The organism is Rhizobium lusitanum (assembly GCF_014189535.1).
Taxonomy (GTDB): domain Bacteria; phylum Pseudomonadota; class Alphaproteobacteria; order Rhizobiales; family Rhizobiaceae; genus Rhizobium; species Rhizobium lusitanum_C.
Genome location: NZ_CP050304.1, coordinates 282,998 through 332,028 on the forward strand (window position 1 = coordinate 282,998; position 49,031 = coordinate 332,028).

43 protein-coding genes and 13 pseudogenes (1 of these 56 cut by a window edge) are annotated in these 49,031 nt (G+C 57.7%); 22 read left to right on the top strand and 34 right to left on the bottom strand.

The genetic code is table 11. The features are described 5' to 3' along the window. Nucleotides 1–70 carry the 3' end of a DUF1344 domain-containing protein gene (locus HB780_RS01440; RefSeq protein ID WP_183686053.1) on the top strand. 188 nt of this gene lie to the left of the window's left edge, so 70 of the gene's 258 nt are visible here — the last part of the coding sequence; its start codon lies off the left edge, out of view; the stop codon is at nt 68–70. A gap of 239 nt (nt 71–309) precedes the next feature. After that, nucleotides 310–1,347 (top strand): response regulator, encoded by a 1,038-nt coding sequence (locus HB780_RS33295; RefSeq protein WP_183686055.1) that lies wholly within the window; start codon nt 310–312, stop codon nt 1,345–1,347. A gap of 541 nt (nt 1,348–1,888) precedes the next feature. Here HB780_RS33295 and HB780_RS01450 read toward each other — a convergent pair. Together HB780_RS01450 and HB780_RS32760 are read right to left on the bottom strand one after the other, a co-directional pair. Beyond that, the gene (locus tag HB780_RS01450) at nt 1,889–2,965 is read right to left on the bottom strand and encodes a nucleotidyltransferase family protein (RefSeq protein ID WP_183686433.1); all 1,077 of its coding nucleotides are present in this window, start codon (nt 2,963–2,965) and stop codon (nt 1,889–1,891) included. A gap of 587 nt (nt 2,966–3,552) precedes the next feature. After that, nucleotides 3,553–3,771 (bottom strand): annotated as a pseudogene (locus HB780_RS32760) (alpha/beta fold hydrolase); the annotation flags it as partial. Between the two features lie 392 nt (nt 3,772–4,163). Here HB780_RS32760 and HB780_RS01455 point away from each other — a divergent pair. The 3 genes from HB780_RS01455 to HB780_RS01465 all read left to right on the top strand — a co-directional run bounded on the left by HB780_RS01455 (nt 4,164) and on the right by HB780_RS01465 (nt 6,229). After that, on the top strand, nt 4,164–4,385 hold the full coding sequence (locus HB780_RS01455) for a hypothetical protein (RefSeq protein WP_183686057.1): 222 nt from the start codon (nt 4,164–4,166) through the stop codon (nt 4,383–4,385). 433 nt (nt 4,386–4,818) lie between these two features. Next, nucleotides 4,819–5,871 carry an HWE histidine kinase domain-containing protein gene (locus HB780_RS01460; RefSeq protein ID WP_183686059.1) on the top strand — a complete coding sequence of 351 codons (1,053 nt, stop codon included), beginning with the start codon at nt 4,819–4,821 and terminating at the stop codon, nt 5,869–5,871. Further along, nucleotides 5,864–6,229, top strand: a complete 366-nt coding sequence (locus tag HB780_RS01465) for a response regulator (protein WP_183686061.1) — start codon at nt 5,864–5,866, stop codon at nt 6,227–6,229. Before HB780_RS01460 ends, HB780_RS01465 begins: the two co-directional genes overlap by 8 nt. A gap of 43 nt (nt 6,230–6,272) precedes the next feature. On the opposite strand, the gene HB780_RS01470 is transcribed toward HB780_RS01465, so the two are convergent. Next, complete coding sequence (locus HB780_RS01470) at nt 6,273–6,500, bottom strand: hypothetical protein (RefSeq protein WP_183686063.1); 228 nt, start codon at nt 6,498–6,500, stop codon at nt 6,273–6,275. A gap of 161 nt (nt 6,501–6,661) precedes the next feature. Between HB780_RS01470 and HB780_RS01475 the strand changes: the two are divergent. Then, nucleotides 6,662–6,928, top strand: a pseudogene (locus tag HB780_RS01475) (TniB family NTP-binding protein); the annotation flags it as partial. Between the two features lies 1 nt (nt 6,929). Continuing rightward, nucleotides 6,930–7,133 (top strand): annotated as a pseudogene (locus tag HB780_RS32765) (TniQ family protein); the annotation flags it as partial. 980 nt (nt 7,134–8,113) lie between these two features. On the opposite strand, the gene HB780_RS01485 reads toward HB780_RS32765, so the two are convergent. The 6 genes from HB780_RS01485 to HB780_RS01510 form a co-directional block, all read right to left on the bottom strand. Then, on the bottom strand, nt 8,114–8,395 hold the full coding sequence (locus tag HB780_RS01485) for a hypothetical protein (RefSeq protein ID WP_435693848.1): 282 nt from the start codon (nt 8,393–8,395) through the stop codon (nt 8,114–8,116). A 127-nt stretch (nt 8,396–8,522) separates the two neighbouring features. After that, a complete protein-coding gene (locus HB780_RS01490) occupies nt 8,523–8,783 on the bottom strand; it encodes a type II toxin-antitoxin system prevent-host-death family antitoxin (RefSeq protein WP_245513147.1) in 261 nt (86 codons plus the stop codon). A 573-nt stretch (nt 8,784–9,356) separates the two neighbouring features. After that, nucleotides 9,357–9,980: a LysE family translocator gene (locus tag HB780_RS01495; RefSeq protein ID WP_183686067.1), complete on the bottom strand. Its 624-nt coding sequence runs from the start codon at nt 9,978–9,980 to the stop codon at nt 9,357–9,359. A 622-nt stretch (nt 9,981–10,602) separates the two neighbouring features. Beyond that, a complete protein-coding gene (locus HB780_RS01500; protein WP_183686069.1) occupies nt 10,603–11,337 on the bottom strand; it encodes a hypothetical protein in 735 nt (244 codons plus the stop codon). 187 nt (nt 11,338–11,524) lie between these two features. Continuing rightward, on the bottom strand, nt 11,525–12,694 hold the full coding sequence (locus HB780_RS01505; protein WP_183686071.1) for a helix-turn-helix transcriptional regulator: 1,170 nt from the start codon (nt 12,692–12,694) through the stop codon (nt 11,525–11,527). 940 nt (nt 12,695–13,634) lie between these two features. Beyond that, the gene (locus tag HB780_RS01510) at nt 13,635–14,252 is read right to left on the bottom strand and encodes a CGNR zinc finger domain-containing protein (protein ID WP_183686073.1); all 618 of its coding nucleotides are present in this window, start codon (nt 14,250–14,252) and stop codon (nt 13,635–13,637) included. 90 nt (nt 14,253–14,342) lie between these two features. On the opposite strand from HB780_RS01510, the gene HB780_RS01515 reads away from it, so the two are divergent. Beyond that, nucleotides 14,343–15,287, top strand: a complete 945-nt coding sequence (locus HB780_RS01515) for a DMT family transporter (RefSeq protein ID WP_183686075.1) — start codon at nt 14,343–14,345, stop codon at nt 15,285–15,287. A gap of 538 nt (nt 15,288–15,825) precedes the next feature. On the opposite strand, the gene HB780_RS01520 is transcribed toward HB780_RS01515, so the two are convergent. The 3 genes and pseudogenes from HB780_RS01520 to HB780_RS01530 form a co-directional block, all read right to left on the bottom strand. Beyond that, a complete protein-coding gene (locus tag HB780_RS01520; RefSeq protein ID WP_164049362.1) occupies nt 15,826–15,972 on the bottom strand; it encodes a DUF1127 domain-containing protein in 147 nt (48 codons plus the stop codon). 170 nt (nt 15,973–16,142) lie between these two features. Continuing rightward, a pseudogene (locus HB780_RS01525) lies at nt 16,143–17,123 on the bottom strand (3'-5' exonuclease). 470 nt (nt 17,124–17,593) lie between these two features. Beyond that, a complete protein-coding gene (locus tag HB780_RS01530) occupies nt 17,594–18,277 on the bottom strand; it encodes a GntR family transcriptional regulator (RefSeq protein WP_183686077.1) in 684 nt (227 codons plus the stop codon). A gap of 448 nt (nt 18,278–18,725) precedes the next feature. Here HB780_RS01530 and HB780_RS01535 point away from each other — a divergent pair, with 448 nt between their 5' ends. The 7 genes and pseudogenes from HB780_RS01535 (at nt 18,726) to HB780_RS01560 (ending at nt 26,219) form a co-directional block, all read left to right on the top strand. Next, nucleotides 18,726–19,943 (top strand): NRAMP family divalent metal transporter, encoded by a 1,218-nt coding sequence (locus HB780_RS01535; RefSeq protein ID WP_183686435.1) that lies wholly within the window; start codon nt 18,726–18,728, stop codon nt 19,941–19,943. Between the two features lie 11 nt (nt 19,944–19,954). Continuing rightward, nucleotides 19,955–20,719: a LamB/YcsF family protein gene (locus HB780_RS01540; RefSeq protein WP_183686079.1), complete on the top strand. Its 765-nt coding sequence runs from the start codon at nt 19,955–19,957 to the stop codon at nt 20,717–20,719. Between the two features lie 24 nt (nt 20,720–20,743). Beyond that, nucleotides 20,744–21,550 carry a putative hydro-lyase gene (locus HB780_RS01545; protein WP_183686081.1) on the top strand — a complete coding sequence of 269 codons (807 nt, stop codon included), beginning with the start codon at nt 20,744–20,746 and terminating at the stop codon, nt 21,548–21,550. 7 nt (nt 21,551–21,557) lie between these two features. Then, entirely contained in the window at nt 21,558–22,160 is a 603-nt protein-coding gene (locus HB780_RS33440) for a 5-oxoprolinase subunit B family protein (protein ID WP_435693845.1), read from the top strand. After that, on the top strand, nt 22,075–23,193 hold the full coding sequence (locus tag HB780_RS01550; protein ID WP_435693847.1) for a 5-oxoprolinase subunit C family protein: 1,119 nt from the start codon (nt 22,075–22,077) through the stop codon (nt 23,191–23,193). The genes HB780_RS33440 and HB780_RS01550 overlap by 86 nt, the downstream gene beginning before the upstream one ends. Nucleotides 23,194–23,203: 10 nt before the next feature. Continuing rightward, nucleotides 23,204–24,940, top strand: a complete 1,737-nt coding sequence (locus HB780_RS01555) for an acetyl/propionyl/methylcrotonyl-CoA carboxylase subunit alpha (protein ID WP_183686082.1) — start codon at nt 23,204–23,206, stop codon at nt 24,938–24,940. A 153-nt stretch (nt 24,941–25,093) separates the two neighbouring features. Continuing rightward, a pseudogene (locus HB780_RS01560) lies at nt 25,094–26,219 on the top strand (IS3 family transposase). Here the strand turns inward: HB780_RS01560 and HB780_RS01565 are convergent. From HB780_RS01565 to HB780_RS01575, 3 genes are all read right to left on the bottom strand, one after another. Then, nucleotides 26,185–26,553, bottom strand: coding sequence for a hypothetical protein (locus HB780_RS01565; RefSeq protein ID WP_183686083.1), 369 nt, complete (start codon nt 26,551–26,553; stop codon nt 26,185–26,187). The pseudogene HB780_RS01560 and the gene HB780_RS01565 sit on opposite strands and share 35 nt — an antisense overlap. A 171-nt stretch (nt 26,554–26,724) precedes the next feature. Further along, entirely contained in the window at nt 26,725–27,942 is a 1,218-nt protein-coding gene (locus tag HB780_RS01570; protein ID WP_183686084.1) for an MFS transporter, read from the bottom strand. Between the two features lie 467 nt (nt 27,943–28,409). After that, nucleotides 28,410–28,640, bottom strand: a complete 231-nt coding sequence (locus HB780_RS01575; RefSeq protein WP_183686085.1) for a hypothetical protein — start codon at nt 28,638–28,640, stop codon at nt 28,410–28,412. A 137-nt stretch (nt 28,641–28,777) separates the two neighbouring features. Between HB780_RS01575 and HB780_RS01580 the strand changes: the two are divergent. Continuing rightward, nucleotides 28,778–28,984, top strand: a pseudogene (locus HB780_RS01580) (phage integrase N-terminal SAM-like domain-containing protein); the annotation flags it as partial. 112 nt (nt 28,985–29,096) lie between these two features. Here the strand turns inward: HB780_RS01580 and HB780_RS01585 are convergent. From HB780_RS01585 to HB780_RS01600, 5 genes are all read right to left on the bottom strand, one after another. After that, entirely contained in the window at nt 29,097–29,543 is a 447-nt protein-coding gene (locus HB780_RS01585; protein WP_183686087.1) for a group II truncated hemoglobin, read from the bottom strand. Between the two features lie 321 nt (nt 29,544–29,864). Continuing rightward, nucleotides 29,865–30,074 (bottom strand): hypothetical protein, encoded by a 210-nt coding sequence (locus HB780_RS01590; protein WP_183686088.1) that lies wholly within the window; start codon nt 30,072–30,074, stop codon nt 29,865–29,867. A 31-nt stretch (nt 30,075–30,105) separates the two neighbouring features. Further along, complete coding sequence (locus tag HB780_RS32775; RefSeq protein WP_286202817.1) at nt 30,106–30,237, bottom strand: hypothetical protein; 132 nt, start codon at nt 30,235–30,237, stop codon at nt 30,106–30,108. Nucleotides 30,238–30,276: 39 nt separating this feature from the next. Further along, nucleotides 30,277–30,999 (bottom strand): SDR family oxidoreductase, encoded by a 723-nt coding sequence (locus HB780_RS01595; RefSeq protein WP_353622939.1) that lies wholly within the window; start codon nt 30,997–30,999, stop codon nt 30,277–30,279. Between the two features lie 133 nt (nt 31,000–31,132). Next, a complete protein-coding gene (locus HB780_RS01600; protein ID WP_183686090.1) occupies nt 31,133–31,711 on the bottom strand; it encodes a TetR/AcrR family transcriptional regulator in 579 nt (192 codons plus the stop codon). A gap of 978 nt (nt 31,712–32,689) precedes the next feature. On the opposite strand from HB780_RS01600, the pseudogene HB780_RS01605 reads away from it, so the two are divergent. After that, a pseudogene (locus HB780_RS01605) lies at nt 32,690–33,178 on the top strand (ABC transporter permease); the annotation flags it as partial. A 37-nt stretch (nt 33,179–33,215) separates the two neighbouring features. Here HB780_RS01605 and HB780_RS01610 read toward each other — a convergent pair. Continuing rightward, nucleotides 33,216–33,788, bottom strand: coding sequence for a TetR/AcrR family transcriptional regulator (locus HB780_RS01610; RefSeq protein WP_183686094.1), 573 nt, complete (start codon nt 33,786–33,788; stop codon nt 33,216–33,218). A gap of 191 nt (nt 33,789–33,979) precedes the next feature. Between HB780_RS01610 and HB780_RS01615 the strand changes: the two genes are divergently transcribed. Beyond that, nucleotides 33,980–34,378 (top strand): RidA family protein, encoded by a 399-nt coding sequence (locus HB780_RS01615; RefSeq protein WP_183686096.1) that lies wholly within the window; start codon nt 33,980–33,982, stop codon nt 34,376–34,378. 25 nt (nt 34,379–34,403) lie between these two features. Here HB780_RS01615 and HB780_RS01620 read toward each other — a convergent pair. Next, nucleotides 34,404–34,538 (bottom strand): annotated as a pseudogene (locus tag HB780_RS01620) (transposase); the annotation flags it as partial. On the opposite strand from HB780_RS01620, the pseudogene HB780_RS33445 reads away from it, so the two are divergent. After that, nucleotides 34,526–35,094 (top strand): annotated as a pseudogene (locus HB780_RS33445) (IS66 family transposase); the annotation flags it as partial. The pseudogenes HB780_RS01620 and HB780_RS33445 overlap by 13 nt on opposite strands. A 280-nt stretch (nt 35,095–35,374) precedes the next feature. Here the strand turns inward: HB780_RS33445 and HB780_RS01630 are convergent. Next, nucleotides 35,375–36,121: an AraC family transcriptional regulator gene (locus HB780_RS01630; protein ID WP_286202819.1), complete on the bottom strand. Its 747-nt coding sequence runs from the start codon at nt 36,119–36,121 to the stop codon at nt 35,375–35,377. 108 nt (nt 36,122–36,229) lie between these two features. Between HB780_RS01630 and HB780_RS01635 the strand changes: the two genes are divergently transcribed. Beyond that, nucleotides 36,230–36,820: an NADPH-dependent F420 reductase gene (locus tag HB780_RS01635; RefSeq protein ID WP_183686100.1), complete on the top strand. Its 591-nt coding sequence runs from the start codon at nt 36,230–36,232 to the stop codon at nt 36,818–36,820. 44 nt (nt 36,821–36,864) lie between these two features. Here the strand turns inward: HB780_RS01635 and HB780_RS32790 are convergent. The 7 genes and pseudogenes from HB780_RS32790 to HB780_RS01665 all read right to left on the bottom strand — a co-directional run. After that, nucleotides 36,865–37,132: pseudogene (locus tag HB780_RS32790) on the bottom strand (hypothetical protein); the annotation flags it as partial. Nucleotides 37,133–37,187: 55 nt separating this feature from the next. Beyond that, nucleotides 37,188–38,180 (bottom strand): annotated as a pseudogene (locus HB780_RS01640) (IS5 family transposase). 81 nt (nt 38,181–38,261) lie between these two features. Then, on the bottom strand, nt 38,262–39,494 hold the full coding sequence (locus HB780_RS01645) for a multidrug effflux MFS transporter (protein ID WP_183686102.1): 1,233 nt from the start codon (nt 39,492–39,494) through the stop codon (nt 38,262–38,264). 50 nt (nt 39,495–39,544) lie between these two features. Then, complete coding sequence (locus tag HB780_RS01650) at nt 39,545–40,306, bottom strand: glucose 1-dehydrogenase (protein ID WP_183686104.1); 762 nt, start codon at nt 40,304–40,306, stop codon at nt 39,545–39,547. A gap of 54 nt (nt 40,307–40,360) precedes the next feature. Beyond that, complete coding sequence (locus HB780_RS01655; RefSeq protein WP_183686106.1) at nt 40,361–41,434, bottom strand: PQQ-dependent sugar dehydrogenase; 1,074 nt, start codon at nt 41,432–41,434, stop codon at nt 40,361–40,363. A gap of 27 nt (nt 41,435–41,461) precedes the next feature. Then, entirely contained in the window at nt 41,462–41,926 is a 465-nt protein-coding gene (locus HB780_RS01660; RefSeq protein ID WP_183686108.1) for a (R)-mandelonitrile lyase, read from the bottom strand. 157 nt (nt 41,927–42,083) lie between these two features. Next, nucleotides 42,084–42,479 carry a (R)-mandelonitrile lyase gene (locus HB780_RS01665; protein ID WP_183686110.1) on the bottom strand — a complete coding sequence of 132 codons (396 nt, stop codon included), beginning with the start codon at nt 42,477–42,479 and terminating at the stop codon, nt 42,084–42,086. Between the two features lie 164 nt (nt 42,480–42,643). On the opposite strand from HB780_RS01665, the gene HB780_RS01670 reads away from it, so the two are divergent. Next, nucleotides 42,644–43,537, top strand: a complete 894-nt coding sequence (locus HB780_RS01670; RefSeq protein WP_183686112.1) for a LysR family transcriptional regulator — start codon at nt 42,644–42,646, stop codon at nt 43,535–43,537. Between the two features lie 71 nt (nt 43,538–43,608). Here the strand turns inward: HB780_RS01670 and HB780_RS01675 are convergent. The 4 genes and pseudogenes from HB780_RS01675 to HB780_RS01690 all read right to left on the bottom strand — a co-directional run. Beyond that, nucleotides 43,609–43,994: pseudogene (locus HB780_RS01675) on the bottom strand (carboxymuconolactone decarboxylase family protein); the annotation flags it as partial. Nucleotides 43,995–44,524: 530 nt separating this feature from the next. Beyond that, on the bottom strand, nt 44,525–45,370 hold the full coding sequence (locus tag HB780_RS01680) for a class I SAM-dependent methyltransferase (RefSeq protein WP_183686114.1): 846 nt from the start codon (nt 45,368–45,370) through the stop codon (nt 44,525–44,527). Nucleotides 45,371–45,583: 213 nt separating this feature from the next. After that, entirely contained in the window at nt 45,584–46,267 is a 684-nt protein-coding gene (locus HB780_RS01685) for a winged helix-turn-helix transcriptional regulator (protein WP_183686116.1), read from the bottom strand. Between the two features lie 142 nt (nt 46,268–46,409). Beyond that, nucleotides 46,410–46,562: pseudogene (locus HB780_RS01690) on the bottom strand (nickel-binding protein); the annotation flags it as partial. A 303-nt stretch (nt 46,563–46,865) separates the two neighbouring features. Between HB780_RS01690 and HB780_RS01695 the strand changes: the two are divergent. Beyond that, a complete protein-coding gene (locus HB780_RS01695) occupies nt 46,866–49,031 on the top strand; it encodes a LamG-like jellyroll fold domain-containing protein (RefSeq protein WP_286202820.1) in 2,166 nt (721 codons plus the stop codon).

Below are 49,031 nucleotides of genomic sequence, written 5' to 3' on the forward strand. Positions count from 1 at the left end.
GGTCAAGGTCCACTACTTCACCTCGAAAACCGGCAGAGCGACGGTATCAAGCATCCATACCCAGATGTAGGACAGCCTACCTTGATCAGCATGGTCTCTTGAGCCGCAATAAGCTGAGGGGGCTTTGCTGATCCCGGATGATCGCTGCTGTCTTGATGCCCGGCATCCTTCGTGAACCCTGCCCCCAGTTGCGCGCGCCACAAAGATAAGCCTTTAGTTACTTTAGTATAATATAATTCAACATATAATTCAGGTGCATGTCAGCAAAGAACGACATGGATCACGCAGGTCTGCGAGCTGGGGATAGACGTGCGAATACTATTAGTCGAGGATGATGCGATCTTGGGGAATGCCTTGCGCGATCATGTCGCCGCCCAAGGCTGGGACATCGACTGGGTGGGCGATATCCAGGCGGCAACGCGTACGATGGATACGACCTCCTATTCCTTGATCCTTCTCGACCCTGGCTTGCCTGACGGATGCGGGCTGGAACTGCTGGAGCGTTTACGGACACGTTCAAGCGCGACATCCGCGATCATTATCTCAGCCGGCAATCACGTCGCCGATAGACAGAAGAGCCGCCAACTCGGCGCGGCCGACTATCTGGTTAAGCCGTTTGGCCTTGGCGAACTGACCGCCCGTATCAGGACCGTCCTCAGCATCGACTGTCCGCCATCTGCAGCGATCGCTCCTGCGGTCGGCACTGCTCTCTGTCCAACGGAAGATCCCGTTGTCACGCCGACGGCGAAGGCGAACACAAGATGGCATTGGCTGCGATCACGCAAAGCGAGACTAGGCGGCCTGCTGACCGCAATGCTGGCCGCACCGGCCGTGGCATTCGGCATCTATCTCGCGGTGCTGCATTGGGATGGCAATTTTCATGCCGTCATCCCAGGTGAACTCTATCGCTCCGCTCAACTTTCGCCGACGCAGATCGAGACTTACGTGCGCGAGAACGGCATTCGCTCGATCGTCAATCTGCGTGGCGAGAACGTCAAACATGATTGGTACAATCAGGAGGTCAAAACGGCGCAGCGCCTGGGGGTCGAACATATCGACTTCAAAATGTCAGCGCGGAAAATCATGACGCCCGACAGGGCCGATCAGCTGGTCGATATCCTGCGCGCGGCCCCGAAGCCCATCCTCATCCACTGTCAGGCAGGCGCGGACAGAACCGGTCTTGTCGCCGTTATATACAGCCAGAAAATTGCCGGCATGGATGCAAAGGCGGCCGCACAGCAGCTTTCCATCGCGTATGGCCATCTCGGCATCCCCTATCTGTCGAAAACATATGCGATGGACGAAAGCCTGCAGAATTTGCAGAAGCATTTCAGCCAATATGATTGAAACATTGGTGGCTGTCTCGGCGGCGATGATCGAACGCGACAACCGACCGCGCCTACGATATGCTTCCCCTGATCACCTTGGGCTTTATCTCGCCGCTCCCGAAAGCCTCTAGATGAGTTGTTCAATGCCTTAATTCTCTGTTCTGGCTGCATTGGGTGCAGAACGGACAGGGTTATTCTTCGATGCTTTTTCACACCTCCAAGCACAAAAGCTCGGCTTGATCGTCCTTACCGCGAATGTGAGCGATTTTGACTACTTGCTGCAATTGATGTCTGGTTCTAGGGTTTTGCCCTATCGGGTATCGAGGGCGATCAACCTGTCGTAGTCGGCAACTATAGCACTTATGATTTCCATAACGAATCCAATGCAATCGCGTGGTGCGAGGCGTTTTTTAAAAATCCGCTCGCCGTCCGATCCTCGGAGTGATCGAAGGCGGGAGATCGGCCGAGCAGCCGAGGACGTCGAAGTTCGGCTAAATCGGCGGCATGATTGAAAGTGATTGGCGGCGTTACCGATCATCGGCGGCCTCCCGATCGATCGGCTATGAGGTTACCCGCTTGCCAAGTTCATCTATCGATACGCCTATGGCGGCCGCCAGTGCCTTCTTCCCATTGTCGGGCATTATCGCCAGCCCGGAAATGATCGACTCCTGCCAAGACTTCCCTCGCTCCCATGCTTCACCGTAGGCATCGGCAATGATATCGCTCTGTCGCGTCTCCAACAGGGCTTCGAAGAGCAATGAAGCCTGCAGGAGGTCCTTATCCCGCTTTGCCCTCCCGAGCGCGTCTGTGAGTCGCCTAGAGGCCACGATAACCTTGTGGACGGCATACCTCTCGGGAGCCGGGACGAGGACATTCACGCCTTCCCGGTGCAGCAGGACGGTCCTCACAGGCTCGTAGATCAGGTAGTCCAGGAATCGCAGGTTTTCCGCCGACGCGCCGCCGAGGGCGGGCATGGGCGACGGCTTCCTTGTATGTTCATCCGATCCCCGGTTACCCGTCAGGAATTCCACACGGTAGCCCTTGCTGTTCACGAAGGCGACGACCTTTGCCTTGTCGACCTGGTGCGGAACCGCACGGAATGTTTTGTCGATGGATTGCAGGATATCCAGAACAGGCGGCAGGCTATCCCCGACCTCCGAGCTGATCGCGAAGTCTTGCGCAAAATCCGCATCCCCGGTTTGCATCGCTGTCGATGGCAGCCGAACGCCGAGCAGGCCCCCGTAGCAGCCGAAAGCCACCGAGCCGATCAGGACTGCCCGCAGACGGAAGAGACCCGCATTCGCAAGAGCTTTCGTGATGTCGCCAGCAAAGGCATCCGGCCCATCCAGCCCTCCGCGCTTGAGCGTTCCAACCATGCGCCTACGCTCGCGGAGATCGTCTTTGATCTCCTTGTGGGCGTTCACCCGCGCCGTGATCTCCGCGTCGCTGTGAGGTCCCACATAGCGCCGCTTGTCGCCCTCGGGAGTAGGGAGGTCGAAATACCAGTAGTCCTTGCTCTTGACCGGAACCGTGACGAAACGGCCCTCAAGGGGGAAGTCGGAGACAAACTGTCCGTCGAACGAACGCTGCGCCAGCTCCGCGAACATCGTGCGGTATGTGATATCGATCTGTCTCATGCCTTGCTCTTCCTTCGCGGGTGCCACGGCCTCTTTCTTGGCCTTCAGCCCGGCCATTGCCTTCTCGAATCTCGCCCGCCGTTCCCCGAGGAAATCCTTCATACTAATTGCGGGCATCCATCGGTTATAATGTTCTGGAAAAAACATTATAACCGATGGATGCCCCTAGTCAATGAATCACTAGTTATAACATTGTTGATGAAACATTATAACGCCACGGAGAACCTCTACTGTCGCATGGAAGCGTGTTCACCGTTTGTCATTCATGATTTTCGTTTGCCCTATGTATTTTTAGGCAAGACCAGACGGGTTGAGCATGAGCGCCTCGATAGGATTCGAACTTCGGGCTCCGTCATTCCACCGAACCAACGAGCTTCCGACGAACGCCGCAAGTGGTGCTCTTGAGCAGATATGAACTCGCGATGTTCGTTGGGGGCGCGATATGACGGATTGGGAATCGGAGCTTTTGGCATTTTTGCTTTTGAGATTGCGGGCGTGTCAAGCCGACGTGAAAGAGATGATGAACATGGCGGTTTTTCGGTTCTCCCGCCATGGCCAACGAAACGGCGGACGAGCACCCCACCTATCCGATGGCCACTGCTTTGCGGGGGCTGAAACGAACGACCGAAACCTCGTAAATCCGGACATACGACCGCGAGAAACGGAACCAGCAGATCTGCGACTTGCCCCACGTCTATGAGTGCGGGGATGACCATGCAGCAGAAGAATTGGCGGGCCGGCCTCCTAGGCACCCGAAGCTCTCCTGGCCCAACGTCGATCATTTCTAATTGGAAGCCGCTGAACATGCGTCCTCCTCGGTCTCCGGTGCGAATATGGACCAGAAGTATTTCATACTATTTCTGCTACTGGAACCTTTGCCACAGCGAAGAGTTTTCCGATATGGAGGAAAATTCTATGGCCAACAATTTGAATAAACCAAATCTAGATCTCAGAACTACGCCATATGTACGCCGCTCTTCTTGGCCGTCGTCGATCGCTATATTAGCGGTTGTTGCCGTCGCCGCGCTGGCATGGAACTTTTGGCCGTACGCAAACTCACCTTACACGAGCCCGAAAGAGTCTAGAATTCCGGCTGCCCAGCAGACCACGACACAGCCACCGGCAACGACAACGCCGTCCGCAATGGCGCCTGCTCAGCAGTAGAGAAGGCCCGTCAGCGATAGAGGAGGATGAACCCATGGCAAAGCATAACGAACCGCCGGCCTTGAGCGCAACGGATGCGAAGCAAGCCGACACACGCGATACCGGCGCCTATGGGCGCGGCACAAAGGCCGGCAAAGAGAAGAACCCGGCAGATGGCAACCCCTATCCCGAAGGCAGCGGCGCCGCAAAGTCGTTTGAGCACGGACAGCTAGACGCCCAAAAGGTCAGAAGCAGCGACAAGCCGCCGGGACGATAGGCGGCGGCGAACCGACTCAAGTTTCGAACATCGAAATCTTCGGGTTCCTCTGGCTTGATCCCATGTTGGAGGACGTGATGGCGTGATCGGCTGATCCATTCGACAGCATATCAACAGATCATGCTGTCGAATGGAACCAAACCCGTCGCTGGCAGTTGAGTCAAGTTGGAGCGCACTATGAACAACGCACCGTGCTTGTAAGCGCGATGGAGGTGATCAGTTGCTCCCAGGAGACGCAAATGGATACCACCACGCTTCTCATCATCGTTGTTGTAGTTCTACTGATCGGCGGCGGCGGCTGGTTCGGCCGGGGGCGCTGGTACTAGTGATGACCTTGCGACGCGGATAAATGTTCGCTGGTGGCAGAGCTTCACACAGTATACAATAAAATTGTCTGGCTGCGGCCCGCCAAACGACGGGACAGGGTCAGCAGATGACAGACATAATCGCCAAATCTGATAGTCAGAAAACCGCCGAAGCTGAGGTCGACAGCTTTCGGATGGACTTGGGTCCTTTTGTCGTCGCCGCTGAAACCACCCGAATGGCGATGGTTTTTACGGACGCGAAAGAAGCCGACAATCCAATCATTTTTGTCAACGACGCCTTTCTCGATTTGACCGGCTACGCTCGGGAAGAGGTGCTCGGACAGAGCTTCAACTTTCTAATGGCGCGCGGCACCGATCCAGATTCACTGGCGCGCATTGAAGCAGCATTTGCAGGCACCGTCGGCGGTTCGGAAATTTCCTATCGCCGTAAGAATGGCAGCCTGTTCTGGTCGGCAGTCCTTATCAGCCCGGTTCGAAACGAAAGCGGCGGTGTCGTGCAGCATTTCGCCTCCTTTGTCGATCTCACCGATCATAAGCGAGAGCAAGCCCAATCCCGCATGCTGATCGACGAATTGAACCATCGCGTCAAAAATACGCTTGCGACTGTACAGTCGATTGTCTGGCAAGCCCTGCGAAATGCGTCTGACATCGAGGTGATCCGGGAAGCCATCGAATCACGCCTCTTTGCCCTATCTCGGTCTCATGACCTATTGACCCGCGAGAATTGGGAGGGCGCGGGATTGCTCGATCTGGTCAAAGCGGCGCTGGAGCCGTTTGGGATTGGAAATGGGCGGTCAGAACACTTTATCATCACGGGCAGGAATATCCGTGTCTCACCGAAGGTTGCGCTGGCCCTCGGCATCGCGTTCCACGAACTTGCGACCAATGCCGTGAAATACGGCGCATTTTCCAACAGAGCCGGGTCGGTCATGATCTCATGGACGATTGAGCCGTCGCCGGAAGGCAAGCGGCTTCACTTGCGATGGCAGGAGAAGGATGGCCCGCCCGTAACATATCCCTCACGGAAAGGATTCGGCTCCCGCGTGATTGAGCGCGGCCTGGCTCATGAACTGGAAGGCACGGTTGATCTCGATTATCGGCCGGAGGGCATCGTCTGCACGATCAACTTTCTCGCATCGAACGGCGTTCTCGATGGATAAATTGCTATCTGGTCGGCGCGTACTCGTTGTCGAGGATGAAATGCTGGTCCTCATCATGATCGAAGACATGTTGGCAGACCTTGGATGTGCATCGGTGACCGGCGCCGCCACGATCAATCAGGCCATCGCCTTGATTGAATCTCAAGGTTTCGATGCCGCCATGCTGGATATGAACTTGAACGGCAATATGACTTATCTTGTGGCTGATGCGCTCGCGACGCATGGTGTGCCGTTCGCCTTCTCGACAGGCTACAGCGGTGACGACATCCGTGATGGTTATCGCGACCGGCCCGTTCTGAGGAAGCCGTTTATGGACAAGGATTTGGTCGAGATCTTTACGCACCTTCTCTCGGGCTGATTGACGCTGCTGGCGTGCCTTTCTTGATGCCGCGCACGAGGCTTCATTTCGGGACGCCGTGTGCCGGCCCTTCATCCTTGACGTCACGCGGCGTGGGTGTGGGGATGACGCCATGGTCCGGGTTGTGCACATCCTGTGCCTTCGAACCATCCGCACCCGTTGACTTGCGATCACGGCTCGAACGTCTGGTGTCTCGCAGGGTCGTTGCCTCATCGATGAGAGAGGTCAGTTCCTCAACTGAAAAATCGGACAGGTCAAAATTCTCGGTCATGACAATCTCCTAAATGGCTTGGTTCTCCCATGGTAAACGCGCGACTTCGTGAAACGACCCAATGACGGGAAGAAATACTGAAAGGGCCGGAGCGAAGGCATAGGGCTGGCGGCGTAAGCAGGGTCCCACTTACAAAAGGAACAGAAACATAAACCCCGCTGTTCACGCTGAGCCGCTGGGCCGCAAATGAGCAATTCGAAATGTTGGTCGCCCTCATCCTGCGCAACACGCCACTGCGCCATCCATCGGTGTTAACTGCAAAATCATTGCGGCGGATACTGCAGATCACCGAGGGCATCACCGCCAACATCTTCCACATAATCAACTCACTGGCTATCGAGGCAATCGAAAGCGGAGGAGAGCGGATTACCGATGATGCCATTGAGAAATGGGAGCCGGAATTTGACGCCGAAGCAGCGTTCGCATGAGATGGGAATATTCGCACGGCAATTGCCGGTAAGGCTGGCTCCCTGCGCCGATGAACTTCTGTCGTCGTGGATCATTCGGCACGCCGCATTCTACGAAATCCCTCCCCTGGCCATGCTTCGGCATTGCCTTCCAGAGGCGCTATCATTGCGCGCGGCCGATTTAGATCTCAACGAAGGTCAGGTCGTCCGCATAGCTTGTATGTTCTCGATCGAGCCAACTACGGTTCGCCGTATGACCTTGTCGAATATTCCGCAATCGTCACGACGACTAATTGCCGGCGAGCCTCGGCAATCATGCTGCGGCTGTCGTCCGAATATCGAGGGGTCGCACATCATTCTTCGAAGCCAATTTCTCGGCTGGCGGATCACCTGCCCGCTTTGTGGGGGCCTCCTGCAGAGCATTGGCGCGCGTGACCGCCCCTCTCCCTTCAGTCGCTACCACCATGCTGCGCTGACAGGAGAGCGGATACTCGACGACGAGGCCGAGCGCTGTGTCCAAGCCTGGGTGTCGCCAAGTGAGATTGCCCGCCTCCTGCTGATGCGGCGCGTTCCAAAGCCTCTTCCCGATCATTACGAACCGTCAGGCTATAGAGGGCTCGGCGTCATCATTCCTGATCTCGATGAAGTCCCCAAGATGGAAACTGGCGAACTTCCGACCCCAGCAAGTCCGATCTTGCCACTACACTTGCGCGGCTCTTTTAGCTGGTGTGGCCATCGTCCAGCGCGCCGGGCCGGAGATGCTTTACATGCTGCGTGGCCATTTGATGGGCGAAAACAAAGCCCGTTTCGGCAACGCTATAGAAGACGTTGTGGACTGCGCGCGTCAATCGCGGACGTCTTCGCAGTTACACTTAATCTGAGATTCTCGGTCCACAGAATCTCAAATAAACTGCCAATTACGAAAAATATGGCCGCATTCTCACGGTTAAGTGCCAAACGACACGGGTTTTCGGGAGTTCTCGACGCACACGGAGCGGAACAAGGGCAGCCGCAGGAGCTTCAACATGGTGGCCCCCAAGGGGAAGCGGGACTGACTGCCCCCGCACCTTGCGTTCCGCTTTTCATGGGCGAGTGGGGAGTTCCGAGGGAGGAGGGCCATAAGCCCCTTGTTCCAGCCAGCACACCGCTCGATGCGGTCAAAGGCTGGAGGCGGCATACCGCCACCTCAGATGCGCGGGCATCGCTTCATTCGGTACGGCTTATTCTGGCATTAGCGCTTGCCAGAAACGGCTTGAAGGCTGCGGCGATCTTCGCAAGAAAGCCCTTGCTGAACGATCCCAGCACTTCCGCATTCGGATCGAAGTAGAATGAGGCTTCCGCCAGATCGTGATTGAATTCCGACACGGTGATCCAAGCATCTTTCCATTCACGAATGCCGGCGCGGCGGCATTCGAGCTGTGGAATCTCCAAGGCTGTCTGGTCAGAGCGAGGCGGCGTTCCCGAAATGGCCAGCAGAATGAGGTTCATCTGATTCCCCTTGGGAATCGCAAGAACCATGCAAACGGGGCGGCTTTTTCGCCCTTCCGTTTCTCCTTTGTCGCGTTGCCACGCCCAGAGATAGGGGTATCGGATTACGGAACCATTGGCCGGGACGTCAGCCATTGGCATCCCGCCCTTCCTCTATCAGCCGGTCAAGCTCGGGAAGGATCATTGCCGCGAGATCTGCGGGAGCTTCGTTCGGACCATAAACCCGGCGCAGATCACCTCGGCTTTTCAAAGCTTCAAATTCGTCGTAGGTCATAAGGACATATCTTGGTTTGCGATGCTGCGTGATCGCGACGGGCTGGCGGTCTGCCGCCATGGTCACCGTCTTGATGTCTCGCAGCAATTCGACGGTCGAGAATTTTTCCATCATCACGCTTCCTTCAATTAATACGAAATATACAATTTATTTGACTATTTCGCAAGCCCGGGAAGCACTGCTACGTGCAATCGTGCTTGTAGCGGCAGGTCTCGAAAAGCTTGACGATGATTTTGAGGCGGGGATTGTTCATAGGATGACCTGAAGGCTGGATTGATCCGCGAAGCGGCTTTCTGGTCCTACGTGTGAATCGGCTCCGAACATTCACCCCGCTGACATCCGCGACAACCATTTGGAAACGCAGTGAAAAATAAGAAATTAAGTGGGGTTATCCCCGAGCCGGCGGCAATCATGCTTTGGCGCATAATTGCGTAATAGGATCAATATGTTGGGTTCCATCCTCAGGGGGTCAAACTTCGGAGCCGCTTCACACTCCAAGCAAAAGAGGATAGTCCCTAGACAGCTCCCCTACCCCCTCGCTCAAGGTCGAAAACTGCTAGCGTAGGCTTCAGCCAATCAACACGGCTACGGCTGGTTGCTTGAAGGGCGGGGACCGCAAAAACCCCAGCTATCAAGATATTCGGACGGCGCGAGGACAGTCATCGTAGGATGACTGGATACAAACACTTACGGAAGAGAAGACAATAGTGTCGTTAACCCAAGAAATAGAAATGTAGCTGCAAAGAGTAGGTCGAAACGATCGAGGTGACGCCCCGAAAGTGATCGCAGCCTGACATTTGATGCCATCACAGCGATGATGGTAAACCAGCTTGCCGCAACTGCGAAAATCACACCGGCGCAAACAAAGGTCAAGAATGAGGAGGAGGCGACAAGGTGGGAAGACGCGAAGAACATTGCAGTGACGGGATTGGCCATCGCCGTGAAGAAAGCCATCCTGAAATAACCCGATGTTGGTTCTGCGGCCGTTGAATGCGTCCACTGGGTCACCACGCGCGTACGGCTCAAGGATTTGATAGAGAGATAAACGAGATAACTGCCGAAGAATACCGCGCCTAGCCGTTTCGTTGTATCGCTTACGGGCAGGAGACCAGTACAGAGCGTTACTGCAAGATAAAGAAGACATGCGCCGAACGCGACGCCAAGCGCCGCTGCAATCGCATGGGTGCGCTGCGAGCGCAGCCCTGCGGCGGAAACGATCATGAAATTCGGCCCGGGTGAAATAGCCAGCAAAAGATAGGACAGGCCGAAGGAAATCAGATGTCCGGCGGGACTTTCGAAACCGTCAAGCATGATGCCATGTCCATTCCATGCAACGGTTTGCAACACCTGGGCCTAGCGTGATCGTGTTTGCCAGCCTGGCAGCCCTCATGCCAGGCTGGCAACACGGTTGCGCGCCGATACCTTCAGAAAACGGCGCGCCCGACCGTGATGCGAGCCCCTTGCTGGCCCGCATCCTTTGAAATCGAGGATTTCGTAAAAGCGGCGTCCCTCGCCAAGCCGTGGCACGCATCACGTTCGCAAGATCCGCCATATCCACCCGCCCCGGTTGCCCCAGCCTTACGGGAGAATATTCACCCTAGCCGTGCATTTTCTTCCTGACATTTCCAACCTTTCAGATTTCTTCGGGGTTGCCGTCCTCCATTTGGTGGATGCTTCACGACGAGGTGACATTGTGAAAGTGGTCCAGTTTTTCTGTTGGTTTTTCGGTCGAGCAGATTGTCGCCGTGTTGAAGCAGGCTGAGCTTGGTTTGGCGCTCCGTGGGGACAAATAGCGAATACGGTTAAACAAAGAATCTGCCCCAATATGCCAATTGCGGCATCCACTCAAAGCCTAAGAACGTTAATGAGATGAGGCCACGCAATCTACAAAACGGGCCTCTCCCCGTCTTGACACAAAGATAGGAAGCGGAAGTTAGTGGTGCGCCACCACTTTCCAAACAACCGAAATCCCCTCATCGTCAAGCGCTAGGCCAATTTCTCGCGTAATTTCAGCCGTGGTTTCAGCGCGAAAATGCTTCTTCTGCGTAGCATTTAACGCCGCGTTCAGTTTGTCGGCCAGATCCCTCAATACGGGATCAAACACTGGCGAAGCTTCTGCAACTTTCGGGAAATAATTACTTTCGGAGATGTCTTTATAACGGTTCACAGAGGCGACGGTAACAAAGCAGCCCATTCCAGCCCCTCCGCATTCAACCGTACCACCGCGTCTTCTGTAGGAGTACCACGTCCCATCTGACCCGTTTTCCGACTCGATCTGCAAATATGCTTTAACTTCCTCAGGCTCCATGCTGCCTAAAGGTGTCAAGGAGCTACGATCAACTAAGTCTTCCAGGCGCTCGTTGTCGGAAACGTCTCTCTTCCAGACGGGCAAATAGCCGTTCGATGTTTGTAAAAAGCCAATCTCGAGGACTGCGTCGCGCTTCTTCTGAGCTTTCTCGCTCGCTTCTGTCGAAGCGACGAGCTCATTCATCTGGTTCGTTAGATCAGAAAGATCCTTATCGTAGTATTCATCAGCCTCTGCAGGGTGGATGAAATAAGCTCTTCGATTGTTCCCGATGATATCCACTATCTTCGGGGTTATGCAATTAGTTCCGCCAGGGTGGCACCAAAAAATGCCGCTGCCCTCGCTCCCGAATTTCTTAGCCATGCTTCGCCTCCAACATTCACACCAACTGATCAATCTAACGAACTGTTCCCTGTCCTCTGCAACAAAACGTCCCTCCGAAGAAACGTCTGCAAACAAAGAGGATGTGTTGTGCATTGGTAAAAGAAACTACCGAAGGCGAGTAGTTCTCAATTGATGAGGGTGAATTGCGATTTTACGGTCGCGAACATCATCTGCCAATGCGAGTCGCCATCTCGATGGATTTTAGCAGCGCTACTAACTCGCCTTGGTGATGAAGACCGGTCTTGTTATAGATAGCAGCTAGGTATGTGCGAGCCGAGCCATATGAAACGCCACAAGCTACGGCGGCCTCCCGCAATGTTGCGCCATTCCCAAGTCGTAAGGCAAGGCGTGCTTGAGCAGGCGGCAGGCCGAATAAGCGTATTAGGAGTGGTATGAGATCGACGTCATATGGCTTATCCAGCGGTTGGATTGATACGAGGGCCAACTCCCAAGGCGCGTTATCGATCTCTTCGGCTGGCACCGGATTGGCGCTTACTAAGAAACGTGGCCCGTGCTGCTTATCCTGATAAGTATCTAAGATGATCATCGCGTTGGTTTGCTTCGCCAGTGAAGGCGCGAGTGCTTCGCCAACAAGTTCCACCAGCGTGGTCCGGAATGGTGACACCGAGGGCGCTGACCTTTGGTTGCGGAAGGTCAAGGGTCTTTCTAGGGAAGACAGAAGTTGCTCTGCCGCCGTGTTGGCACGAATAACACGGCCTTTTCTGTCCGCGACCAGCATCGCGACGCCTGTTTTGCTGGCCATCGCCGTATCTATCGTACGGCGGCGCAAGATGCTATCAAGCGAGCCGGCCCGTCGCAGATGCGGCAGGAGTAAGCTCAGGAGGTGTTTCTCACGATCCGAGAATACTTGCTGGCCGACGGCTCGGTGAATACAGATGGATTTTCGCACATTGTGTGTGTGGTCGAATTCAAACACGCAGCGCATGTCAAGATCGAGGTCGCGCGGCTTCATCCATTCATTCCACACTTGCCCTTGTCGAAACCTTTCGAGATCGACGATCTCTTCAAGGCGTGCGATCGACGAACCGCGCCCAGCGAAGAAGGACAGGTAGGGGTGTTGGGAGCTCCCCCTTGTGGTAAAGGCATCGACAAAACGGGCGGTACCCATATCTTGATCGTCTATTGAGGCGTTCACATGCTGGACGGATGTCACCGCACCACAATCAGTGATGGCTTCGAATATGCAAACCCGAGATGCATGGAACAATGCGCTGAGCGATTCCAATGCGGCATGCCAGGCTGTACGCGACCACGCTGCAGCATAGAGCGTTTCGAGGAAAGACAGAGTCTCGTTTTCTGCAGTGAAGGCTGTCACCTCATTGTCTCCCAAAGTAGCCCACTGAATATGATTAAGGGGCACGGATAGACGGTAGCGAGATCAAAAAACGAATAATGGTAACGCCTGTAAAATTATCCCTTAATTATACGTTGGAGTTGCCGACTGGTTTCCGTCCACGAGAGCGAGAACAAGAGTAATTTGAAGCCTGACGCCCTTGGCCGTTACGAGGCAAGAATACATAGCACTACAACATTCAGTCTACATAGGCGTTATAAAATTTCAATTCCTGGAGAATCTTGTGAACCGGCTCCGAACAATGACCCCATTGTAATCCCCTGCGACAATTTGAAATTGATAGAAAAATCGGAACATCAATGGGGCGATGGGCAACGCCGGTACGATCGCCACTTTCTTCAAAAAACAGAATATATTTCAATGACCGAAGCCTCTTCTCAGCGGGGTCATCCTTAGATTGTTGATTATCGCAAGAATTTGATCCACTTTTTCATTTCGGAGGGGCCTGCCCACCCCGCGAGAAAATGTTCTCGGTCAACACCATAAATATAATTAGGTGGTACAACGCGAAATGAAAAACTGGCGCAAATCGAGCTGAAACTCAACACACAACAGACGGAGGTCGCCATCGGCTGCGCCGTCCTCAACCGAATGCTGGCATGCGCACGCCCGAAGTCCGTCCGGCGCAACGCAGCCACCGCATAAACAGCGGTATCAAAGAATGAAGTCCGAAAACTCTCGGATCCCTGCACCAACGCTGCTCGAGACTGGATATGGAGAGCGTTGCCGAACGTATCGGCTTCTCCTCGGCGCGCCAGTTCCGACGGGCGTGGAGCCGTCTGCACGACACGCCGCCGGGCCGCGCTCGAACGGACCTGTAAATGCCTTGGAGGACAGCCTCAGGCTCAATATCTCCGGTCGTGTAAATGTTTTGAAGGGTTGGTAGTAGCTGAGTGCCGTTTCAATCCGCTTGCACAGCCCGGAATTTGCGTACCCTGGCATGCGATCCGCAGGTCTTGTCGGAGCACCACCGCCGGTGACCGCCACGAGACTGGTCCAGAAAAAGCCAGCCGCAATTTGGACCTTGGCACGCTCGCACAGGGCGGCGTTCGTCTTGCGACGTTAGCAGCTCGGCGGCTGACTGAGCGACACGGTTGCAAATCGTATCCAAGTCTTTGGCGTCCGCACGGCGCCACTCGATATTTCCGGCAATGCGGCTCAGTGTTTGTTGCGACAGTGAACGTCGGGCCATGTCGGCAACGAGATCGAGATCGTCCTGGCTGATCGGGCTTTCATCAACTTCAGACAGGAACAGGCGGCATAGCGCCTCCCGCAATTTCTTGGCCCTGCCTAGTTCGTCCGCAGCTGCAGAGGCCGATTTGCCAGCCTTGAAGAGCAAGATGTCGCGCTCCCAGTTGTCGATCAGATCGAGGCGCCGAGCCCAAGCCACGAGGTCGTCGTAGCTATTCAGGAAATCCGGACCCCAACGCACCCCGCGGCTGTCGACGGTGTTGACGAAGTCGAGCGCCGGATGGCCACCAAGAAGGCTGATATCGTTGATCGTCTTTTGCATGTTCATCGCTTCAATATCGTTCTGTGGAACGATTTGGACAAGAGTGAGTTGTAACGATATAAATATATATTACCCGTTACATGAATCGGAAACCACATGCTCGCCGGCGTCAACAAAAATCAGCTACGCTTCCTGATGTTATGCGCAATCTGGGGAAGCACCTGGATCGGAACCAAGGCAGGCATCGATGCCGTGCCGCCTCTCCTGTTTGCCGGCACACGATTTACTGCTGCTGGCGTGTTGCTCCTTCTTTACGCCTCGACAAGAGACGAAAGAGCTAAGTTCAAGATCCAAGACGGCTTTCGTTTCGCCGCCGTCAGCACCCTGATGATCACGCTGTGCTATGGCCCGCTGTTTTGGGGCATGCAATATATCGATTCGGGGACTGCTGCCGTTCTGGAAATGTCGCTCACCCCGATCGCGCTCCTCGTTTTCGCGCTCCTTCTCAACGAGGAAAAGTTGGATGTGCGAAGGATTCTTGCGATCGCTCTGGGGGTCTCCGGACTGATCGTCCTGTTCTGGCCGACCTCTCCAAATACGAGTTCGCCTACGCCCGAAGCGTTCTCTCGAGCGAGCCTCTGGGGTGGCCTGGCAGTCGCGTCCGCGGCGTTCACTTATGGCTACGGCTCAGTGCTTGCCCGTCCACTCCTGCGAACCTATCCGGCCTTGTTCGTCGCAGGCGTGACGACACTCGTCGGCGGCATTGTGCTCCTGATCGCCGCCATGGCTTTTGAGCCGGGGGCTATTTCCGCTCTCTCCGGCAATTGGGGCACGGTCGCCTGGCTGGGTTGGTTCTTCCTTGTAATCTTTGGCTCGCTGATCGGCTACACGACCTACATGCGCCTGCTGCGGGACATTGGCGCATCCCGCGCCGGCAGTTATGCTTTCGTATCGCCCGTGATCGCCGTCGCCCTGGGCGCTGCTTTCTTCGCAGAACAGGTCACCGTGACGGATGTGATTGGCATCATCGTCATGCTGAGTGGCGCCTATCTTGCCATGTCAGGTGTGCCGACGATCCAACCGGCCACCGTCGAAACCTGAACGCGATTCCGAGTCGGAGAGGAGAGTTGTACTATGGAATCCGGCTGGCGACACCCGATCAGGACGACGTCCTGATCGGGCACTAACTGGCGATCTGTTTGGCCCCGAAGGCCCCCCTTTCGTCGCTCAACACCGAAGAGAGCGGGCAAGAGCCGCAGCTCGATCTTGGACTTTGAACCAGCCGGCCCTGAAACGAAAAAGCCCGCCGCGGGAGGAGGTGCGGCAGGCTTTCCGAAAAGAACCGAACAGCAGCTGGGAGGAGGAGTGCTGCCGTTCCCGCAGGCGACCTTGGGAGGAGGATAAGGCGCCTGCATCATCGAAGCTCTGCGGGAGGAGGTGCATCGCTTCGATGAACACCAAGATACTCGTTCTCGCCGCACATTAAATAGACGTTGCTGCATTGCAGCCATGCCAAAAGCGCATGACCTCAATCTGAGGGCAAAAATTTCCAGCACTGCACCTCGCGTCGGCCCAGACACAGAAACGCCCGCAGCATCAGCGGGCGTATTGTCATTCAGGTGGGCTTGGAAGCGGTCGCTTAACGAGCGACCGATGCGCGGGCAACGCTGTGAATGTCGGCGCGATCGATGCCGAGGTCCTGCAGCTCACGCGAGCTCATACGGCCGAGTTCGGTAACGGTCTGACGATACTTGCGCCAAGTGTTGAAAGAGCGTGCTACGTTCATGATGATCCCCTTTCGTGAGGTCTCTTGACGCCAGCAACCGTGCTTTGGTTCCAACGTCGTTTCGATGATTGGGATATAGGCCCTTGCCTACCCCTCGATAAGGCACAAGGTCTCAGGTCGGCCATGCGCTCAAAGCATGGGTCCAATTAGCAGACGGCCTGAAGGGGCCATCAGGCCCGGAACCGGTCGAAGGCGGTCAGGCGTTTGATGGGTGGATCGGCGTCTGGGTAGCGATAGATTTCGGCCCTGAGATAGCGAAGCTCATCATCGAGCGCTTCTTCCCCAACCTCGATCCACCAGGATTTGGGACGGCCGTCGCTTCCGTCGGACCAGCGATAGCCTCGCGCCTTCAGGTGGTCCTTCATATCGAAGGGACTGTTCTCCGCAAAGATCCGGACACGCGAAGTTTGGCTTGCTTCATAGAGTTCGGCAAAAGCGGTGGAAGCCGATCCTTCCACCCCGCGAGCCAAGACCTCCAGAAGTGCAAAGCAATCATCGACAGCACGATGACCATCATGGAAGTAGCCCGCCTGCCCGATCAGGTAGCCGAGCTTGGTGCCTTCATATCCCCGCGACGACCAGTCGATCTCGGAGTTGGAGCAAGCTCAGGCCTTGCCGGAAAACAGGTGAGAAAATGCCTCGCAGAATGGCCGATCGAAACCGGCATTGTGGGCGATCAGCAGATCAGCCGGTTCAATCAGCGCCCGCAACGCAGCCATATCGATTGACTGTCCGGCGACCATATCGTCGGTAATCCCGGTGAGCCTGGTGATCTCAGTGGGAATGGAAACGCTTGGCTGTTGAAGCCCACCGTAGATGCCGGTGACGTCACCGATGCTTCCTGTCGCATCGAAGGTGAAAGCGATCACGCCAATCTCGATGATCTCATCCTTGCGAGCATCGAGGCCCGTGGTCTCGGTGTCGAGAATGATGCCCTTGAGGGGGTATTCCGAGCGTGGGAATGGTGCGATTGCGCGCGGCGCGAGTTTCTGCAGGATCCGATATCGACCTGTCTGCGACAGATGTCGGACCATGTTCTCTTCACTCATGGGGATGGCATGTTTGTAGGGTTTAGCGAATTTGGGGGAGCCGCGCGTGACCGCATGGTCGCGCGGAGCCTGCTCCGAAAACATGTCAAACTGTTCGGCCATTCCTGTTGTCTAAGCCCCGCCGCCAATTTTCCACCTTCAAAACACGGCACGGTCGGCAGATCAACCTTGTTGGTGCGAGGCATCATCAACAAGCCGAGCGATCAGTCACTACAAATGGCGCGGTGCAAGTTGTGACAACTATTAGCCGTTGCGAAAGCGCCCAAACTCGTAATGGGCATACCAGCTGTAGCGGGGCACCGCGAAAGCCGTTCGCCCCCTGCGAGACCGGTCAAAAGGGTTGCCGCAGGAGGTTTAGCACAGCGACGGCAACGCCGGAAACCGGGACCGACAGTCCCCGGCGCGCGGGTCCGCTCTTAAAACCAGCGACCGCCGCAGTGCGCTTTGGGCCGTTAGATGTGAACACCTTGAACGGGTGCTATCTGTCGACCAGCCCCTTCAAATGTCTGGTGGTCATTTCCGCAAGACCAAATTTTGCGTAGTGCGAAGCGCGGGGCGGGTCTCAGGTCGGTTTAGCTGTACACGTTCCCGGATGAGTTCCTCACATCAATTCGCGAAAAGGCAGCGAGAACAGTGCGCTCAGACTGCGTCAGGTAAGCCTCGAGTGCTGCAGAAGCCTCGGCCGGCATCCCATCTTCGAGCTTTTCGAGTATAGCCGCATTCAGGTCGACATAGGGCGCGTGCAACAGCTCGGGCTCGGCGAGCAGACCAAAGCTAAGGCGTAGCTCTGCGGCGATCTGAGCATAGAAGGCATTCAGCCGCTGACTGTCAGCAAGGTCGACGATCGCTGCGTGAAAGACCATGTTCTGGCTGCCGACCGTGCCCCAATCTTTGTCGCCGCGCGCGACCCTGGCTCGTTCAACAGCCAAGCGCATGCGCGCCACCGCCGGATGATTGGGGTAGGCCTTCGCAAGTGCCTGACATTCGATTATGCGGCGCACCCGGTAAATGTCTATGATTGAGGCCATGCTGGGCGTGGCGACAAATACGCCGCGATTGTGCTCGTGCCGCAAAAGGCCTTCCTTGGTCAGAAGTCGGAAGGCTTCGCGCAGTGAATTGCGAGACACATCCATGCCGACGCTGAGCGTCGCCTCGGAGAGGCGCTGGCCCGGCTTCAATTCGCCCGCAATCAGCTTGTCGCGGATCTCCTCCGCCAGCCGCGGCGCAAGCGCCGATGTGGTATCCTGCTCAGCCATCAAAACCTCTTGTGCACGAACACGGATGATACATCCGTCCCTGTTGCCCATCGATATAGCGGTTCTCGCCCCAAGGGAACCATGGCTGGACAACGTGACCAGGCGGATCTGCGATGTCGGATATCGTTCCGGGTCGGCGATTTCGTTATCCTTAATGACAGGAAGGAGGCAAGCGCAGCCCCAAGGCGGCTCAAATATGCGCCAATCAAGGCAATTCTGTGCCCGATTAATCTTCAGATCGCTCAACATTTACGCACGATAGTAGAACGATAAGATAAAATCGTTGAACAATCTTGACAGAATTGTGAAACACGACGACGCTAGGCCCTGTCGATAAATTCAAGTGGGCTAACCCGAGGGAGTTCAGGGCCGTCCACACATAAGGAGAGGTTTCTTGGAACAGCCAGCTATTTCGTCCACCGACATCGCACCGGCCAAGCCGCCAGGGATGTCCGTCAAGTCGCGGCGCTCGGCTCTGATGGCCGCCATCTTCCTGATGTCGATGTCTGCCGTCGGACCCGGCTTCATAACTCAAACCGCCACGTTCACGGCCAAGCTCGGCGCGGCCTTTGCCTTCGGCATTCTCGTTTCGATCCTGATTGACTTCGTTGTCCAGGCCAATATCTGGCGGATCGTCACCATCACCAAGATGCGCGCCTCCGACATCGCCAATGCGGCGATCCCTGGCTCGGGCTATCTCCTCGCCGTCCTCGTCATCATCGGCGGACTGTTCTTCAATGTCGGCAATATCGGCGGTGCCGGCCTCGGCTTCAACGCGATGATCGACCTCGACCCGAAGATCGGCGGCCTGATCGGTGCGGTCGCAGCGATCGGCATCTTCATTTCGCGGCGCGCGGGCGTGGCGATGGATCGCGTCGTCTACGTAGCGGCCTTCATCAAGCTCGCTCTCATTCTTTACGCGACAATCGTTTCCGGTCCGCCGCTTGCCGAAGCTCTGCGCCAGACCGTCCTGCCCGATGTCATCGACTTCGCAACGATCACCACCATCGTCGGCGGCACCGTTGGCGGTTACATTACCTATGCCGGGGCGCATCGCTTGTTGGACAAGGGTACGGTTGGCGTTGAAAATCTTGCTGCCGTGAACAGGGCCGCATTGAGCGGCATCGCGATTACCGGCGTGCTTCGCTACATTCTCTTCCTTGCCGTCCTCGGCGTCGTCGCAAGCGGTGTCGTCATCGACCTGTCGGGCAAGGGCGCAAATCCGGCCGGCCAAGCGTTTCATGCTGCTGCAGGCGATATCGGCTTGCGTTTGTTCGGCGCAGTCTTCCTTGCCTCGGCAATGACCAGCATCATCGGCGCAGCCTACACGTCGGTCTCCTTCCTGACCGCATTCAAGAAGGATATGACGGAACGGCAGCGCAACTTCGCCACCGTCGGCTTCATTGCCATCTCGCTGATCGCCTACATGCTGATCACTACCCCGCCGGCCGCCATGCTTGTCTTCGTGGGCGGATTGAACGGCCTCGTCCTGCCGGTCGGCCTGTCGATCTTCATGTATGCAGTCTGGGCTCGCCCGGATCTCTTGGGTGGCTATCACTATCCGCGCTGGCTGCTGGTGCTGGGCGTACTGACATGCGTGCTCACCTGGTACATGGGCTACAAGTCGATCGGCCCGATTTTCGCCCTGCTGTCGCCGGCCACCTGAGGAGATAAAACATGACTGCCATCGATCTGAACAGCGATCTCGGTGAAAGCTACGGCGCCTGGCGCATGGGCGACGACGACACGATGCTTGCCATCGTTTCCAGCGCCAATGTCGCCTGCGGCTTCCATGCAGGCGATCCCGCCGGCATCTGGAAGACCGTCAAGGCGGCCGCCGATAAGGGTGTTTCGATCGGGGCGCATGTGTCCTATCCCGATCGCGTCGGCTTCGGCCGGCGCGACATGGACGTGACGAGCGGCGAACTGATCGCCGACGTCATCTACCAGATCGGCGCCCTGAAGGGCATGGCGGCAGCCGCGGGAACAACCGTCGGCTATGTCAAACCGCATGGCGCCCTCTACAACCGCATCGCCCATGACCCGAAACAGGGACAGGCGGTGATCGACGCCATCAAGGCGATCGATCCTTCGCTGGTGCTGATGGGCCTTGCCAACGCCCCGATCCTTAAGCTTGCGCAGGCGTCAGGCCTGAAGACCGTTGCCGAAGCCTTTGCCGACCGTGCCTATACGCCTGACGGACAACTGGTTTCGCGCCGCGAACAGGGTTCCGTGCTGCATGATACGCAGCGCATTGCCCAGCGCATGCTGCAGCTTGCCAACAAGGGCACGCTGGAGGCTGTCGACGGTTCAACCATCAGGATCGACGCGCAATCGATCTGCGTGCATGGGGACAGCCCCGGTGCTGTTGCCATCGCTCATGAAATTCGTCGCGCCTTCGAAGCCGACGGCGTCACCGTCCGCTCATTCCTATCCGCCTGATCAGGCATCCACGGGAGGAACATCATGATCGCCATAAACGATCTTCGCCACGTCAAGGTCGAAGCGGCGCGCACCGCACGCGCGCGCTATCGCGCAGGCACCATCGAGCCGACGTCGGGCATCGCCCCCGGTTTCACCCAGGCCAACATGATCGTGCTGCCGCGCGACTGGGCCTTCGACTTCCTGCTCTATGCACAACGCAATCCGAAAGCCTGCCCAGTTCTCGACGTTTCGGATCCGGGCTCACATGCGACACTTCTGGCGCCGGGGGCCGATCTGCGCAAGGATTTGCCGCTCTACCGCATCTGGCGTGACGGCAAACTGGCTGAAGAAACGGCGGATGCAACCGTTGCTTGGGGCGAACATCCAGACCTCGTCAGTTTCCTGATCGGTTGCAGTTTCACCTTCGAGACATCGATGGTCGAGGCAGGTATCGAGATCCGCCACATCACCGACAGGTCCAATGTGCCGATGTACCTGACCAACAAGGCCTGCCGCCCGGCGGGACGCCTGCACGGCAACATGGTCGTCTCGATGCGGCCGATCCCGGCATCGCGTGTGGCGGATGCCGCCACCATTTCGGGCCGCTTTCCGGCGGTGCACGGCGCGCCCGTGCACGTCGGCGCGCCTGAAGAGATCGGCATCAAGGATCTGGCCAAGCCGGAGTTCGGCGATCCGGTGCGCATCAAGCCCGGTGAGGTCCCCGTCTTCTGGGCCTGCGGCGTCACTCCGCAGGCAGCCGTCATGGCATCTGGCGTGCCTTTTGCCATCACCCATGCGCCGGGGCATATGTTCATCACCGATATTCCCGATTCAGCCTATCACGCCTGAGGTTCCGATGCGTTTCCTGCCTGTCAGCCTGACGGTTATCCTGGTCGAACTCGCCGATCTCGACGAGACGCTGGCGCTGTTTGCCTCTCTCGAGGCAGAGCCCGTGGACGGCGTCGTGGATATGGTGCCGGCCGCCCGCACCCTGATGATCCGGTTTCGTCCGGAAAAGCTGACGGCAGAGACGCTGGCTGCCAATATCGCCACGCGTAATCTCTCCGCCCGCGTCGCGCCTTCGGACATGCTTGTCGAAATTCCGGTGAACTACGACGGCGAAGATCTTTCCGATGTGGCGACCCTCACCGGCCATTCGGTGGAGGAGGTCATCCGCCGCCACACCGAGAGCATCTTCACCGTCGCCTTCTGTGGCTTCGCCCCTGGTTTCGGCTATCTCGTCGGAGGCGATCCTGCGCTGCAGGTGGCGCGCCGCCAGAGCCCGAGGACAAAGATCCCGGCGGGTTCGGTCGCGCTCGCCGGCGCCTTTTCCGGCGTCTATCCGCAGGCAAAGCCCCGGCGGTTGGCAGATTATCGGCACGACGACGACGAAGATGTGGGATTTATCCCGCGATCCGCCGGCGCTGTTCCAGCCCGGCTACCGGGTCCGATTTTTTGATCTTGCCAAGAAATCGGCTCCTGCTTCGCCGACAATGGCAAGAGCTGCAACCTCCGCATCTGCCCCAACGGAAACCGAAACCCTGACGCTGAAGGTGCTGCTTGCTCCAATGCCCGCGCTGTTTCAGGATCTCGGCCGCTTCGGCCAGACAGGACAGGGCGTGTCGTCTTCCGGTGCACTCGATCAAGGCGCGCTAAAAGCTGCCAATCGCCTTGTCGGCAATCCTGCCGGCACAGCCTGTCTCGAAATCATCCTCGGTGGTTTCTCCTTCGAGGTATCCGGCCGTACTGTTTTCGGCATGACGGGCGCACCCTGCCCGATCAGCATCCGCGACGTTTCGGGCCGTATGTTTGCTGCCGAAACCTACCAGCCGGTCTCGCTCGAAGCCGGCGATGTCGTGACCCTTGGACAGGCGCCGACGGGCATGCGCAGTTACCTGTCCATTCGTGGCGGCTTTCATGTGAAGCCGGTGCTTGGCAGCGCCTCAACCGATACGCTCGCCGTGGTCGGGCCTGATCCCGTGACTGCGGGCATGGCTCTGGCTATCAACAACGAGGCATCGGACCTCACCAGTGTCTCGCTCACCGAAGCGCCGGCCTTCGATCATCCGGCCCCCGGCGAAGTCGTGACGCTTGATGTGATCATGGGGCCACGCAGCGACTGGTTCACCGAGGCCGGTAGCGCCACGCTTTCCGGGCAGCTCTGGACGATGACGCCGCAATCCAACCGTGTCGGTATCCGTCTTTCCGGCGACGTGCCGCTTGAGCGCAAGGACAAGGCCGAGCTGCCGAGCGAAGGCACGGCGACCGGCGCGATCCAGGTGCCGCATAGCGGCCAACCGGTGCTTTTTCTTGCGGACCATCCGCTCACCGGCGGTTATCCGGTCATCGGCACGGTCGCCGAATATCATCTCGATCTCGCCGGACAGATCCCGATCAATTCCAAGATCCGATTCCGGCCCGTGACGACCTTTGCCGACATCCAACCTGCAGGCCTGAGACGCGAACAGACGCAGGACCAACGAGAACAGTGAGGAGACGTCCATGAAAAAAGTGCTGATCGCCAATCGCGGCGAAATCGCCGTCCGCATCATCCGCGCCTGTCGCGACCATGGACTGCAATCGGTCGCGGTCTATGCCGAGCCGGACATAGATGCGCTTTTTGTGCAATTGGCTGACGAAGCCTACGGCCTGGACGGCAGCCGGCCAGCAGAAACCTATCTCGACATCGAAAAGCTGATCACTATTGCCACACGCTGCGGCGCGGATGCGGTTCATCCGGGTTATGGCTTCCTGTCTGAACGGGCCGAATTTGCCCGTGCCGTTCAGAAAGCCGGCCTGATCTGGATTGGTCCCGATCCGCATGTCATTGAGGCGCTCGGCGACAAGGTCGAGGCGCGGCGGATCGCGACCTCGGTAGGCGCGCCGCTGGTGGCCGGCAGCGAGGGGCCGGTCGAGACCGCAGCCGAAGTTATTGCCTTTGCCGAACAGCATGGCCTGCCGGTCGCCATCAAGGCCGCCCATGGCGGCGGCGGCCGTGGGTTGAAGGTCGTCTGGAAGATGGAGGAGGTGGCCGAACTTTACGAATCCGCCGTGCGCGAAGCCAAAGCCGCCTTCGGCCGTGGTGAATGTTTCCTCGAACGTTTCCTGGACCGTCCTCGCCATATCGAGGCGCAGGTTCTGGCCGACAAGCACGGCAATGTGCTGGTGCTCGGCACCCGCGACTGTTCGCTGCAGCGGCGCAACCAGAAACTCGTCGAGGAGGCTCCCGCCCCGTTCCTCAGCGATGCACAACGCCACGAGATCCATGATGCGGCCAAGCGCATCTGCGGGGCTGCAGGCTACTCGGGTGCAGGCACGGTCGAATTTCTGCTGGGCGTTGACGGTACGATTTCTTTCCTCGAGGTCAATACCCGTCTGCAGGTCGAGCATCCCGTAACGGAAGAAACGACCGGCATCGACCTCGTCATCGAACAGTTCCGCATCGCCGACGGATTGCCGCTGCGCATCACCGAGACGCCGACCCCGCATGGCCATTCGATCGAATTTCGCATCAACGCCGAGGACCCAGGTCGTGGCTTCCTGCCGACACCGGGCGCGATCACGCGCTTCGATGCCCCGTCAGGACCCGGCATCCGTCTCGACAGCGGCGTGGCTTCCGGTTCGACCGTGCCCGGCACCTTCGATTCCCTCATGGCAAAACTGATCGTCACCGGCGCCACCCGCGAACAGGCACTCGCTCGTGCCCGGCGCGCCTTGTGCGAGTTCAAGATCGAAGGCATTGCGACTGTGCTGCCCTTCCACCGCGCGGCGATGGAAAGCCGCGACTTCACTGGAGAGGATGGATTCAAGGTGCATACGCGCTGGATCGAGACGGACTTCGCCGCCCTTCTGGAGGCGGAAGCCCGGCCGGCGCCGAGCCGTGATAACACGCTCATCCGCACCCATGTCGAGATAGATGGCAGACGCCATGAGCTCGGCATTCCCTCTGCGCTTCTCGCCAGCTTGGGGAGCCTGCCGACCACTGCCGCTCCGGTTTCAGCTATTGCGGCCCACAACCCTTTGAGCATTACTGCACCGATTTCGGGTACGTTGCAGGCCTTCAAGGTCGAAGATGGTGCGGAGGTCGCAGCCGGCGATCTGATTGCCGTCATGGAAGCCATGAAGATGGAAACCCAGGTGACGGCATCACAGGCTGGCAACATCCGTTTCAAGGTGGAGGCTGGCACCTTTCTGCACGTCGGAGCGGAGATCGCAAGCTTCGAGGTCCCAGCGGCGTAATGTCAGGTTGTCTCGGTCAAATACTCTTCTTGGGATGCCGGCTGGATCAGGCCGTTGTCGCGGTGACGACAGAGCTGGCTCGGGAAAATCGGACAACGGGTATAAGTGGAATTTTGCCTGACTTCGGCTTAGATGCCGGGAACAGGAGATACCATGACAAGACGACCTCGCCGGAACCACAGCCCGGCTTTCAAGGCGAAGGCGGCACTCGCAGCGTTGAGGGGTGAGCAGACCCTTTTGGATTGTCGCAGCAATTCGACGTGCACGCCAATCAGATCAAACAATGGAAAGACCAACTCCTTGAGGGTGCAACCGGCGTGTTCGGCGTTGAAGCGAAATCCGAACCGGTAGGACCCACTGTCGATGTGAAGACGCTTCATGCCAAGATTGGAGAACTGACGCTCGAGAACGATTTTTTATCCGGTGCGCTCGTCAAAACCGGGCTGCTGAGCGGAAAGAAATGATCAACCGCAAACACAAACTGTCCGTGGTGCGTCAGGCAAAGCTTCTCGGCGTCAGTCGTAGCAGCGTTTACTACCTACCGCGCCCTAAGTCCGATGGCGAAATGGCCCTGATGAGGCGGATCGACGAGCTTCATTTGGACTATCCCTTCGCCGGAAGTCGAATGTTGCAAGGGCTTTTGAAGGCAGAAGGGCTTCAGACCGGGCGACTTCACGTTACCACGCTGATGAGGAAGATGGGTATTAAGGCGATTTACCGCCGTCCCAATACGTCAAAACCAGCGCCATTGCATAGGGTCTATCCCTATCTGCTGAGAAAGGTAGCGGTGACCAGACCCAACCAGGCCTGGGCAATGGACATCACCTACGGTCCCATGGCGCGGGGATTCGTCTATCTCTGCGCCGTCGTCGATTGGTTCAGTCGTCGGGTTCTATCGTGGCAGCTGTCGATTACGATGGAGACGGCTTTCTGTATAGAAGCACTCGCCCGTTATGGAAAGCCCGACATATTCAACACGGACCAGGGATCGCAGTTCACGTCAACCGACTTCACGGCGGTGTTGAAGAACGCAGAAATCGCTATCTCGACGGACGGCAGAGGGGCGTGGCGGGACAACGTCTTTGTCGAGCTGCTCTGGCGTTCGATCAAATACGAAGAGGTTTATCTCCATGCCTATAAAACCGTGCCAGAGGTCCGAGCTGGGATCGGTCGCTATCTGACCTTTTATAACAATCGACGCCCACATTCATCCCTTGACCTGCAGACGCCGGATCAGGCTTACTTCAACGCGCTGGCGCCGATGAAGGCTGCAGCGTAACAACGGCGGAAATCCACTTAACAAACGCTGGGTACTGTTCAGATAAACCGCGCCAGCTCACTGCTTCGGGGAGTTCCGAGATCTTTGTCGCCTTGAGGTCCGAGACGTCGATGCGACTTGTAGTGAACAGCTTTCCTTGCAACATCACGATGTCAGTCGATGGCCGGCTGTCAACAATGGCCTGGGAATGATCGGTGGCCGCCTTGTCGGTCTCGGTTTCTTGCTGTTCAGACAGAAGAGCAAATGGGTCGTCGGCATCGGCGGTATCTGATCTATCACTGCCGGCGTAGCGAGTGGCTGAAGTATAGTATGATGTCGATGCGATGGTCGTCATGGCAAATCCCCCACGGTTGCTCTCGTTATTTGCCATGGAATCCTTGCGCCAACCTAAACTTGCGATGAGATGCGACCAAAAGCTAAAGATTGCACCCAGCCTACGAGGCGCCGAGCTAACTCGGTCGTGCGACCAGGACGATTGGTACCGATCTCGTACCGAATCTGGTGTCTACCGCAGCCGCAGTTTGAAAACGGCATAGACCAGCAAAGCTCCACTGCCAGCCGCCGCTAGCAGGAAGGGCGCGCGCAATGCCGCCTCACGGCCCACCTCATTTTCAACGAGCTGGACGACGATGCCTCCGGCAATAGCGCCGAGAGGCATGGAGCCCCAGCCGAAGAAGCGATAGATGCTGTTCACTCGGCCCAATAATTCGGCAGGGATGCGCCGTTGGCGCCATGAAACGGTGATTATGTTCCAGAGCATCGAGCCCGCCATCAGCGAGAACATCGCCGCGCCGACAATCATGGTGCTCGAACTCAGACCGATGGCTGCATAGGTGACGCCCCAGATCGCCAGCGAGACAAAAAGGCTCGCCTGCGCACCGACCCGAGCGATAACCGTTTGGGCGCCGAGACTTCCGACGACCGCGCCCATGGCGGCGACCGACATCAGCACGCCCTGCCCGACCGCGGAAAGCCCCAGCACCTCCTGGGCGAACAGGATGGTGATCGTGGTAGCCATCATATAGAGGAAATTCACCAGTCCCAGCACCACAGCAAGACGCAGCAACGGGACATCGCGCCGCATCCAGCGCACGCCCTCAAGCAGGGCCGGCCAGAACCGAGATGATGTCCGCAGTTGCGGAGGAAGCGTGATCAGCCAGACCAGCCCCGCGGCCAGCACCAGGGCGGCGGCGTCGAGGCCGAAAGGCAAGGCGATACCCGCCCCAATCAACAATCCGGCCAGTGGCGGTCCGATAAACTGGCCAGTCAGTTGCTCAGCACTCCACATCTGGCCATTGGCGGCCTCAAGGTCCTCGGGCGCGACGATGCCGGGAAGGATCGTCTGCGCAGCATTGTCTCGCAGAACCTCGGCCGAGCCCAGTAGAAAGGCCAATCCCACCAGCGCCCAGATCATCTCGGGCACCGGCTGGCTCAAGGCTAGCATCATAATCGAAAGCACAATCCCTGCCCGCAGCATGTCGGCACGCGCAATCAGCTTGCGCCGGTCGGTCCGGTCGATGATTACGCCGGCTGGTAGGGCGAACAGTAGCCAGGGTAAACGCGCCGCCGCAGCCACGGCAGCAATGGCGATCGGTTCGCGCGTCATCAGCGTCGCAAGCCAAGGCAATGCCAGAACGATGAGCCCGTCGCCAAAGTTGGTCAGCGTTCCCGCTATGAACAAAAGGCGGTAGTTCCGGTTACGTACCAGCAACGGTGCTGCCATGTTGAAGACATCCTTTTCTCGCCGTTCAATCATGCTGCGAAATTTCGAATATCACCGTCAAGAAAAGAATACCGTCCCAGCGACTTTCCCCTCTCCTGCCTGATCGGCTGGGGCTCTCCACCCGAGATGTTCTCAATCTTGCTCACGAGCTCGATGAAAAAGGAGTGACACCGCGTATTCCCAAACTGGCGCTCGTCACAACAGGAGGCGAAGGCGGATTGCGATGGCGCTGCGCTATGTCAAAAGCACTATTGATTTCTGCAGCATCACATCGCCGAGCCGATTTCGTCTCCAGATACTCCTCGCCCCCCGGATGCCACCTTCCCGGCTATTGCCGACTTTTTGACCCCACCAAAAGGACTGCCGGAGGCTCTGGACGCACCGTTGATCTGCGGCATTCTGGATCTGATGGGGTGAGCCACCCGCCACGCCCGCGCAAGGTCCTTCGATTGTATTGCGCGGAGACATTAGTGATTGCCGTCTTTGGACCTGCCGGCGTCTTTTGTTTCAGTTTCGCGGGGCGTCCAATCGGCCGTCCAGATCCTCTTTCTCTGATCAATCATGATCTCCGCAAGCAGCATCAACGGGATCGCGCCCAATATGTCGCTATCCGTGACATAGATCATGACCCACGAGCATTCCATCACGACGATGATTTTCGGCAGCAGCTCTCGGCCACGCTTGATTTCGTCTTTCACATGGGGCCGTTTGCTCGGCATCATCCCTCGCGATTTTTACCGCTACGCTGCCTTCCATTCTCTATCGGGAAAGTGCCCCCAACACCACCGCGATCCCGGCCTGCACAGCTTCAACGCTATTGTCGTGGATTGCCAGAATGGTCGGCCTCGTCCTTGTTCATTTAGCAGCGGCGACCCAGCGATCCTATATTAATGCAGTCCAGAAGTTCAGCCGCTATTTCGGTGGATCGCCCGATCGGCTCGGTCCCGCAGATATTCACACCTTTCAGGTTCACCTCGTTTCAACCGGGATATCGTGGGCATCGTTAAACCAGATCGTGTGTGCGCTTCGATTTTTCTATGGAATCACGCTTGGCCATGACGATGTCCCTGATCGGATCCCTGACGCAAAAAGCTACGCCGGATCGCGCAATTATCAAGCCCTTTCAACAGGGCCGTTCAAAGCGCGTTCGGCAGTCACGCCTTGTCCCCGGGCCAAGTCCATTTCGGGACCGACCGCAGCGGGTGCAGCTCTGCGTCGGTCGCCGCGTTCGAGTTCTGCATGGCCACGTGAGAGCCAAATTCGACATGCTCGCGGACGGCCTCACGAAACGTTTCGTCTCGTGGCATCCCGGCATTGTCCAGGGCCGCCATGTAGAGTTCGACGAAGCGAGCCCGCTGTTCTTCTTCAATATGGAGGCCCCGGTGCACGGCGATCAGATGGGCAAACCCAAGCTCCCCGCTGAATCGGTCCGGGCCGCCAAACGACTCTGCGGTAAACGCCGTTAGGTGATCGATATGCTCCGGCTTGCCGTCTCCAAACAGCGGCTTCAACAACGGGTCTGCGAGGACGCTCGCGTAGAACAGGCTTTCGAGACGATGGAGCGCTTCTTCACCCCCGGCAAATTCAAACAATGATGGCATGAACCACTCCACATTTTCGCAAGCCAGACATTTTCACTGCGGGTTTCGAATTTCTTGACGAGGACCGCCGCCTCATGGCGGGTCGATCAATGAACCGCCTGCTTCGCCGAACTCGATGCGGATCAGTTTAGCAGGGCGGCCTGGCATGACGAAGAGGTCATTGAGCGTTCGAACGGTTTTGTGCCCGCCGACTGAGTGTCGTGCGATCTAGCAGTGCCCGATCAGACAATGCCGACGGAGCGCCCGCTGTGGCCGGCCCAACTGCGAGCGGAGCAGGTGGGGACTTGCCAGTGTCAGCACTCTCCTAAGGTGATCCGCATTTTATTGCTGCGGGTCGTTGAATTGGTAATCCAGCCGGACTTTTCCAGCCTCATCCAACAACAGGAATTCTGATCCAGTAGCTATGGCGGCGCCTCCGTTGGAGGGAGCGATTTCCCAAAGTATCCGCAAAGCATCGCCCTGCCCGGCATAATCGACCCCATGAATGACGCAGCCGCCCTGTTTCACAAATCGGTTGTGAGCTGCGTTCACGCGCTCTTCGATCGCCTTGAGGCCATGGCCCTCAAATCCAGGAGCAAAATGGCTTGCCCTCGGAGGCCCAAATCTCCGTCAGTTGTCTGTTGCGCGCGGCTTCTTCACGATCATTCCAGATGGAAATCCAGCGGCGGCCAATTTCGGCATAGTTGATAGACATGCTTTTCTCCTTGTTGCCATATTTCATTACGTGAAGTTGTCAGATTGCCTTGAGCGTGCCGCCATCAATGACGTAATCCGCTCCTACGACGTTTGAAATTCGATCGGACGTTAGAAATGTGATAAGATTTGCGACCTCGTCGGCTTCGGTGATCCTTCCGCTCGTCATCTGAAATCGCGCGGGGATTTCGGACATGAAAGTTTTATGGTCGACCCCAAAAGCTGCGGCGACAGAGCCGCCGAAGCGCCCCTTCCCCTCCCACAGCGAGGTTCGTACAGCACCCGGCGATACCGTGTTCACCCGCACGCCTTGGGGACCGAACTCTTCCGAAAGTGATTTGCTGAGGGCGGCCAGCGCGGTTTTTGCGGTGGTGTAGGCGATTGGCCCTGCTGAGGGTACCTTGGAGTTGATCGACGAAACATTGATGATGGTGCCACGGCTCTTCAGCAACTCCGGCAAAACAGCCCGGCTCATCCACACCGTGCTCATCAGCGTCACATCCAGATTCGCTCGCCATTGATCGTCTGCCACATCGAGAAAGCCGCCGAGCGCCACTGCGTCACCCGCACCGACATTGTTGATAAGGATGTCAATGCCTTCAGCCCGGCTCAATACATGCTCAACCAACTTGGGCGCACCATCGGGGCAGGAGAGGTCCACGGCAAACGCTTCCGGGCTGCATGCCAGAATTTCCGGGGTCAGATTCCTGGCGGCACCAAAAACCCTCACGCCTTCTCGCGCGAGCACCTCTGCGGTCGCCAATCCGATCCCCGGCTCGCGCCGGTTACGATGGCGACTTTGTCCTTCAATCCAAGGTCCATATCCATATCCTTTTTGTAGCTATAGGTACACAATTTAGCGATCAATGACATTGTCCGGATCGGCGTTGATGGTGTCAGATTACGCGGATAGCCGCATCGACGGCACGTCGAAGCCGGTCAGGCGTGTCGGCAACCAGACCGGCGATCCGCAAGCCAAGTACCGTCGTGAATAGAAGACTTGCGAGAGATGCCGCATCAATGTCGACCCGGAACTCACCGGAGGACTGCCCCTCTTCGATCAACTGGACGAAAGCAGCCTCGGTCCTGTTGAACATACCCTGCACAATGCCAAGGGCGATTTCGTCAGAAGCGGCCAGTTCGGCGGCCGTATTTACCGCCATGCATCCCTTTCTGATTGGTCCTTCCAAATCGAAGCGTATGAGCTGCTCAAGCGCACCCTTGAGACGTAGCCTCGCCGAAACAGGCTGCTTTAAAAACTCCACAAGTGCATCGGACTGTGAATTGCGATACCGCTGCAAACACAACTCAAACATATTGCGCTTGCTCTTGAAATGATTGTAAAAACTACCTTTTCCTATGCCAGCGGCATCGAGCAAATCCTGCGGGGTCGTCCCGGCATAGCCTTTCTGCCAGAACACCTCCATTGCTCTGTCGACAGCGATATCCGGGTCAAATTCAAACGGTCTAGCCATGGTTGATTGATAGACGATATGTACCTATAGGTCAACAATTATTTTATGAGGCTGGCACAAGATCTGCGCCCGCAGACGCGTGGCCTTTATCAACTAAAGACAGCAAAAGCGTTGTTACGCATTCCTTTCCAAGTCTCTCCGGCGTCGAATACGGCTTGAAGAGCCTTACGCCCAAACATGCCTTTTTCGCTGAATCTGGGAGCAAAGCGGGGTGAACATTCAATACCCCGCCTTCAAGGCTGCGAGCATCCGAAGATAGGCAAACCGCATGTCAGCGATGCGCATCGATTCGCAGGCCTCCGTCTGGAGGGTCACAGGCATTCTCCTTGGATTGGTTCAACCGGTGTGCGGGATGCTGCCGGCAGGCCATGTCGGGCGAAGGATCGACATTGGGTGATGGCTACGCTGGCCCCTTGGGGTTCACCCTTCGTCCAACATGTGCGCAGGCACGAGGCTGCATTCTCCGGAATGCCGGACTACATGCACCGCGCCCTGTTGCGAGCATATTTACAGACTGCCGCCCACAACCCGTTGCCGGAAGATGCTATGGAAATCTACAGCGCCCGTGGCTCGGCGCGGTCGGTCAGCCCGCCTTCTATCGACAGATCGCGCAGATGGATCAAAAGTTTACGGATGAGATTCAGGGACTTTACGGCAGGATGGAATGTCCCGTCACGGTGCTTTGGGGAGAGAAGGATGCGTGGATCCCCTTAGCGCAGGGAATGGAATTGGCCGCGTCCATTTCAGATCAGGCCTGTATTCTATTCCCAGCCTCGGGACATCTTGTTCAAGAAGATAGGCCAGAGACCATAGTCGCAGCTGTTCTCAAGCGCCTTTCAGATGCCTGACGGCTGTCTCGTCCTTAGCGTGTGAATCGGCTCAGAACTTTCACCCCGTTGATATCTGTGACAATCGTTTGGAAATGCACAGAAAATTGAGAAAGTAGTTGGGGTTGTTTTCGCGCCGATCGCGACCCCACTTTTGGTCATGCCAGTCACACCGCTCGAAATCATGCTCAGCAAGGTCTGGTCGATGGTCCTTATCGTGCTTCTGGCCTCGACCTTCTCCCTGATCGTCGTTGCGCAAGGCCTGCTGCACATCCCGCTTCAAGGTTCGATCGCTCTGTTCCTGCTTAGAGCAGTTCTCCACCTGTTCGCCACGGCATCCCTCGGCATTTTCCTGGCAACCGTCGCAGGCTCGATGCCGCAGTTTGGACTATTGCTCATCCTCGTCCTGCTGCCGCTTCAAATCCTGTCCGGCGCGCAGACGGCCCGCGAGAGCATGCCCGATATCGTGCAGGCGATCATGTTTGCAGCACCCAACACGCACTTCGTCATCCTGTCGCAAGCCGTGCTGTTTCGTGGCGCTGGCCTCGATGCCGTCTGGCCGCAACTGCTCATGTTGCTCCTGATCGGAACGGCGCTGTTCACCTTCTCCCTGAAACGTTTCCGCCAGTTTCTGAAGTAGGCGCATGGACGCCATGCCGGGTGCTGATCAGCGTCACCTAACCTGCTCGCTTTTCCAAGAACCCGTTCGCCATACACTGGAACGCCTTGATGGCCTTGGGCAGTACGGCCTTGGGCTCATCGCTTGCGGCAACCCAAAGCGCAGCGTTCAGGGCAGCCCCGCTCAGGAGGCGAGCGGCAGCATCCGCGTCGATTGGCTTAACGATACCTTCGGAAATGAGATGGACGATGGCCCGTTTCGTTTCCTCCAGGCACGCGCTCTGGCTAGGCCAGCGTGAGGGGTCGCCGAGAAAAGCAGGACCATCCAGCAACACAATCCGCTGAACCTCCGGATCGAGTGCCATCTCGATATAGGCCACTCCTTCCGCGAGCAAGGCGTCCCAATCGTTCTTTTGTCTAGCTCCAACCTCATGGGCTCTCCTGGCCATCTCACCATCAACTTGAGCGACCACCGCGGCGAGCAAACCTTTCTTGTCGCCGAAATTGTGATAGAGCGCACCGCGCGTCAGGCCGACATCCGCCGTCAATTCGTCCATCGAGGCTGCGGCGAAGCCCTTATCGGCAAACGCTTTTCGTGCCGCAGAGAGGATTTTGCGGCGGTTTTCCTCCATTGATTCCGCGCGGTTTCTAACGGGCATTCAGCACCATTTTCAAATACGCTCCGTATATTAATTGACATACGCCACGTCTGTAGGCATATTCATATACGTGGCGTATATCACCCACATCCATTATTGTGAAGACGTCTTTGCTGCTCCCTTTGCGGCAGGCGTAACGACGGCCAAAATGACAGGATCCAGCAATGACCAAACGCGACGCAGTCTTTCCAGCGGACCGGCATGCTCTTTATGACGAACACGGTTACTCGGCAGCCATTCGATCGGGCGATCTTCTGTTCGTCTCTGGCCAGGTGGGCAGTCGGCACGATGGCAGTGCCGAGCCGGATTTTTCCGCACAGGTTCGCCTGGCTTTCGAAAACTTGAAGGCAACTCTGATAGCCGGCGGCTGCACCTTCGATGACATCGTCGATGTGACGACCTTCCACACCGACCCCGAAAAGCAGTTCGCGACCATAATGGGCGTCAAGAGCGAGGTATTTTCGACCCGACCTTACCCAAACTGGACAGCCATAGGGGTCAATTGGCTCGCCGGCTTCGATTTCGAAATCAAGGTCATCGCTCGCATTCCGGAGCAAGCCTGATCAGAGGGCTAGGAAGTGTGGACAGTTATTTGAACCATAAGATTGTTGCGGCCAGAGCGATCATCGCTCGATAGTTTCGAGCGGTCTTCTCGTATCGGATGGCTATGCGCCGAAATTGTTTGAGCTTTGAGAAGCAGCACTCGACCAGATGCCGCTGGGCGCACCGGCGGATGGGGGCGGCCATACCATCATGCAGAACGCCTTCTGCAAAAGCTCATGCCGGCCACCGCCAAGGAGGAGCGGCGGCTCACGATGGTTCGCGATCTGGTCTGGCGTTTCTACAAGGTGTTGGAAGCCTACAAGCAGAATCCTTCGCCACAGGCTGCCCCTGCATTCCGACGACGGTTCAAACGGATCTTCACCCTACGCACTGGTTATGAGGCACTCGACAAGCTGCTTGAGTGGCTGCGTCGAAGGAAGAACGAGTTCCTGAAGGTGCTCGAGCATCCCGGCATCCCGCTGCACACCAACGCATCGGAAAATGACCTGCGGACCTTCGTCACGAAACGAAAAATCTCCGGCGGCACGATGAGCCCAGCGCAAACGTAGTTTGTCGCCGCGACGGCCGGGTCGCGCGAGACATCATGCTCGGTCTGATGAAGACCTGCCAGAAGCTCGGGCTCTCTTTCTACCATTATCTGGGAGACCGGCTTGGCATTGGCAACATAGGTCAACCGGTTCCCCAGCTCCCGGCGATCATTCTCGCTCGGGCTTGAACGCTGGAGCCGCCAGGGCTCACCAGCACTCAACGCTTTTGCCTGCCGAACCGGCAATGCCACTGTCGCTTTCACTTCCGGATTGCAAACGTCAAAATGTCTTTAGTTAGGTGGGTTTAGAGGTCATTTTGGCCCTCGATTTCAGCTAACAATTTCATTGGTGGTTTAGAATTGCAAAAGCAGCCGGCAGCATGGGATTGTTATTCTCTGTCAGGGAAGGCCCGGGAGACATCCGAAGGCGGGTGATAAAGCGATCAACCAAGTTGCTGCGATGGATAAGCTAGGGGTTCAGTATCTGCGAAGGTGTCTTGCCGAACAGCAATTTGAAAGCCGCTATGAAGGAGGAAACATCGGCATAACCGACCTCAAAGGCGGCTTGGGTGACGCTGGCGCCCGTGCCGAGATATTCGAGTGCTGATTGTAGCTTGAGAGACTGGCGCCATTGCCCAAACGTGAGACCAGTGTCTTTGACGAAGAGTCGCGCTGCCGTCCGTTCCGTCAACGCGGCTCCAGCCGCCAACAGGGCCAGCGTGTCGTTACAGCAGGGTTCAGCGATCAGCCTGTCCGTGATGCGCCGCAGTCTCACGTCCGAAGGCTCAGGCAGGGACATATCGGTAGTCTTCAAGTCGGGAACACGATCGAGCAGCACCTGTATTAAACGAGCGGCAGGACCCTCGAACGGGTAATCACCACCGAACTCCGACGCGGCGATCAACAACTCGTCTGTCAGTCGATCGACCGCAACGACCCGTGACGTGTCGGGTGCAGCGACAAGACCTGGTTCGATATAGCAGGTCGTCAGCCAGAACGGGCTACGCCCCATGATGCGATGTTCAACGCCAGGACCAACCCATACGGCGCGCTGCGGCGGGATCACAAATCGCGCCTTGCGCGTCAGCACCGTCAGGACGCCCGCGCTGACATGGATCAGTTGCAGACGGCGATGGACATGCCAGGGCACCCGCACGCCGTCATGGCGATCGGACAGAACGAAGATTGGACGTTCTGTCCTGTCGGGATCGATCAACGGAGATCGATTTGTCTGTTTAAGCCTATCAAATGTCCTCATGCGGCAAGACTACCACAAAGCGATGGCTTAAGTCTCGCTCATCTGATGCAACTTAGGAGCTTCAACATGAACATCGTCTTCCTCGGCAAAGGCAATATGGGTGCGCCCCTCGCCAAGCTGGCAACCGTGAGCGGGCACACCGTCCAGGCATTCGGCAGTCAGGACAATCCGCTCGATGCCTTGAAGGGTGCCGATCTCGTCTTCCTGGCGACCAAGTATGAGCAGGCGCTGTGCCTCGCCAAGCAGCCCGATGTCGCGCAGGCGCTCGCTGGTAAGATCGTTGTCGATATAACCAACCCTCTGGCTTCAGACTACATGAGCCTGACGGTTGGACACACGACGTCGGCCGCCGAGCAGATCGCCGAGCAACTTCGCGCCGCGCACGTCGTGAAGGCGTTCAACACAGTGTTCGCCTCGTTGCTGGCCAAGCGTGCAGATGGCGAAGATGTCGCGGTCCCGGTTTTCGTCGCCGGGAACGATAGCAAGGCCGTGGAGACCGTAGCAGACCTGTCTCGGGCCTTCGGCTTCACGACGATCGTCGGCGGCGCATTGTCTAACGCCCGCTACCTTGAGCCGATGGCGGAGTTCATGATCCAACTCGGCTACGGTCTCGGGCATGGTGACAAAATCGGCTTTGGGCTTCTGAAAGCCGGGTAAGGTAGCCTGTCCACGTATCGACGACGCGCACGATTTTGTGCGCGTCATGTTAGCTTGAGCAATGTCGTGGCTGGAGACCCCCTGATCAGCTGACCTTGCCGTATTCCGCAAGGGAAATCGAGCAGCGCGCGGACCCTTGACGACTGCGGCCCGCCCTGGCCGACATAGATAGCGTGAAAAACGTCCCGGTCGCCGCGACTGCGGTGTTCGAGAACCGGAATGAGCCTTCCGGCCGCGATATCGGCGCGCGGTGAAGAATGCGAGGCGCGCAAGTCCGCTGCTACTCAGGGCAAGATGGCGAAGCGCCTCACCATGGCATTGGTGCGTGGACCATCATTTGTGCGGAATTCGGTCTTTGATACATCGTTTATTTCGTTGCCGCGATCGGTGCCTTACAGCGAACGGATTTCGGGCGTCCGCAGGCGAGCATTCGGTTCAGGATGGCGACTCCGATCGCAGCTTCTGTCTGTTGAGCAAGGAATGACCAAGCCCGCAAACGCGGTCCAATGCTGCCCTTGTATCGACCGATCGCCGTTTCGATCAGCGCCCGTTTGCCATAGCCGGTGGACGTCTGCCATTTCAGCCGCCCATCTGTCTGCATAGACGCAATGTGGTCGTCTCTCTGGCAGGATGCTTGGGCGTTGGGCCGTTCAACCGCGTTCGAGCGCGGTGGAATGACGATCCTTGCGCCTGCGCTGTGACGGAGAACTGCGTCGTAGGTTGGATAGCCATCATAGGCTCCATCGGCTGTGAACTGGCCGATCTCATCGTCGATCTGGTCCAGCAACGGCTCTACCTGCGAGGCATCGCTGGCCTCCTGATCTGTCAGACTATGTGCAATGATCTCGCCACTATTGGCATCAACAGCCAGGTGGAGTTTTCGCCAGCCGCGCCGGGACTTCGCTCCGTGCTTTTTTTCCAGACATTGACCGGCGCCATAGATCTTCAGCCCGGTACTGTCGACCAGAACGTGGCCATCCGCTACATGCTGTCGGTCGTTGCTTCTGGTCGATGGCTTCCAGGTTCTGGCCCTCCGGCTGAGTGTCGTGTGATCGGGCACAGGCAAATCCAATCCCATCATGTCAAGCACCGAACTCAGAAGCCCTTCGCTCTGGCGCAAACGCAGCCCAAACACCATGCCCAACATCAGAGTAGTTTCGATCGCCAGATCCGAATAGAGAGGCTGGCCACCACGCGTCTTGCGACGTGGGGATGCCCAGCCCGCCAGCGCTTCCGGCGTTATCCAAAGGATTAAACTGCCACGGCCGCGAAGGCCCGCCTCATACTCCGCTCAGTTCGTCACTTTGAACTTCATCTTGGTGATACGGTATCGACGGGAGGCGTTGTGCTTATGCGGCATGCTCGGTCAACCTAGCTATTTTCGATCGCAGCCGCATAGGTGTAAAATGTTGAAGTCTGATCCCTGCACCAATGCAATTGCTCAGCCGAGTTGTCGTGATTGCAGGCCAACAAGGTGAGCACACCCTAAGCTGCCGATCCCAGCAATCGCGATCACCCATCCCATCGGCCAGGGTGTCCCGTCGGCAAATGTTCCGGCGACCGCGGAGCCGACGACACCACTTCCGTATTGGATCGCGCCCATCAGTGCAGACACTGCGCCAGCACGCACTGGAAAATCGGCCAGAGCGCCCGAGATCGCATTGGCAGTAACGAAGCCATTCATCGCCGTAAACAACCACAGGCTCAGAGCCATTCCGAGCACACCGCCGAAATCGGTCGCCGTGACGAATGCCAGGATCGCTCCCGCCACGGCTGCCCCTATGGTCCCCAGTTTCAACATACGATCACCGCCAAATCGTGTAACCAAACGCGAATTAGCAAAATTTGTGGCCATCAGCCCGATTGTTCCGACGGCAAAGACCAGCCCGTAGAGCTGCGGAGACAGGTGATGATAGTCGATATAGGCAAAGGACGAGCCCGAGATGCCGGCAAAGACGCCGGCATAGAAGAATCCGACCGCCCCGGCATAACCCAATAGCCTGACATCACCGATGAGGCTTCCATAGGCCGCGAAAGCGGTTGACAGCGGCTCGACGTTCCGACGTTCCCGTGGCAGGGTTTCCGGGAGTGTAAAGAGGGCTGCGAGCGTGAGAAGGCCGATTAGGACGAGCGTCCAGAAGATTGCCTGCCACGGCGCCACTTTAAGGATCAGACTGCCGATGCTTGGCCCCAGAAGCGGCGCTACGGCCATGACGGTCATCAGGGTTGAGAGAACCCCGGCCGAGCGGTCACGGCCATAGAGATCACGAACCGTGGCGCGGGCGAGCACGACGCTGGCACAAGCCCCAACGGCTTGAAGGACCCGGCAGGAGATCAGTTGAACGACATCGGTCGACAGCGCACAGCCGGCGGAGCCAGCCATGAAGAGGACCAGACCTATCGCAATAGGAATGCGCCGCCCGTACCTGTCGGCAATCGGGCCCCAGAATAACTGGCCGACGCTGAAGCCGATCAGATAGCCCGAGACCGTATATTGCAATGTCCCCTGGCTCGCTGCCAGCGCCACACTCATGGCCGGCATGGCGGGCAGATAAAGGTCGGTCGAGATCGAGGCGAAAGCCAGCAACGTGCCGAGAACGATCATCAGCCAAAGTCCCGACGGTTCCGACGCACGTTCCGTTTCCGCCGCCATAGCATCGACATCCGGTTTCATAAGATGGCCTTCACACTCTGTTTCGACGCAATAACAGGCGCTGCAAGACGTCAGCGCACGGTATAGCCGCCATCCACTGGCAGCGCGTGTCCGATGACAAAGGTCGAAGCGGGGCTGGACAGCCACAGGACCGCGTCGGCGATTTCCTCGGCGCGACCAAGGCGGCCGATCGGAACGTCTTTCATCATGACGTCCATGGCTTCCGGTTGCGTTTCCAGCATGACTGTGACCATCGGCGTCGCGATGATGCCGGGGCATACGGCGTTGATGCGGATTCCCTTCGGAGCATATTCAAGCCCAGCGCTTTTGGTCAGTCCGACGACACCGTGCTTGGACGCATGGTAGATCCCGCGTTCGGCGATACCGACGAGACCGCCGAGCGACGAATTGTTGACGATGGTTCCACTGCCCTGCTTGCGCATCTGGATCAGCTCGTACTTCATGCAGTTCCAGATGCCGCGAAGGTTCACGCCCATCACGAAATCGTAGTCTTTCGGATCGGCATCGGCGGTCTCGGCAACAGGGCTCTGCACACCGGCATTGTTGAACGCGGCGTCGAGGCGGCCGAAGGTCGCCACCGTCTCGTTCACCATCGCCTCGACCTCCTCCATGTTGGCGACGTCGCAGCGTATGCCGATCGCCTCGTGACCGGCGGCAACGAGTTCCGCGGCGGCGGCGCGAGCTGCATCTTCGTTGATGTCCGCGAGCGTCACGGACGCACCCGCGGCAGCGAACGCCTTGGCGGTCGCAAGACCCATTCCGGATGCGGCACCCGTGACGAGTGCAACTTGGTTCTCAAACGAGAAGGTCATGATGTTTTCTTTCCTGTTGATGTGGACGGAAAGCCGCCCCTTTGGTGGAATTGGTTATTTCGCGCGTGACAATTTCAGCAGGCGGTCTTGCGACGGTCCTTCGGCGCGCGGCGACCTATTGGTCGTGATGACGTAGATGTCCTCGCCGACGGGCAGCACGTCTCTCAGCCGATCGCCTGAACTGAAGATCGGCCTTAGCCTGCCTCCTCTCTCATCGAAGGCGTAGAGCGCCTTTGAAGCGAGTGCCGTGACAAGCAGTTCCTTTCCCGCAAAGGCGATGCCGGACGGAGCCCAGGTCGTATTGCCGGAATGAAGCAGAGACCTCGCCATTCCCGGCCGTTGATCATCTCCGGAAACGAGTGGCCAACCGTAGTTGGTTCCAGGGGTCACAAGGTTGATTTCGTCGTGGGCCGTTTGTCCATGTTCCGAGACGAAGAGGCGCCCTCCATCATCCCAGGCAATGCCTTGCGGATTCCGGTGCTCATAGGAGTAGACGTAGGAGCCGGGAAATGGATTATCGGACGGCACCTTTCCATCGAGGGTCATGCGCAGAACCTTGCCAGCAAGGCTGCTCAGATCCTGCGGACGCTCCAGGCTCTCCGTCCATCCGGTCGTGGCGTACAGGTTGCCGTCCGGCCCGATGGCGACGCGTCCGCCGTTGTAGAGGCGATGACCGGGAATTTTATCAACGAGGACCCGTGTCTCCCGCCAGATGTTTCCATCGAAGCGCGCCTCTATGACCTTGTTGGTAAGCCCTGCGTCGGAGTTATAGGTGTGATAGAAATAGGCCGTGCCATCGGTCTGGAAGTCTTTCGACAACGCCATCCCCAGAAGGCCTCCACCACCCTCTCGGACGATGGGGTCGGAGGTCTCTACCGGATGGCGCGTAAGACGCCCTTCCTCGATACTGACGACATCGCCGGCTGCCTCCGTCACAAGGATTCGATCGCCCGCCCGTTCGATGTCCCAGGGATAGTCGAGTTCCCCAGCGATCACGTCGGCAGTCCAATCCGAACTCGTCGTTTCGGAGATCGGCGACGCGACCTGGGCATCTTGTCCCCATGCCGCTGACGATGCCAGGAAGGCTGCCAGGACAATCATCTTGCCAGCCGTTTGTAGATATCTCATCGGAATATCCCCTTGGAAGGCGCAGCCTCAGTCGAGATATTGCTCGTCCGAGACCTTCTCCATCCAGTCGACGTTCTTGCTGTCCTTCATGTTGGTGATGGCAATGTGTCCGACGCCATTGGTATTGGTGGCACCGTGCCAATGCTTGACGCCTGGAGGCGTCCAGATAACGTCGCCCGGTCGCATGACGCGCTTCTCGCCACCCTCTTCCTGCACCCAGCCAGTCCCCGTCGTGACGATCAGGACCTGTCCGGCGGGATGCGTGTGCCATGCCGAGCGTGCGCCCGGCTCGAATGTCACGTGGCCGCCGGTATTGATGGTATGTTCGTTGTTGGAATAGAGCGGATCGACAGTCACCGAGCCTGTGAAGTTGGCCTCGGGGCCTTTTATCGAGGGCCGCGAGCCGCCAGGCATGAATTGCATGGACTCGGCATGCCCCGATGTCGATGCAAAGAGGGCGAGAGCAATGGCAGTGAGTGCAAGCTGTCTCATAGTCCGTCCTTTCATTTCAGTTCGGTGAATGAAGCCGCCCTGGAAGATGATCCGAGGTGGACTTGCGACCGGGGTCAGCCGTCTTCGTTGCCGCTCCAGTCGCAAGACCAAAGCGGATAAAAGTGGGATTTCCGTTCGTTCTGCTTCGCTGACTATTTCAGCCCTGGTATTGGTGGTCCGTCACATGCTCCATCCAGTCGACGACCTTGCCGTCGAGATTTTCCTGGATGGCGATATGCGTCATCGCGGTCGTCGGCGATGCGCCATGCCAGTGCTTTTCACCCGGCGCGAACCAGACCACATCGCCCGGCCGGATTTCCTCGATCGGACCGCCTTGGCGCTGAACTCGGCCAAAGCCTGCGGTGACGATCAGGGTTTGGCCAAGCGGGTGCGTGTGCCACGCAGTTCGCGCGCCCGGCTCAAACGTAACCGCCCCGGCGGTCCCGCGCCGCGCCTCGTTGGCTGCAAACAGCGGATCGATGCGGACAGTTCCTGTGAACCAGTCCACCGGTCCCTTGGCCGAGGGCGTAGAGCCGTTTCTGGTGATCTCCATGCGCTCATTCCTTTCGCAAATGTCGAGGAAACATAGCGTCTTCTATTGAGAAGAATTAGAGGGTAAATCCTGCAAAGACATATGGGCTCCATGCATGAATTGAGAGCTGCCGCGCCGATTTTTCGTGCTACAATGCATATGCCACTTATGCGGGGAGCCCATGAATGCTGCGTGAGAACGTCAACGACCTGCTCGCATTTCTCGTCGTCGCCCGCGAGCGTAGCTTCACGAAGGCCGCAGCCAAGCTCGGCATGTCCCAATCTGGATTGAGCCACATCGTTCGCGGCTTGGAAGAACGCCTCGGGGTGCGGCTCTTGACGCGCACGACGCGGAGTGTCGCCCCGACGCCGGAGGGCGAACACCTGTTGACGACGATCGGTCCGCGCTTCGAAGAGATCGAGGGGGAACTAGTCGCCTTGACCGACAAACGGGAGAGACCGGCCGGCACCATTCGCATCACCGCGGAAGACTTCGCGATCGACCACATCCTCTGGCCGAAGCTCCGAAAGGTGCTGCACGATTATCCCGACATCAACGTGGAATTCATTATCGACTACGGACTGACGGATATCGTCGCGGAAAGGTTCGACGCCGGCGTGCGTCTGGGTGAGATCGTGTCGCAAGGAATGATTGCGGTGCGGATCAGTCCCGAGCAGAGGATGGTTGTCGTCGGGTCGCCCGATTACCTCAATCGACGTCCGGCACCTAGAGTACCCCAGGACCTGACGGACCATAACTGCATCAATCTGCGACTTCCGACGCGGGGTGGTCTCTATGTTTGGGAATTCGAGAAGGATGGCCAGGAGATGCGCGTTCGCGTCGACGGCCAGATGACCTGCAACGGCATTACCCAGATCCTCAACATGGCCATTGACGGCTATGGGCTGGGGTTCGTCCCCGAAGGTCTCGCGGGACCCGAGGTCGATGCCGGACGTGTGGTCGAGGTGCTTGGAGATTGGTGCCCCTATTATCCCGGATATCATCTGGTTTACCCAAGCCGCCGACAGGCCTCAGCCGCATTCACCATTGTACTGGATGCACTGCGCGACCGGGGTTAGCGAGTAGCGGCTCGAGCTCGACTGCCCCCGTGCTCTGAGCGGGCGCAAGCGCAATCGAGTTGGCCGGAATGTCAGCTTGCTCGTTTCGCGAAGACGTCCTTGACGAGCGGAACGGCCGAAAAGACGTTGGGCCAACCGGCATAGAACGTCAGTTGTGCAAGCATCTCCGATACCTGCTCCTTCCTCAGTCCATTATCCATGGCCCTGTTGAGGTGATAGGTAATTTGCGCCACCTGACCGGATGCGATCAGCGACGTTACGGTGATCAGACTGCGGTCGCGAGGAGCAAGGCCCGGCCGCAGCCAGACGTCCTTAAACAGCAGATCGTTCGTATAGTGTACAACGCCCTGCGATACCGGACCAACGCCAAGGGGGCTGGCGAGGCCTGGGGGAGTTGGTTCGCTCCGATGCCTCGGGCGGCGAACACATCCTTGGCAACGGCAACAGCACCCGTGGCTGTGAATCGGCTCTGAACTTTCACCCCCTTAGTATCCGCGACAACTATGTGGAAATGCTCAGAGATTTGGGAAATAAATTGAGGTTACTTTCACGTCGATCATAACCCCACTTTGGCATGAAATTTTGAAATCAGTTCAATAGCTTGAGCGCTATCCACGAGGGGTGAAACGTTCCGAGCTGATTCACAGACCACCGCTTTTGCGTCTTTGTCCCCCAATCAAAAGAGATCTAGTCGCCTCATCCTCTGCTTCAGAGCGGTCCGCCACGCAAGCAGCCGAGAACTAACAATATTTTAGCAATCGCATCGCACTGGGCATGAGCCAATCTGCACAAGTTGACGCCACACGAAGTCGCGATCATTCAGCAACTGGCGCATAGCAACGCGCAGGCGGAAACCGCGGGCCGCTCGGCGTGTCGCACTCGACGGCAGTAGCCATCTCGACGCGGCCTTCGAAAAGACGGAAACTAGGCGAAAGGGCCACCTCGATCTCCTTACAAGACGCAACAGCGCCGACGCTGGAATTCGGGCTATCGCTTTATGATCACCACCTCCAAATATTCACTTGGAACGACCATGGTCCCGTCGCCGGAGCGGTTAAAGCATTCGATCAGGTCGAGGAGATCGCGTTCCAGTATTGGCTGCTGCGGCTCTGGAAGGGCGGCGAATGCCTTGTGCACAGGGCCGTACCAGTCGCGGAAGATCTCCAGCCAATGCGCCGGCGAGCGATAGCGGAAGACGAAGGATCTGGGCTCTGCCGCAATCTCGCCGCCGGCCGAGAACATTTCGGTAAGTCGCGCCTGGGTTCCCCAGAGCGATGGCGATTTCACGCCGGCCGGGGGCGGAACGTGCTTTCCGATCGTCTTGAACAACTGCCCGATGAAGCCTTCGGAAGTCCAGTTGGCCATGCCGATCTTGCCGCCCGGCTTGCAGACCCGCAGCATCTCGCTGGCAGCCAGGTCCTGGTTGGGCGTGAACATCACGCCGAAGGTCGAGACGATCACGTCGAACCGGCCGTCGCCGAACGGCAGCGCTTCGGCATCGGCGGACTGGAAAGCCACGGTCAGTCCTTCGGCGGCAGCCCTTGCGCGGCCTCTTTCAAGCAAAGCCGGTACATAGTCGGTGGATGTCACCTCGCACCAGCGCCGGGCAGCGGCGAGCGTGGCATTGCCATTGCCGGCCGCGACATCAAGGACCGTCTGGCCCGCGCGCAAATCGAGCGCCTCGCAGAGGGACTCACCGACAATCTGCAATGTCGTGCCAACCACGGCATAGTCGCCCGATGCCCAGGCGCCCTGCTGGCGTGCCTTCAAGGCAACGAGATCGGGCTTATCTGCTGCAACGGGTTGCAGGGGTGTAGCGGAAGCATTTTGCATGTCGTTTCTCCTGTTGGAAAGCGGCGGGCGGCGGGCTTGCGCCCCATTCGCAGACGGGACCACGAAGTGACTCCATCCATGGAGAGTCTGGCCACGGCGCGTGTCGAGCAGCGCAGGCAGAGTTTCGCCAGAACGACCGTGTTCGGCCAGTGTAGAAAGAGTAGCGATCCCGATACAGATTATGGAGCGAGTGACGCAGTCGGGTAGCAGCGTTCAGGCCGTGGCGAAGGAACTGCGCACCATCCAGCGGTCGATCGTCGCGGCCATCGTGACATCTCCGATCAGGGTGATCCTACCCTGGAATATCTCGGTTTTCAGGCTGGAAAAGCCGATCCAGGCAGAGGTCATCGCCTTCAGGTCGGCAGTCACGAACAGATCGACATCATGGCCGGGGTCTGTGGAACAGAGATCGACCGGCGTGCCCGGTCTGGCAATCAGCCAATAGTTCTGTTCTTCCTTCGGAAGTTCCGGATAGGTGAACTCGATGACGCTCCGCCTGGATGACGGCAATGCAGCGGGATCGATCTTGCGCCGCATGTTCCACATCAATAGCCGTGCATCGAGATTTTCGAGCGTGACATCGGCATCGATATTGCAGTGCGCCCATTTGCCCAAAGCTTTCACAATCGGTTCAAGCTCGTCGGCGATCCGGGTCGTTTTGTAGTTGATGTCGCCGGTCGCCTTGTTCTCCAGGCGGGTGATCAGCCCGCTTACTTCCATCTGTCGAAGCCGTTTAGACATCAGCGTTGGCGACATGCCGGGTACGCCGCGGCGTATTTCGTTGAAGCGGGTCGATCCGCACCACATCTCGGACAACAGCAGCAGCGTCCAGCGTGGTTCGATCAACTCGCAGGCCTTGGCGACCGGGCAGAACTGGTTATAGCCGTCAGTTGACATGCATCACCCCCAGGAGAACAAGCCCACCATGCGCCCGGACGCAATATCCGTCCAGTACAGATAGTGTAGCGCCGATTGTAGCCGTAATTGCCAGTAGGTCGGCGCTGCTCTCTTGTTAGTCCGTCAGTTCGGACGTTCCGTCTTACACAGTGGCAACGCCTGCCGTCGCCGGACCGATGAACGCGGTGACCTCAGTCACGTTATCGGCTGGAAACCCACCCTCGCGGGCATGGCGGTAAATGACATCCGCACTTGGCGCCTCGTGCACGCAGTACATCTTGTCGCCGGACATATAGTCACAACGGGCGGCAACCACAGAAGGCGACGCTACCATTGAAGCATAAAAATCTCCTCCGACGGTCAACATCCCGTTGAACCAAGAAATTTTCGACAGGCCTGGAAGTGGCTTCTATCTTGAAATTACGGGCGTTGAATTAGATCGGCGGCGCTCAATGCGGCCTCACTTTTGGCGGAAGTCGGCTGCACGCATGGGCGTCGTCCAGCCAGGGATTTTAGGCGAATCACCGCAATCTCCGATCCGGACCATGTTTTAACTGTAGCCATTTCCGAACGGAGTCCCTGATTGACCAAGTCAAATTTGCATGACGTCTACAGCCGTAACGAGGAATTGCCGCGTTCGGATTCCAATCAGGATCCGGCAAGGGACGATGCATCGATCAACGCGGACTTGTCGCGACGCGGCTTCCTCTACGGTCTAGGCGCCCTGACGATGACCGCCTATGGCGGCGATGCGTTCGCCGCAAGGCTCGGGGACGCTTCCAGCGCATTTGCACACCCTGGTTTGATGCATGCTCAGGCCGATTTTGTCCGGATGGCGCGGAAATATTCCACGGCACCCTGGGTTGGCAGTTGGAATCTGCTGGTCGCCAACCCGAAGGTATCGCTTTCGTACAATTCCGCCCCTGTGTCCGTCATTTATCGTGGCAGCGACGTGACACAGAATTTTTCAGGGCTCGTGAATGAGTGCGCGGCGATGTATGGTATGGCATTGCGGTGGAAGATCAGCGGCGACGAGGCTTATGCCGCCAAGGCAACAAGCATGCTCAACGGCTGGGCTGCCACCCTAACCTCGATCCAGGGGAGAGACCGCGCGCTCGTCGCAGGCCCCCAAGGCTTCGAGCTTGCCAATATTGCGGAAATGCTGCGCGAGTACCACGGCTTTACCGACGACAATCTAACCGCGGTGAAGAAGATACTGCGCAACATATTCTATCCGATCTCTCATGACTTGCTCGCCAATCATGGCGATCGCGAGCCGCTGGAGATCAATGCAAACTGGTATCTCTTCAACATGTCGGCGATGATGGCAATCGGCATTCTATGCGACGATCAGGCAAAGTTTGACGAAGCCATCAGCTATTTCAAGACTGGCAACGGAAACGGCTGCATCATGCACGCCGGCTACTACATGCATCCAGGTTACCTGTGCCAATGGCAAGAGTCCGGCCGCGACCAGACCCACACCATGGACGGCATCGCGGCTATGGCGGTTGTCTGCGAAATGGCATGGAACCAGGGCGTCGACCTTTACGGCTACGACAACAACCGCTTCCTGGCTGCGGCAGAGTATTCAGCCAAGGCAAACCTCGTCACATCGGGAACCACGTATTACACCGTTCCCTATGTGGCGTACCGGAACAACGTCTCCACCTGGAAGACGTTCTCGACCACGGATCAAGGCGACGACACGCCATGCTGGGCTCTCATCTACAACCACTACGTCAATCGCCAGGGGCTTGCGGCGCCCTATTCCACCAAGAGAGCACTCTCTATTCAACCTGAAGGCGGAGAATGGGACTACATTAGCTACGGCACCCTGGCCTATACGCTGGACGCAATTGCCACCGGCGCAGTCCCGAGCGGGCTTTCCGGCTATTTTAGCGCCGGCGCCGTCGTATTGTCCTGGTGGGGCGGCGTCTATGCCACGGGCTATACCGTCAAGCGCGCCGCGCAGACGGGTGGGCCCTATGACACGGTGGCAAGCGGTATCACCGATCTGCGCACGTACGTCGATACCCCCTCAACCTCCGGAACCTGGTACTACGTCGTCACGGCCGATACGCCCGACGGCGAGAGCGTCCCGTCCAACGAGGCCGCAGTCTTGACGGGCACACAACTGCATACACAATTGCAATACGACAGCAGCAGTAGCACAAGCGTGGTGGACGCCAGCGGCAACGGCCATACAGGCACAATCAATGGTGGCGTTACCTGGGTTTCCGGCAGGCAGGACGAGGCGCTTTCGCTGAATGGCAGCGACGGCTATGTTGCCTTGCCAGCCGGGCTGATGGACGATGTCGCCGATTTCACGATTTCTGCCTGGGTGTTCTGGAACGCGTCCAGAAATTCGGAACACATATTCGATTTTGGGGCGGACACCGACCGCTACCTGATGCTCACGCCCAGCGCGGGCAATGGCAAGGCCCGCTTTGCCATAACGGTCACGGGAGCCAGCGGCGGGAGCGTCATCGATAGCAACGCCGCGCTGTCTATTGGGACCTGGGTCCATGTCGCCGTGACGCTGTCGGGCAGCGTGGGCACCCTCTATGTGAATGGCGCTGCGGTGGGCACCAACACCAGCATGTACCTCGCGCCGTTTCGCATCTGGGATACCAGCCAGAACTGGATTGGGCGATCGCAGTTAAGCACCGATCCCTATTTCAACGGCAAGATCGACGACTTCCGTATCTATCGCGGCGCACTCACGGCGGACGCTGTAGCCTCGTTGGCGAACGAGCCGTAG

Excerpts from the sequence above, each read along its gene's own strand:
- HB780_RS01450 (WP_183686433.1), bottom strand. The coding sequence starts at position 2,965 with ATGAGACAGATCGATATCACATACCGCACGATGTTCGCGGAGCTGGCG.
- HB780_RS01455 (WP_183686057.1), top strand. The coding sequence starts at position 4,164 with ATGGCAAAGCATAACGAACCGCCGGCCTTGAGCGCAACGGATGCGAAG.
- HB780_RS01460 (WP_183686059.1), top strand. The coding sequence starts at position 4,819 with ATGACAGACATAATCGCCAAATCTGATAGTCAGAAAACCGCCGAAGCT.
- HB780_RS01465 (WP_183686061.1), top strand. The coding sequence starts at position 5,864 with ATGGATAAATTGCTATCTGGTCGGCGCGTACTCGTTGTCGAGGATGAA.
- HB780_RS01470 (WP_183686063.1), bottom strand. The coding sequence starts at position 6,500 with ATGACCGAGAATTTTGACCTGTCCGATTTTTCAGTTGAGGAACTGACC.
- HB780_RS01485 (WP_435693848.1), bottom strand. The coding sequence starts at position 8,395 with ATGAACCTCATTCTGCTGGCCATTTCGGGAACGCCGCCTCGCTCTGAC.
- HB780_RS01490 (WP_245513147.1), bottom strand. The coding sequence starts at position 8,783 with ATGATGGAAAAATTCTCGACCGTCGAATTGCTGCGAGACATCAAGACG.
- HB780_RS01495 (WP_183686067.1), bottom strand. The coding sequence starts at position 9,980 with ATGCTTGACGGTTTCGAAAGTCCCGCCGGACATCTGATTTCCTTCGGC.
- HB780_RS01500 (WP_183686069.1), bottom strand. The coding sequence starts at position 11,337 with ATGGCTAAGAAATTCGGGAGCGAGGGCAGCGGCATTTTTTGGTGCCAC.
- HB780_RS01510 (WP_183686073.1), bottom strand. The coding sequence starts at position 14,252 with ATGAACATGCAAAAGACGATCAACGATATCAGCCTTCTTGGTGGCCAT.
- HB780_RS01515 (WP_183686075.1), top strand. The coding sequence starts at position 14,343 with ATGCTCGCCGGCGTCAACAAAAATCAGCTACGCTTCCTGATGTTATGC.
- HB780_RS01520 (WP_164049362.1), bottom strand. The coding sequence starts at position 15,972 with ATGAACGTAGCACGCTCTTTCAACACTTGGCGCAAGTATCGTCAGACC.
- HB780_RS01530 (WP_183686077.1), bottom strand. The coding sequence starts at position 18,277 with ATGGCTGAGCAGGATACCACATCGGCGCTTGCGCCGCGGCTGGCGGAG.
- HB780_RS01535 (WP_183686435.1), top strand. The coding sequence starts at position 18,726 with ATGTCCGTCAAGTCGCGGCGCTCGGCTCTGATGGCCGCCATCTTCCTG.
- HB780_RS01540 (WP_183686079.1), top strand. The coding sequence starts at position 19,955 with ATGACTGCCATCGATCTGAACAGCGATCTCGGTGAAAGCTACGGCGCC.
- HB780_RS01545 (WP_183686081.1), top strand. The coding sequence starts at position 20,744 with ATGATCGCCATAAACGATCTTCGCCACGTCAAGGTCGAAGCGGCGCGC.
- HB780_RS33440 (WP_435693845.1), top strand. The coding sequence starts at position 21,558 with ATGCGTTTCCTGCCTGTCAGCCTGACGGTTATCCTGGTCGAACTCGCC.
- HB780_RS01555 (WP_183686082.1), top strand. The coding sequence starts at position 23,204 with ATGAAAAAAGTGCTGATCGCCAATCGCGGCGAAATCGCCGTCCGCATC.
- HB780_RS01565 (WP_183686083.1), bottom strand. The coding sequence starts at position 26,553 with ATGACGACCATCGCATCGACATCATACTATACTTCAGCCACTCGCTAC.
- HB780_RS01570 (WP_183686084.1), bottom strand. The coding sequence starts at position 27,942 with ATGGCAGCACCGTTGCTGGTACGTAACCGGAACTACCGCCTTTTGTTC.
- HB780_RS01585 (WP_183686087.1), bottom strand. The coding sequence starts at position 29,543 with ATGCCATCATTGTTTGAATTTGCCGGGGGTGAAGAAGCGCTCCATCGT.
- HB780_RS32775 (WP_286202817.1), bottom strand. The coding sequence starts at position 30,237 with ATGTCTATCAACTATGCCGAAATTGGCCGCCGCTGGATTTCCATCTGG.
- HB780_RS01600 (WP_183686090.1), bottom strand. The coding sequence starts at position 31,711 with ATGGCTAGACCGTTTGAATTTGACCCGGATATCGCTGTCGACAGAGCA.
- HB780_RS01610 (WP_183686094.1), bottom strand. The coding sequence starts at position 33,788 with ATGGAGGAAAACCGCCGCAAAATCCTCTCTGCGGCACGAAAAGCGTTT.
- HB780_RS01615 (WP_183686096.1), top strand. The coding sequence starts at position 33,980 with ATGACCAAACGCGACGCAGTCTTTCCAGCGGACCGGCATGCTCTTTAT.
- HB780_RS01635 (WP_183686100.1), top strand. The coding sequence starts at position 36,230 with ATGAACATCGTCTTCCTCGGCAAAGGCAATATGGGTGCGCCCCTCGCC.
- HB780_RS01645 (WP_183686102.1), bottom strand. The coding sequence starts at position 39,494 with ATGAAACCGGATGTCGATGCTATGGCGGCGGAAACGGAACGTGCGTCG.
- HB780_RS01650 (WP_183686104.1), bottom strand. The coding sequence starts at position 40,306 with ATGACCTTCTCGTTTGAGAACCAAGTTGCACTCGTCACGGGTGCCGCA.
- HB780_RS01655 (WP_183686106.1), bottom strand. The coding sequence starts at position 41,434 with ATGAGATATCTACAAACGGCTGGCAAGATGATTGTCCTGGCAGCCTTC.
- HB780_RS01660 (WP_183686108.1), bottom strand. The coding sequence starts at position 41,926 with ATGAGACAGCTTGCACTCACTGCCATTGCTCTCGCCCTCTTTGCATCG.
- HB780_RS01665 (WP_183686110.1), bottom strand. The coding sequence starts at position 42,479 with ATGGAGATCACCAGAAACGGCTCTACGCCCTCGGCCAAGGGACCGGTG.
- HB780_RS01670 (WP_183686112.1), top strand. The coding sequence starts at position 42,644 with ATGCTGCGTGAGAACGTCAACGACCTGCTCGCATTTCTCGTCGTCGCC.
- HB780_RS01680 (WP_183686114.1), bottom strand. The coding sequence starts at position 45,370 with ATGCAAAATGCTTCCGCTACACCCCTGCAACCCGTTGCAGCAGATAAG.
- HB780_RS01685 (WP_183686116.1), bottom strand. The coding sequence starts at position 46,267 with ATGTCAACTGACGGCTATAACCAGTTCTGCCCGGTCGCCAAGGCCTGC.